This is a genomic window from Kordia sp. SMS9 (genome assembly GCF_003352465.1).
Lineage (GTDB): Bacteria > Bacteroidota > Bacteroidia > Flavobacteriales > Flavobacteriaceae > Kordia.
Map to the genome: position 1 here is coordinate 3,246,610 of NZ_CP031153.1, position 57,671 is coordinate 3,304,280.

Sequence of the window (57,671 nt, forward strand, 5' to 3'; positions counted from 1 at the left end):
AAAATGGAAATTCGCCATTAACCTGCACAAGCAATAGTGTTTCTGGTTGGGAATCGTTTGAATGGATTGAAATTAACGGACAAGTCGCATTGAAAGGATTCAATGGAAAATTTGTGAGTTCGGAAGGCGGATCTTCTAATGGAATGAATTCGAATCGTGAAACTGCTTCTGGTTGGGAAGTATTTTCTTGGGGAACGACATCAGCTTCCAGACAAGCAACTGCAACCGAAATGTTTCCGCAGCAATTTAATGAAGAAGTCAACGAAGCAACTTTTGCGGTGTATCCAAATCCGGCTTCCAATTCAATAGCATTCAATCTTACAGGGAACACCTCAAAGTATCGCATTGCTATTTACAACACCATTGGCGTACAAGTTTTGTCAAAAAAAATAACAACAAATTCCATTGATATTAGCAAACTTGGCGCAGGTAGTTATTTGCTACAACTCACTGATGAAAGAGGTTTACAGTATAGTAAATTGTTTGTGAAAAAGTGATCTACTCGTATCGCTTGAAGTAATTACTATATTGTAAATCAATATGGTAATTACTTTTTTAGTGTAGTCATTGCAATAATGATTTTTTATTGGTAACGAACACTATTTTATATTTTAAAAATAATAAAAAACACCCTTCATGCTCGGATTACTTTCTTTTATAGGCTTTACCGCATTGGTCGCTGTCATTTCATACTTCGCTACACGTTCTACTGACGAAACTTCTTCGGAAGGTTATTTTTTAGGCGGAAGAAGCCTCACGGGAATCGTAATTGCAGGTTCGTTATTGTTGACAAATTTATCTACTGAACAAATAGTTGGTTTGAACGGTTCGGCGTATGAACAAGGAATTTTGGTTATGGCATGGGAAACGTTGGCGGCAATTGCCATGGTGATTGCAGCCATATTTTTACTACCAAGATATTTAAAAGGTGGAATTACAACTATTCCGACTTTTTTAGAACGACGGTATGATAAAACGACCAAGGCCATAACTTCTGGATTGTTTCTTTCGGGATATGTGGTGGTTTTATTGCAATTGTACTGTATTCGGGCGCATTGGCGATTAACGGAATGTTTGATATTCCAGCATTGCTTGGTGTTTCAAAAACAGTCGCACTGTGGATTTCTGTATTTGCGATTGGAATTTCAGGTTCTATTTATGCCATTTTTGGAGGATTGAAAGCCGTTGCGGTTTCTGATACCATTAACGCCGTTGGTTTGTTAATTGGCGGTTTAATGATTCCGTATTTTGGATTAACTTATATTGGAGACGGAAGTTTTACTGCAGGAATTTCAACCTTAATGACTGAAAATCCTGAGAAATTTAATGCTATCGGAAGCACTTCTTCTACGATTCCTTTTGCCACAATTTTTACAGGAATGATGTTGGTACAATTGTTTTATTGGGGAACCAATCAGGCGATTATTCAACGTGCTTTGGGTGCAAAAAACTTAAAAGAAGGACAAAAAGGATTAATTTTCGCTTCATTCATCAAAATAGTAGGTCCGTTGATTGTGGTAGTTCCTGGAATTATTGCATTTCACATCTTTCAAGGAAACTTGGCAAATGCAGATGAAGCCTATCCTGCATTGGTAACCAAAGTATTGCCCGCTTCATTAGTTGGTTTCTTTGCGGCGGTATTATTTGGTGCGATTCTGAGTTCGTTCAATAGTGCGCTCAATAGTTCTGTGACACTTTTTGGCGTAGATATTTATAAGGAATTCATCAACAAAGAAGCGACTGAAAAACAAACGGTAAAAACTGGGAAATTATTTGGTGTATTACTTGCCGTTCTTGCCATGTGTGTCGCACCTTTTATTGCGTATGCGCCCAATGGATTGTTTGATTATCTGCAAGAGGTCAACGGTTGTTACAGCGTTCCAATTTTGACCATTATTATTGTAGGATATGCTACAAAGTACGTTCCTGCAAAAGCGGCAAATATTGCGATTATTTTAGGTGTAATTTTATACAGTATCAGTCAGTTTATATTAAAGCCCTTTGTTTTTGGCGAAGAGAATTATCCGCATTTTTTACATGTAATGGCAATTTTATTTGTGATTAATATTCTCATCATGTTATTCATTGGGAAATTATCTCCAAGAACAACAGCGTACGAACAAAAGTTTACACAAGAAGTCGATATTACATCTTGGAAACTAGCAAAACCCTTAGGAATTGTAGTATGCTTGATTGTAATTATGTCATTTATTTATTTTTCATAAGTTTTAAAACACTGGGAGTACCTTTTTGGAGTACACAAATTAACCGTTTTTGATAGTTTTTGGGACTCCTTAATTTGTAAATGACTGAAAATCAATTTGATTAAGTAAAGACTTCGTCTTCTGGTTCCAGAGGTCGCCGGTTCGAACCCGGTCTTTCACCCTTTATAAGGCCTTCATTTTGAGGGACTTTTTTTATCTCGCTTCTTGGTATGCTAGATCGTAAAAATTTCAAATTCTTGGATGGTTTTACCTTTACCAAATATAGCTTTAGAAGTACGCATTAATTTGATTAATCGTACTTAACTACTCCTTTTATGAGTTTTAATCATTTCTCCAACCTTTAAACCAAACCTCTCTTCAAAAGCTTTATAAAAGTAACTACGACTATTAATCCCTATCGCAGCCATAACTTCTCCGATGGTTCTATATTGTCCATTTTTTAAAAATTCATATGCTTTTAAGAGTCTAATTTCTAATACAATTTTATTAGGATTTAAATTTGTGTAGTCATTAATGATTTTAGAAAACTGCCTTTGACTATAACCAATATGACTAGCAATATCAGCTATTTTTAACATATCATTGTCTAAATTTCTAAGGATGAATTGGTTTACTTTTTTAAGAAAAACAGTCATATTGTCTTCCTTTAAAAAATTGGAATTTTCTTGAATTTGTGTTACTGCTTTTGTGTTGACACCATTTCCGATAAACGAATTAATTAACGATTTTAGTTCTATTTCAGTAAATGGTTTTTTGAGAAAAGTAAATAAATTATCCTCCCTAAAAAGATCTAATTTGTCTTCTATATTTGAGGCACTAATTAGAATATAAGGAATTTTTGCTGTTTCAGGATTTTCATTTAGTTTAGACTTCAGCTCAAGTCCATCCATCACAGGCATTTTATAATCTGAAACAATAAGTTCGTATGTATTCTCTTTAATACGTTCATAAGCTTCTTCACCATTAAAAGCAAAATCACAATAATAATTTATTGCAAAAATATGACTCAAATAGTTTATCATTTCCAATTGATTTTCGACAATTAGAATTTTCGCAATTGTAGCATCAATGACATCATCAATTTCTTTTTCAAAGTAACTAAACTCTGTTGTATTACTTATGGCATTCCCTAAATCAATACTAGTTAATGGAATTTTTAAAGAAAAGGTAGCTCCTTTATCTATTTGACTTGTAAGATCAATTTTTCCATTCCATGATTTTATGATATTATTGACCAAAAACAACCCAATACCAAATCCGCCACTATATTTATGTTTATCAGACTGATAGAAGCGATCAAAGATTTTATGTTGCTCAGTTATATCAATACCTAGTCCTTCATCTTTAACTTGAAATGTGATTCCTTGTTCATCTAACAAAAAGACAATATAAATAGTTTGTCCAATCTTAGAAAACTTGATGGCATTCCCCAATAAATTATTAAGTACTTTTTCAAGTTTAGCATAATCAAATTTTAAACGATATTCAGGATTTATATTTGTTGTAAGTTTAACGGTCAAGTCTTTAGTTAGATAGCTATGTTCAAATTTTTGAATTTCGAACTGTAAAAAGTCAAAAAGATTTTGTTCAGTAAGAACATCTTTCAAAATACTACTTGTATTGTCTAGTTTTATAAAAGTGAGCAAATCATCAAGATTTTTAATGAGTTTTTTATTAATATCTTGCGCAAGATCAATGTAGTTATTACGCTTATTAGCTTTAACAGTATTGGTTTTGATAAGATCCAAATATCCTAAACTAACGCTTACAGGCGTTTTAAACTCATGTGTAATATTTTCTATATATTGGTTTTTTAGCGTATTGATTTCATTGTGTTGCTTTAGTTTGAGTTGTTCACGTTCTTTTTTTCTTTTATACAGTAATAAGAATATAATAAAAGCTGAAACAGAGATGATAGATATTACAATTAACTGAAAAATATATTTTCGTTTATTTTTTTGAATCAAACTCTCTTGTTTTCTTTTTTCTAATTCAAGTTGTTTTACATCTTCACTCTTTTTGAGTTCGTACTTAAAATGAGCAACTTGCTTTTTATTAATTTTCTCATCTAGTTTTATTTTTTCCTCATTGTAGTTTTCTAAATACTTCAATGCTAAACTTTCATTACCTAAAGATTTATGTATTTCATAAGCATTTATATAATATTTACTCATCTGAAAAGAATTATCTTTTAATTGTTTTTCAGAAATTTTGTTATGGTATTCTAAAGCCGTTAAAAAATCTTTTTTATGATGGTAAATCGTTGAAACTTTATTGTAGTAAGAAAAAGGGTCTTTAATATTTAGTTCGTTTTTTTTTAGATAATACAAAGCAGAATCGTACTTTTTTAAGTTTAAATAAGCATCAGCAATAGTAAAATTATAGATATTTTTTCGTGTAATTTTAGTGTCTTTAAAGCTCTTGAGAATTAAAAACGCTTCATTGAATTTTTGTTGTTGAGACTTTAAATAGTAATCCTCAACACTTATTGAAAATTTAATAGTTAAACTTGTAGAGTTTGTGATACTTTGTTGCAATTCTTTTTGAATACTCTTGGCTAAATCAAATTGATTTGATATTCTGTAAAAACGAGACAAGCTTAGTAATGCCAGTTGTTTTTTTAGAACATTATCACATTCCTCTGCAAACTCTAGCGCTTCACTTATGTTAAGTATATATTTTTCATAATTGAAATTGTATAATTCTAATTTAGCTTTTTCTCTTCTTTGTCTTCCTAATATATCCTTGTCTTTTATATTATCTGAAACATAATCTAGGTAATATCTTACAGAATCATAAATTTTATTTTTTTGATGTAAACTAGCTATATGCAATAACATATGCCCTTTAGTGTAATCAATACGATTATCAATGAATGCATCTACATCCTTATATTTATCTATAATCTTGAGTAGCTTAAAAATTTTTTGTTTAGCAGAATCAGGAGTCATTTTAGTACTACTAGCTAATATGGTTTGGTATTTTTTTTCTACAGTTTTTGTGTATTCCTCTTCTAACTGAGAAATTATACTTTGTTTGTCTTGACCATAGGTAAAACAACAAAACAGATTCATCAAAAAGTATATTAACAGATATTTTCTAAATAAATTTATATGCATGAGCGGATAGTATTATAATTACGATACATCGCAATTTTAGTATTACTAAATAAATTTCTGCAAATACATATTATGTTGGGCTAGAAGTAGTATATAAAAGCCTATTCTTATTTTGAGGGATAACTTTTTCTTATGAGTCCTAAAGTAAAAAAATAAAATTAAAATTTAATAAGATTAGGTATGTTTTTTTTAAAAAAACACTAAAAAACAGTGAATTAGGAGTTGTTTTACATACCTAAATCCACTTCTTCAAGAGTTTTTATGCTTTGGATTTACAATATATATACTATCATAATGATATAAGTAACATTTTTTTAATGCAGTTCTAAAAAAATTATAGCTAAAAAGCACTAAACACTCTTCTTCTTTTACAATGTTACATGAATTGATTTTTAAGTATGTGATTCAGGTGAAAATCTACGAATAATAGCGATATGCCTATAATTTGAAATGAGTAAAACAAGAAAAAGAACATAAACTTCTTAAAAACGAACATCAACCTCATCAAAACGAATATAAGCCTCTTAAAAACGAACACAATGCTAGAGATTCTCAGTTAACTTTGAATATTGTGATTCTGTAAAAGCCATTAAATGAGTGCTTTACAATATAAAAAGTGACACTAGTTGATGCTTTCAGAATCAATGGATTGGATATAAAGCTTTAAAAGAAAATAACCATAATTTAAATTAACCTATAAATTAATCTTTATTAACTATGAAAACCAATAAAAACAACTTACAAAATTTAAAATACATATTTGTCTTGCTTTTATGTATAATCTTCACTGAAGTCAACGCACAACCCGAATGTACTACTACCTCACAACCTGTAGCAAGTGTTGTACAAGCACAGTCTGTAGTAAATGCTAATCAAACAGGTAATTTTAATCTTATAAATGATGGTGTAGCTACTGCTGATGCAGGTGTATCTATGAATAGCACTAATCATCATATAGTTTTAGACCTTGGTCAAGTTTACAGCCCAGACACAGAAATTACTTTAGATTTTTGGGGTAATGGAACACAAACAAGAACTGTGGTAAATTCAGAAACACCCACAGGTGTATATTTACCTAGTGGTGGTACAAATCCTGTTACTACTCCTGTCAATATTGTAGGATCAGGGCAGTATATATATACTTTACAAAATGCCACACAGTACATACAAATTGATATGACAGTAAGAACCGGTGGACGAACAGAGTGGACAGAAGCAACCTTAACTTTGTCATGCACAGAGTCTATTCAGCAACAGAATTTTCCAGGTACTGAATTAGGCTATGCCATTGTAGGAAATGTTGGTAATACATCTGATAGTGATGTAGGTTTTGGTCATTCCCTCTATACAGAACCTAATTATGCAGAACAAGGCTATGCTATTACACACTCAGCAGATGGTGAAACAAGATTATTTGCAGATGCAAGCCAAGCTATTAGTTTTGATCTTGGTTTAAATCAAGGTGTATTACGTTTTGACTCATACGGTTTGAGGGTTAAAGATCAATTTAAATTACATGCACATGACGCTAAGATTACTGGTACACTAGAAGTAGATAACGTTAAGATTACTGGTGCAGTAGATAATGGAATAATATTTAGGGATCCTGCAGCACCTAGTTTTGAGGCAGGTAGAATAGGTACCCTTAATGGTAATACATTTTTTAGAATACCTGCTATTCCGGCTACTTATGCTACTCCAACACCATCCTTTTCAATTTATCCAAATGCAAATAGTCCAATACCACTATTTCAAGTTAAACAATTAACCAATTTAGCAGGCGCAAATACTCAAGATATAAGTAATTATTATGCCTTTTTTAATAAAAATAATTTAATTACAGCCAAAGGTATTTTAAACATTGACAGTTATTTACATGTTGGAGCATCAAGTGGCACAGGTATAGAAGCGAATCCAGCAGTACCTATTTTAATAGATGGCGCAGTGGCTCATTTTGATGGAAGAGTCTATATCTCTGAAGATGATAATAAATATACAAATGATGATGATACTGAGAAAGGGTTAGACTCCACTAATGAGGCTTATAATGACCACTTACTATGGGTAGAAAAAGGTATAGTAACAACCAATACAGCATATTTACAAGTACCACAATGGCATGATTATGTGTTTAATGAAGATTACAATCTCAACACCATAGAAGAGCTTAAAACCTTTATTAAAGAAAATGGTCATCTTCCTACAATGCCTTCTGAAGCTTCTATTTTAGAAAATGGCTTTGATGCTGTGAATATGACAGGTCGTTTGGTAAAAACGGTTGAAGAACTTACCCTTCATACGATAGCTCAAGAAGAAGAAAATACTAAACAACTTCAAGAAATTAAAGTTTTAAAAGACGATTTAAAGACTCAAAAGCAATTGAGTAAAGAGTTACTCAAACGTTTAGAAGTTTTAGAGCGTATGATTAAAGATTCATCAAAAAATTAAAAAGCATTAGTATGTTAATAAGAAAAAAATTAAAACGGACAACCGTAGTATTCATAATGTGCTTAGTTTTCTTTGTTGGTAACACGTATGCGCAAACAAGTAGTTATACACCACCAAGATGTAAAGTTAATAATCCAAATGGATCTATGAGTAATCAAGACTGCACTGAAGGTTACGAAGGTATAGCTAATCCTGAGACGTATGATATCGTATGGCAAAAAGATGGTTCTGTAATTGTGAACAATGATGTCACCTTTATATCTGGTATAAAAATTTATAAATCAAATAAACTAACTTTCCCTATTTACGAAAGCGATATGCTTTTAGTATCGCCAGAGGATTTTCATAATCCAGCTAGTGAGATCATAGGATGGGAATATGAAGAAGACTATGTAAATGATGGGGTTTTGAAAAAATATCCTATTTATGGAGAAGACACTGCATTTAATGCCTATAAAGAGGGTTTGGGTATTATAAGTAAAGACCTTACAGAATCGGGTATAACAAAAGTAGAGATGTTTAGAAGGTCAAACTTTATAGAAACAAATGCCTCAAACAATCCTAGTGGAGATTTTATGTTCAATCTTGAAGATAATGAGAAAGCTTTTGCTGATTTACTCTATGGATCTACAACAAATAATAATGTTAATGCCTTTACTTTACATCAAGTTCCTTTTGATGCGTATGGATATTATAGTCATGGATTTAGCGGTTCTCAAACTTTTATAGAAAGTACAAACTTTTCAGCAAATTGGAATAAACCGAAAAGCGCAACCTGGGCAGACACCATTGAAGATGTCATTATTGTTGCCTCCGTCATTGTTACGGCTGGTGCTGCACTAGAAATTGAACTTCCTGCTATGGGACTATCAACTAGTTTATTTTCAACAGATTCTTATGCAATTAATCAAGGATTAAAATATTCAACAGAATTTTTTGAAAATAGAGGCACATCTTTATGGAGATTACGACTAAGCAACCGATTAATATTGGGTACTAGAAGGTCTTCAATGATTAAAGGATTAAGTGTGCTTGGTGCATTTACGGCAGCAGATGCTGCATATAGTTCAAATACAAGTTTTAATACTTTCAATGCTAAAAATATTGAGCTAAAAGATGTAAATAGTATAGTATTACCGCAAGAAACGTCCTTACCACCGGGTGCTTCCGATGAAGAAAAGGCTTTGCAAAAAGTTTATAATAACTTTAGAAATTACAGTAAGAATTGCCCGCCAAATTTAAATCTTCCCGGAGATAGAAAATGTCACAACTACACAATGGAGCCTACGGTTGTAAAAATGAAAGCAAATAATGCGCATATAGAGGCACTTAGTTTGCCAGGTGCGAGTAGAGACATCATTAGACCTTATCAACTTTTTAAAGAAAATATGTGGTACTATTCTGGACCAGGTGAATTGCAAGATCAGTATTTAATTCCTCATAACGGAACAGATCAAGTTTCTCAAAAAACTATTTTAGAGGTTGTAAATTCAGTTGATGCAGGGACGCTTTTACGGACTGTATTTGAGGGCGATGGCGATTTTGATTTAGTCATAGAAGCCAGTGAGATAGACAAAGAAGCATCTTTTTTTGTGTACTCACATGGACAACCTAATTTTGGAAATCAAAAAATTATATCACATAAACTAGGAAGAGTAGGGATACACACTGCTACAAATAAGTATTTAGACCTTTATAAATGTTATGTATTAGGTGAGCTAAATCAAAATACTGTAAATGTTACACTGTCCTCTAATGGTTCAACCCCATTATACCTAACAGGCGATAATATTGTCATAAAAAACTACGCTGAAACCGATTTGCTTTTTGTTGGACCAAATACAGAAAACTTTTTTACTTCTATTCCTTTAGTCTATGAAGATGCTAATGGTAACCCAGTAACAACCAACAAACCTGAAACACATGTAGTAGTAAGTGGTGCAGTAGCCATACTAGATGAAGATGTAGTAGACAGTGATGCTGAGATTAATGGAACAGAAAAATTTGGGTTATATGTAGGCAAAGTAGGTGACGCAGAAAGCGGTATTCTAGCAAATAATGTTGCGTTGTTAAATACGTATGTATTGCCAGATTTTGTGTTTGAGGAAGACTATAGCCTAATGTCACTATTTGAACTTGAAGAATATGTAAAACACAACAAACATTTGCCAAATATACTCAGCCAAGAAGACTATAAAAAACAAGGCTTTTACAGTGTGCAAAAAATGATGTATGGGCAATTACAAAACCTAGAGGAGCTGTATTTACATGCCATAGACCAAGAAGAAAGTTTAAACGCTTTAGACACTAAAACTAAAGATTTGAAGCTTGAACTTCAGAATATAGAAAACAAATTACAACAACTTGAAAAACACAACTAACATGAAATATCAATTTTTATACCTCAGCATAATTTGCAGCATACTTACACTAAGTCTAAATGCACAAAATAATTGTACCGAAGATCATCATGGAGCCTTAGAAGTAGGTTATCCTATAAGTACTGATCTACCTGAAAATACAGTATTAGGAGTCAATGGTAGAGTGTTTATTTACAACGGAACAGAACCTATAAATACAGTAACCTTTAGAGAAGATATAGTCAAAGAATTTGCACTCATAGTTGCGGGAAGTCAAACGCAAACAACAGATGGTCAAGGAAATACTGTTACACAAGAAAACGGTGGTGGCATCGTAGCCATAGACTTAGGTATTGGTGCATCAAATTTATATATGAATTTGCCTGACTACGTCTTTGATGAAGATTATACCATGAATTCTCTAGGAGATATCCAAGCTTATGTGCAAAAGCATAAACACCTACCAGATGTAATAGGGCAAAAAGAGTTAGATGAGCAAGGCTACTTTTTAGTAGATAGAATGCTCTTTGCTCAACTTAAAAATTTGGAAGAATTAGTACTTCATACCATACAACAAGAAAAGAAAATAAAAGCGCAGGAAGAAGAAAATAAACGTCTTCGTAAGTGGGCAGAAGAGTTGGGGAAGCGTTTAGAAGCATTAGAAGAATCTAAGGAATAAATCGTTAATTATGAAATTATTAATCACTTTATGTATTTTGATTTTCTCTATCTCAAAAGTTAATTGTCAAGAATTCCCCCATAAAATAGGGTCTACTCAAGATACAAAAAATATAAATAGTCAAGACGGATATTCTTATCAGGATTTAAAGCGATCTACAGTGTTTTTTTACCCGTTTGAAGAAATAGTTGAAATGCCTAGTTTGACGTGTTCAGCAACATTTGTAAATACAACTGATCAAGAAAGTAATAAAATATATTTATTAACAACTACAAGTTGTGTTTCGCAGCATGCTGAAGGTAGTATAGGTACTGGGTACATTTCTTTTGATTTTGAAATGTCCGAAGGCAATAGGAAAGGTAATTCAAATGAAGATGCATTTATTAGTACTCTCCATAAGGTAGATTTTAGAGTACTTGTAAAAGATCAATCTATATCGCTTATTGAATTAGTCATATTTGATAATAAAATACTTGATTATGCATACACAGCAGGGTGGAATAATACTTTAGATAATATTACATATAGTAATATAAGTCATCCCAATGGTGATCATAAAAAGCTATACTTTAATCCAGAAAATATAAGTTTTGATTTTTATAATATAATGGATGAACAATTTAATGAATTTTATGGGATTGCATACACAAATCAAGATTATGAGATCTCATTTGATCAACAAGATTGGAATGGTAATTTAACAAAACTTTATACTGGTTCGGACGGTTCTGGACATTTTGACAAAGAACAATCTTTAAGGGCAATAACTTCTAATCCTATAAGATTTGATCATATCTCTAATGCGTTTTATGATGTATACGAGTCATCTGGAATAATTAAAAATGGCTTAAAGAAATTTTTAGATGAAAACAACACATGGCTTAATAAAGTACCTGGGGGTTATTACAGGCATAGATTAAGTATAAATAATACATCAAATTTTCAATTAACACTTCAGCCAAATAATAAAGAAATAACAAATGTTAATATTGATGAAGCCTATTTATTTGATAGTTTCATTGAAAATAATATAAAGGTAGTAAACCCTTCTTTCTTGTACAGAAATCTTGATAATATTGATAATATACTAAGTATCAACCTAGGTAAATATCCTTGGATGGACATTCAGGGTATAAATGTTCATGAATTAAACAATACAAAACTAACACTTAATGTCTACTATTTAGATAGAGATCGTACAACAGGCGTCATTGAACAAAGATTAATTTATGGTGTTATCGTTGACAATACAACAGACGATATTTTACTAAATGGGGCTGTTCATCCTGAATATAATTTTAAAGGAAAAGGGTACAAATGTAATGATATCCCACTAGGTATAGATCAGGACTGTAACAGGTTGTTAGTGTATGAACAACAACAACAACAAGGGGACAGTGATAATTATAAATCTGAATACCTTAAAGCTGTTGTAGATACTGCTCTCGATTTCGATAAAATCAGCATGATTTCTGAGATATTTATACCAATAAAGGTAAGTCTTAAAAACATCGGTTCTAGTCCTGCTGTTATAAATGCTGTTAGTTATCCTGGAGATGTACCTAAAAATGCATTACAACTTTTTAAACCACAAGAGGTGCTAGATAAGTTTCAGTCGATTTCTTATCCTCCTTCAAGACTGAATAGTGCATCTTTAAATATAGCTTCAATAAAAGTTTCTCAAGATGGAATATATAGATCGCCTTTAGGTGATGATCCTAATCTTGCTGGTGAAGATTACAATAAAACAATTTCAACAAGTGATAACGGTGGGTTTTTAAATTTAGTGAACAGAAATTTTTTGATTGGTCCTATCGAACTAAGCCCAAGCGAAGAAGAAAGTGAAAAATCTACATTTAAAATTAAACTAAATCTTGACAATCCTAATAATAAAGTTTTCTCATATAGTGTATGGATTGATTATTTTAAAGATTATGCAAATAATGGATTTGATTTTATTCCTGATGGTGATGGTAGTTCAGTAGTGGATAATTTAGAACTATTAAAGTCTGATACGAATATAACAGGAAATACTGTTGAGTTTGAAGTAGATCTCCCTGCGTTCAATAATATATTTTTAGAAAACGGAATTTTTGGTGAAAAAAGAATGCGTATTTCAATAAAAGAAGGAAATACTGCTCCTAATACAAGAGATAAAGACGGGAATGGTGAAGTAGAAGATTACCTCATAAAATTCATGGTTCCTTTAGAGGTGATAAGGGAAAGAGAGCAATTAAGAGAGCAAGCCAAAATATGGCATAACCAAGGAAACACTGCACAAGACCCAGCAAACCCAAATGCAGACCCTGCACAAACACCTTTGCACGACAGTACCAATATACTGTTTACATACGGAACATTTGGTGGTACATGTGAAGATAATCTTACTTGCTCCAATATCTATATTGATGAGGAAAATGCTATGGAAGAAAATAATGGGCAGTGCTATGACCTGACTGGACAAAACATTATTTATCTAGACAACACAAACCTAGTAATAAACACAAATTCTTTTTCAGATAGAACAATAAGTATATTCTATAAAGAAGACTCTTCCTTACCTGTGGAGAATAGACGAGAAATTCTGTATCAATCAGGCAATCCAGATGGAGACGGAGATGACTTTATCATAATAGCTTTAGAAGACGACATTCCAGTAGTGCATGCCAGAATAAATAACAATGTCATTGATATGACAAAAGAAATAATAGATAAACCTGAAAGCACGGACGAATGGTTATGGAAGCATGCATCTTTAGTTTTAAAAGCGGGACTTCTAGAATTATATTATAATGGAAATAAAATTTCAGAACGCAATACAACAACAACAGTTGTACAACACAATGGAATTGCTACTATTGGAGGAAGTGACAATATTATAAACAGTCCTCAATACGAAAAAAATTTCTCAACAGATCGTCAAAATGTATATACAAATTACACAGGATTTGTAGATAATATTACAATTCATGACACCGCATTGAACGATAATGATGTAGCTGTACTCTCGGTACACAATACACAAGTCGTTTCTGTAAATAACACAAACACGACCCAAAATAATAGTTCAAGGGCAATAAATTCATCAAAAAATAACGATGATGTTACTATTGATGAACAAGTAGATACGCCTTCCGACTTCTCTATCTTTCCAAATCCAGCTTCTAGCAAACTCAATATCTTGGTAGAAGTAAAACGCGAGGGACCACTACAAATTGATATATATGATATCAATGCACGCCATGTTTATACAATGAGTGAGCCTAGTATTGGGGTTGGACATCAATACATTAGGTTAGTAAACTTAAACCTTAGTGATGGGAATTACATTTTAAAAGTAAAAGCTGGAGATGTAAATCGTACTGAACAAATTATTATTAAAAGATAATTATATAAGTTTTTTAATGAGCATTGAAACTAGTGATAATTGAGGTTATCTAAATTTGGTTCATCCCAACTATATTGATAATGTCATCGCTAGTAACCACAATGCTCATTACAAAACAAGCCAATTAAAACTATATATCCTACACCTAATATCAATAAACGTATTGGTATTTGGATAAATCATAAAAAAGAACATTATGAATACACTTATAACCACCAAAAACTTTAAACTAATAGTATGTATTCTTTATCTACTACCTCAAATTGGGTTTAACCAAAATACAACAGATATTCCTCCACTTTCTGTGAATCAGTACAGTGAGTTGAATCAAATTAGAAAAATAAACGATCCTACTACGTTAAAAAAATTTCAAGACATAAAACGTGGTGTAGCTAGGCTGTGTTATAATGATTCCGATTTTAATTGTGTCAATGGATTTTTAGTGAACAACACAAATAATTTGCATGATGGTAATCAACAGATTAAAGAATTATTTTTTATAACTGAAAACCTTAACCATGTAAACTCTGGAGATAAAAAAGTTTATTTATCATTTGACTTTGAGCTGCCAGGTACCGATGCTAACCAAAATGATCTTAATACATTTACGATCAATAGAATGTATGAAGTTGAGGTAAGTGAAATTATTGAAACGAATAGAAATGTCAAATTATATAAAATTACTTTTGACGATGCAGAACAAGGAGATACCAATGCTTTTTATAACACGTATGTACTTGGCTGGGACATAGGAGACAATTCAATAAAAGATCAATATCTTTCAAATATATCTCACTACTCATCGGGCTTAGGGAATGCCAGAAGTTCTTACAAAAGTATATTCCAAAACTATGATGGAGCAAATATTAATAATGTTAGACTTAGTGAAGGTAATTTCTTAATCAATCAAGCTGATTATGAAAATCTTAATGGAAATCTTGCTAGTTTATATAATATACTTGGTTCACCCTTATTAAATGAAGAAGGGAATGCTGTCGCTTATGCGAATGTGTTTCCGCACAGGTATAACACCATAAAAGAAAGATGGTTATCCTATTACGAAAGAACCAATCCTCTCCAAAGAACATATCGTCCAAATTTTATAGATGGTTTAGAATTTGATATTCAACATAAAACTTGGCTAAATAAAGTGAGAGGTGGCTTTTTACATGATTTAATTCCCAATCCTGTAGATGCTAGTTATGATCTAACCATAAATGGTGCTGAATCAGAGGTCATAACTTTAGTGTCGACAGATTTTTTCCCTTTTGATCCTAGAGCCTCACACTTGAATAAATACAATTTAATTGAAGAATATTATGGAGATGGTATTAATGCAGGACCTGGCAATGCAAGTCAAAGTGATGTATTACTCTATGTGACACCAAATAATGATACCGATATAGTATTGTATGGCAAACAGCTCTTTCCTGAATTGCCTTTAGGATTTGTCAATGGAACCAAACCATTTCAAGGGAAACCCTGGTTTATAGGCCAAAATCCTTACAACCTACCCAATTTTCCAACTAGAAAACTTAGTATTCTTGATTTTACTAGAGATACCGATAAAATTAAGAGTAATCTATTAGACTATTTAAGAAAAACCAATACAGGTGGCATTGAACTGCTAAGTAATTTTGATTTTCCCGCTACCATACATTTAAGAACAAAATCAACTAGCCCAACAGCTTCTATCCGTGGAATACGATTGCCTCATAAACTCCCCGTAAATGCCAAAGAGTTATTTGAAGATGGAGCGTATAATGATTTATGGCAATCCTATAAATATAAAGAAAGTAAATACAGTACCCAAATCGGTAATGACCACTTGCACATAGAAAGTGTAGAAATAAACACATGGGACCAACCAGAAAATATTAGAACTCAAATACAAAATGATCCACAACACCCTTTATATCCAATCAATCCTATTTATTCTAAAAAAATCACCACAGGAGATAATGGTGGCTATCTTAATTTAGATAACTTAGTCTATAAGTTTCAGACAAATGCAAGTTTAGAATTAATAAATGATTCTGGACTTCCAAATGATGTAGATTCAAAAGACTTCTTCATAGAAATAATAATAACACTCAAAAAGAATTTTAACGGTGAAGTATCTGCCCGTGCTTGGATTGACTTTTTTAATAGAGAAGAGACAGTAGGAAAAAAAGAAGAGACAGTTGGGACTGAAACAGAGTATACGTATAATTTTGTAAATGATCCAATAGCACATCCAATTGAAAAGATTGGAGAATCTCAAAATTTATACAATGTTGAGGATTTTAATGTCATCAGAATTAATGAAAAAATACCAGCATTTGGTATTGATGAAAATAGTTCGAAATTAGGAAAAAAGCGCTTGCGTATATCGGTAAAACGAGGTGCAACATACCCTGAACAAGATTCTTTTAATGAAAATACTTTAGGCGAGGTAGAAGACTATTTAATTGATGTGCAATTAGAGGAAAACCCTAATGTAAATGATGAATTGATTGCAAGAGCAACATTAAATGTATATGCAAAAATATATCAAAAAGGTTCTACAGGAGCACAAGAGCAACAAAGTGATACCGACCCCAATTGTACAGCAGGTAGTAGCGCAGCATTAGATGCTTTACTTTACGACGACAACGGTCAGGAAGATAATCTAGGGATACAACGTACTTGTAGCGAATGGGTAGGACCTTGCGCAACAGGTGGCAATTGTTCAAGTTTATATAACGTAGATACCAATGCAATTGGAGATGAAGTCATAAATTTAGATGGACTACATTATGCCAATTTAGATACAGAAAACATCTATACCACTGGCGATTTTACACAAGGCTTTTCTGTATATGCAAAATTTAGTCCAAGCAACCCTTTAAGGACTGCAACTACTCAGTATCTCTATGCTATGGGTAATTTAGACGGCAGTAGTATCAACGATGGTTGGGGTTTACGCTTTATACCAGACAACGAAAACCCAGCTATAGAACTGGTCGTAAATGCCAATGCAGTAGTTCAAACGTATAAAATTCCATTAGCTGATTGGCTTTTAACAAACCCGAATATTTGGATAGAATGTCTAGTGGTAAAAAATAACAACAAACTCGTGGCACTTGTAAAAAACAACAGTACCAACCAACTTAAACGAGAAAGCATCACCTTATACAATAAGGCGATGTCTATTTCTGCTCCCACAACACTGGGTGGAGTAGCCTGGAGTACTTATGATAATTTTAATGGAAAAATAGACCAATTTATCTTTTGGGATACTCCATTGAATGAAAGAGATCAAGATATCTTCATGGATGTAGAAAATACGATAAGCCCAACAGGTGCTGAAATTTGTGAGGCTATAGCAGATAAAACGTTAATTTCCATTCAAAATACTAGTGCAGATAGATACGATGTAGAAACGCCACCTGTTGGAGCAGATCCTAATAGCCCTCCAACCAATCCAAATGCTCATGATTTAGCACTACAAAATGGCGAATATGTTCCACAAGGAGCAAACTCTTGGGAAGGGTATTATATAAATTCACTTTTTCAAGACAATAATCCTATTGAAGGTGAAAATGAAGTGACTATTTTGCAAGTACCAAAGCCCTATATGATGTCAAGAGCATATACCTCTTTAGGAGGGAGTTCATTTCCTAATCCAGAGGGAGGAGATGATGATGATGACTTTGATAATGATCCGGCGAACAACTATGCGCCTCTCATTCCTCAACCATCGGATAATCTTGGATTTGACCCACAAAACCCAAACACTTGGAATTACTGGGCAGAGTTAGATAAATTAAATAGTGAAATACAACAACTCATTAGAGAATGGCGTAAAGTAAGTAGTACAGCAGGTGTTAACTTTATAATTACAGCCAATGATAACGATAGGCAAATTTTCAAATCTTTTGCCAACCATATAAATACCTTTAGTGGTGCACTCAATATCGTTAGAGGCGAAGAAAAGATATCTGACTATTTGTATTTGTTGTATTCATGGGATCAAGAGTACGGTATACTCAATAACATACCTCAAGTCAATGTCTATCGAACGTTGTTGCGTTATGTGATCAATTACCATAGTTTTTTCGATCAATTAGCCGACTGTTACCAACAAGGGGAATGCGAGATAGACCTTACGGATAATTTAACAACCATAGCTTTAGATTGGTTTGGAGTGATTGTACCTGATACGGTTATCAAGCGTGTTATAAATACTGTATTTACCTTAACAGGATTGCCAGATGTCGGAAAAGTAGCTGTTATTTATCAATCTAAAGGATCGAATAACGAAGTAACTGTGGGTGTTAAACACGATGGAAGCTTGTATTTTGAGACGAAATTAAATAATGTGGTTAGAGATATACAATCGGTTATGAAAATTCCACTAAATAAAGAGGTAGAAATTACTACGACATTTAATGATGGTATGATGACAGCAAGTATAGGCGGTATTCCTATACAAGATACAGCTATCCATCCCGAAGAAAGTATAAATTATACAAATTTCACCGAAGATGGAAATGGCTCGTGTGTTGGAGGTCCTTGTAACACGACAACTACAACTTTGGTTGACGCAGACGTCAAAATTAATAGGATTTTTGTTTTAAACGAAACACTGAGTCAATTAGAAAAGTTAAACATCACCAATTGTACACTTACAAATAGCAATGCTCCAAACTCCAGTAGAGATTCAGACAACCAAACTGTAAAAATTGATACAGAACAAGACGCTACAGAAGATACCAAAGTTCAAACCGTTTTTGCTCTTTTTCCAAACCCAGTTAAAGAAGAGCTCAACATTATGCTAGAAGTTCAACAAGAAGGTCTTATGGAGGTAGAAATATTTGATATGACTGGAAGAAAAGTGTATACCCAATCTTGGTCAGAGATAGATAAGGGACACCATCTCATTACCTTACGACAGCTTAACCTTAGTGATGGGAGTTATATTGTGAAAATAAAAGCTGGAGATATAAATCGTACTGAACAAATTATTATTAAAAGATAATTATGTAAGTTTTTATAAAATCAGAAGTGTCCAATACACATTTTTAAAAGCGGGATTTCCTTATGGGATTTCCCGCTTTAGTTATATCTTGATTTTTACCACAAAACTGTAAGCATTCGGTAAAACCTTTATTGTATGCTTTAAGACAATTTTGCATGACTGGATTCTACATAAATATTTTATGATTAGTTGCAGATGATAGTAGAATTGGTATTATACCAATATACATTTAAACTGGTGTTTTGGGTACGAAGTTGCTTTGACTGTATAGGATGCTGTGAAGGGTTTGCATAGCCGTAGCTACGGAAAGTATTCGCAAAGAACTAAACCGCCAAATGAACGAGTTTATAAACATCATTTTATGTGTAAACCGGTATTAGACGGGAGGTTTCTGTGAAGTTGGTGTAAGTCCTCCAAATTTAGCTACGAAGTAAGTTTTACAAAATTATAATTTAATTTAGTAGAAGAAATTCATTTTATTAAATCTTCTTGTTTAGGGGGAATCAATTGAAGTGATTTTCTATTTAGTTTTAAAAATAATTCTTATACTTGCATGAAAGGGAAAAAAAATTTATGAATAAGAAAGTAATCTTACAATTATTACTATTTTTATGTTTTACTGTAAGCGCACAAACTAACATTAAAGGGATTGTTTTAGAAAAAGACACGAAACAACCTTTAGAATTTGCCGAGGTAATATTAATTGCTAAAAAATCTTCAAATATTAAAGGAACAATAACAGATGAGAAAGGAAATTTTCAATTAAATCCATCAATAGGTAGTTATAATTTACAGATAATATATGTTGGAAAAGTCCTATATGATATAAGTTTAGAAGTTACGAACGAACTTATAGATCTTGGAATCATAGAAGTTGTTAATTCTCAAAAATTAGATGAAATTACGATCACAGCAAAGAAGCGGTTAATTCAACGAAAAGTAGATCGTTTAGTCTTTAATGTTGAAAACTCAATACAAGCATCTCAAGGAAACGCTACAGACCTTCTAGCAATAACACCAAGTATAAATGTTCAAAATAATGCCATAACAATGCTTGGTAAAAGCGATATGGCAGTAATGATTAATGAAAGTCTTGTTCAACTTTCTGGAGAAGAACTTGTTAACTACTTGAAGTCATTACGATCTGAGGATATAAAAAATATAGAAGTTTTTAGCATACCACCTGCTAAATATGAAGCATTAGGCAGTAGTGGAATCATTAACATCAATTTAAAGAAATCAAAAAAAGATTCTTGGAGTGCATCAATAGGAGGAAACTATCTTCAAAGAGTATATCCTAGTGCAAGTTTAATGAGTAGTTTTAATTACAACAAAAATAAGCTTAGTGTTACCTCTTCTTTAAACTATGACAAAGGTTCTTGGTTTACAGATCAAGAAAATTACACATTCTTTCCAGATGAATTATGGAATAGAAAATCACCATACAGAGCAAAATATGAAAGATATCATGGGCGATTTGGAGTAAATTACGACCTTACTTCCAAATGGACTATAGGGGCTCAATATGGATTCAATAATAGCATGTATTTGTTAGATGAAAACTCATCCACGGCTATTTCTGAAACTGCAAACAACCAACTCGTAAGATCCTTGCGATCGCAAGTAGATACAGATCAAGATCGTTTAATTCACACTATTAATTTAAACAATACCTATGCTATTGATACTTTAGGAAAAAGAGTATCATTAAATCTTGATTATTTTACATTTAACAATTCTGATGACATATCATATACTGGGAATTCTACTATTTTCTCGCCAAATACAGAAAGTTTCTATGCGGGAATCAACACAAATACTCAGAAAATAAAAAATATATCAGGAAAATTAGATATTGATTATCCAACCAAATGGATAGATTTAGATTTTGGACTCAAAGTAACTGAATCAAAAACTAGTAATGATATTTTTTCTTTTAACAGCGGAATCGTAGATGATCCTGTGCTCAGTTTTCCTCTAGAACGTAATAATTTTGACTATGATGAAAATGTACAGGCAGTGTATATTTCTGGAACTAAAAAAATTAACAAATTCTGGCAGGCCAAATTAGGATTTAGGTTAGAATTGACGCAAACAGAAACGTTTACTCAAAACACAAATAGTTCTACAGAAAATGACTATGAAAAGTTATTTCCTACCTTTTATGTATCGTACAAACCCAACGATAATGCAACGTACTCATTCAGTTATGGCAAAAGGATAAATAGGCCTCAATTTTATTTTCTAAACCCAAATAGTTACTTTACAAGTCCATTTCAAGTACGAGAAGGAAACCCTTTTTTACAACCAGCATTTATAGATAATTTCGAATTTAATTTCACCTACAAAAAGCTAAACAGCAAACTCTATTTTAGTCAAGAACAAGATGTGTTTGCTCAAATACATATCCCTGATGAAAATACAAATTTAACTCGCTTAACCGTAGCTAATTACATAGATACTAAACGATTTGGTTTATCTGAAAGCTATACATTTAGTCCCTTTAGTTGGTGGGAAAGCAGTACCTTTTTTGACCTCAACTATGTCATTTTTGACTCTGATATCAACATCACAGAAGAGGAAAATACAGGATTCAATTCAAGAATATCAACATATAATGATTTTAATTTAAACAAAGAAAAAACCTTGCGATGCAATGTCAATTATTGGTATAATTTTGCCAATGTTGATGGTATTTACAATAACAGAGCGATAAGTTCATTATCCTTTGCAATTCAATACCTATTGCTCAATAAAAACCTGGATATTTCATTAAGAGCGAATGATATATTTAAAACTCAATATTTTGATTATGAATCAAGAGTTAATGGTATTTTTCAAAGAGAAAGATACTATGACGATGCTCAATCCCTTCAACTTTCCATAACATATAAGTTTGGTAACAACAATATAAGCGTAGCGACCAAAGAAACTGGAAACGAAGAAGAAAAAAGACGTACTGGAAATTAACTTTTAATCGCAAAATCTTCCCTCAAAAGATTAATTGTTAACGTATAAATAGATATTTAATATAATGAAAAGCTATTAAGTAGTGTTTGGTGTATCAAATGATCAAAGGATACAATCAAAATGCTTGGTATCGTGGAAAAGATAATGTAACACTGTATTAATTAATCATTAATACACCCCTGAAGTATTGTATATGAAATTGTTATTTAGTAAACTCAATGAATTAGGAGTTCGACTCAAGGTAGAACAAAAAGAGTTAAAGATTAAAGCCCCAAAAGGAGTATTAACGAAAGCTATTATTGCAGAAATTAAAGCGCATAAAAGTGATTTAATAGCGCTACTGTCTAATTCAGATACCCAAATTTCCAAAACTGAGTATCAAGAATCCTATCCATTGACATCTGCACAGAAACGGATGTGGATTTTGCATCAAATGCAAGGAAATAGTGCTGCATATACGATTCCTATAGCATTTGAAATTACGGGTATTATTGACTTGGAAAAGTTAGAAAAAGCATTCCAATACATCATACATCGTCATGAAAGTTTGCGAACATATTTTACGCAGAAAGAGAACCAAGAAATTCAACAATGTATTCTTCCTCAGAACGATTCAATATTCAAACTTGAAGTTATTACCACTAATGAAGAATCAGCTATTGAAGCAATAGAAGCTCATAATAAATACTCATTTTTATTAGAAAAAGCACCTTTGTGGAAAGCAAAAGTATTTCGACTTTCAGAAAACCGTCATATCATTTCACTAATAATGCATCACATTATAAGCGATGGTTGGTCTATGGAAATTTTTATCAAAGATCTATTATTCGCGTATGATTGTTTACAGCATAAAAAGACGATTGATCTCCCAGAACTTTCTATTCAATACAAAGATTATACTGTTTGGAATATTGAAGAACGTTTAAAGCCAGCTTATACAGAAGCAAGGAATTATTGGAAACAAAAATTTTCAGGAGAACTTCCAATTGTTTCGTGGCCAGGTTTTAAAACAAGACCTAAAATAAAAACGTTTCATGGAAATACATATACCCACAATTTTTCAGAAGCTTTTACAGAAAAAATTGAAGCATTTGCCGTAAAAGAAGATTGTTCCTTATTCATGCTTTTAATGACCGCTATAAATATTTTATGTTATAAATATACCAATACAACGGATACCATTATAGGAACACCAATTGCAAATAGAGATCGTACCGAATTAGAAGCGCAAATAGGATTGTACTTAAACACATTAGCCATTCGAACCTCATTTGAAGCCACTAAAACGATTCGTGAATTATTGGCTATTCAAAAACACACATTACTTGAAGCGTATACACACCAAGCATATCCATTTGATGAATTGGTGGATGCTCTTTCATTAGAACGAGATGTTTCACGCTCTCCATTATTTGATGTAATGGTAGTATTGCATAGCCAACAAAATATAGCCAACAAAACAGAAAATAGACTGAAAGGCTTAGACTTAAAACCATACCTAAAGTTAGCAGCCAAAACAAGTCGATTTGATTATACGTATGCATTCTTTAGGGGAGAAAAACTACAATTAAAACTCACCTACAATACAGACATATACGAAGCATTGCACGTACAACAACTCTGTCAGCATTTGGAAAATATACTTGAAGAAATTGTTACAAATCCACAACAAAAAATAAACGAAATCAACTATCTGTCAACAGCAGAAACAAAGTTGCTATTGGAAGATTTCACAGCAACGAAAATCGACTATAATCAACAAGAAACAATTCTCAATTTATTTGAAGAGCAAGTAGTAAAAACACCAAATGCAATTGCTATTGTATTTGAAGATAAAACAATTGACTATAAAACGCTAAATGCAACGGCAAATCAACTAGCTAACTATTTAGATACCACATATCAACTAGAATTAAATGACTTAGTCGGCATAAAATTAGTTCGAAATGAATGGATGCTTATAAGCATGTTAGCAGTATTAAAAACAGGTGCCGCTTATGTTCCAATAGATCCAAATTACCCCGAAGATCGTGTCACGTATATTGAAAGTCATAGTCAATGTACGCTTACAATAACTTTTGAAGAATTACAGAAATTTAAAACAAATCAAGAAAAATATGCTGCAAAAAATCTAGAAAAAGTGATTGATGCCAATAGCTTGGCTTATGTAATATATACTTCCGGATCTACAGGAAAACCGAAAGGCGTAATGATTACCCACAAGAATGCTACAAGTTTTTTACAATGGGCAGCACATGAATTTGACCTTTCAACATTTGAAACGGTATATGCAACAACTTCATTCTGTTTTGACTTATCAATATTTGAGATATTTTTCACATTAACAGTTGGGAAAAAGATACGACTATTACAAGATGCTTTAGAAATAAAAACGTATGTAGATACTGACAAAAAAGTGTTGTTAAATACAGTTCCTTCAGTCATTAAAAAAATACCTGAAATTACACATGATAATATCCGCGTTATCAATGTAGCGGGAGAAGAATTCCCTATTGACGAGCACTTCCTTTCGTTAGCAAAGAAAAAAGAAATTCGAAATCTTTACGGGCCTTCTGAAGATACTACATACAGCACTTGTTATCGTATACAAGGAACAGAAAAAACAAATGTGTCCATAGGAAAACCTATCGCAAATGGACATGTTTATATTTTATCTGAAACCATGAAAGTACAGCCCATTGGTGTATCAGGAGAATTATGTGTGTCTGGAGCTGGTTTGTCAAAAGGGTATTTGCATAATGACACATTAACAGCAGAGAAATTTATACCACATCCGTTTATAAAGGGTGAATTATTATACAAAACGGGCGACTTGGCTAAATGGTTGCCAGATGGAAACATAGCGTTTTTAGGTAGAAAAGATAGACAAGTAAAAATAAGAGGCTACAGAATAGAGTTGGGAGAAATTGAAAACGTATTGACTAGTTTTTCAGATGATATCTCAGAAGTAGTGCTCATGGTAAAAAAAGTGCAAAAGTATAAAGTCCTAGTAGCATATTTTACAACTAAAAATGATATAGAAAAAACGGAATTGAAAGAATATTTAGCTTCTAAACTTCCAGAATATATGGTTCCAAGCCATTATGTTTCTTTATCACAAATGCCATTAACTCCGAATGGTAAAATAGACAGGAAATCGTTGCCAGAAATTACAGGAGAATCCATCATACGAAATAGATATATCGCTCCCAAAACGCCAAAAGAAAAGGCAATAGTAAGAATATGGCAAAGTATTTTAGGTATTGAAAAAATTGGCGTAACCGATAATTTCTTTGAACTAGGAGGAAATAGCCTAATGGTATCTCAGGTAATCAATATAATGTCTAAAGAATTAAATCAAGAAGTCTCATTTGTAGATTTCTTTTCAGCTCCAATCATTAAAGAATTAGCACTGTTGTTAAAACAGCAAAACTATATTGAAATTCCAAGAGTAGAAGAAGCTGTTTCGTATCCAGTTTCATCATCTCAATATCGTTTATGGATTTTAAGTCAGTTTGCAGAAGGTTCCATAGCCTACAATATGCCAATGGTTTTAAAATTACTAGGAAAACTAGACCACAAGACATTAGAGCTTGCATTTCACAAAGTAATAGCACGTCATGAAATATTGAGAACAAACTTTAAACGAGATGCATCAGGAGAAGTTCGTCAATACATTTCAGATGAAATACCTTTTCAAATTAACTATGTAGATTGTTGTAACACTGCGGACCAAAAAACAAAAGTAGCATCTTACCTAGACACAGATTATCAAACAGCATTTAATCTGGAAAAAAATCCTTTATTACGCGCAACACTGATAAAAACGGAAACAGCGGAACATATTTTCTTAGTAACCATGCATCATATTATTAGTGATGGTTGGTCGCAAGAAATTTTAATCTCAGAAATAATTACACTCTACAATAGCATTATTTCTGGAGAAGAAATCGTGTTGCCTGCTTTGCCAATACAAAACAAAGATTATGTAAGTTGGTTGAAAAAAACCTCAAAAACACAACTTTACAAAGAGTCTGAAACGTACTGGTTACAACAATTTCAAGGCACACTTCCGGTGTTAGATTTACCAAGTTTTAAAAGCAGGCCCAAAGTACAAACGTTTCACGGGAGTGTAAAATCACATCAATATTCAGAGGCATTTCTACAATCGCTAAAAACATTTTCAAAATCGAATAATGCGAGTTTATTTATGACCCTAATGGCAGGAATCAATGCTTTATTGCATAGATATACCCACCAAAACGATATTATTTTGGGCACTCCAATTGCAGGAAGAGAACATCCTGATTTGGAAGGGCAAATTGGTCTATTTGTAAATACTTTGGCAATTCGTACACAAATAGAAAATAATCAATCATTCTCAAGTTTAATACATACACAAAAAAACAACTTATTAAATGCCTACGAACATCAAAACTATCCTTTAGATGAGTTGGTTACAAAGCTTAACCTACAAAGAGATACTTCGCGTTCTGCGTTATTTGATGTAATGGTAATTTTACAAAACCAAGAACAGCTTCAAAATATAGGCTCAAACAATCATTTGAATGATATCATAGTTGAAAGCTACCCAATATCAAATCGTACTTCAAAATTTGACATGAGTTTTGTGTTTTCTGAACTAAACGATAAACTTACGCTAGAAATAGAATACAATACTGATATTTATGACGACTATTTCGTTGATAAAATATTTTCACATTTTGAAAAATTATTGACACAACTAATAGCAATACCTTCACAATCAATCACATCGGTTAATTACTTGTCAGATGCAGAAACACATGAATTACTTCAAACCTTTAATGCAACTGCAAACACCAAGTATCCAAGTGAGAAAACCATTGTAGAACTGTTTGAAACGCAAGTTGAAAAAACGCCTACCAATACGGCACTAGTATATGAAGAAAAAGAACTTACATACCAAGAAATAAACCAAGAAGCCAATCAATTTGCAAACTATTTGATAGACAAACATCAGGTACACGCTGGAAACATAATAGGAATACAGCTAGAACGATCTGAAATTTCAATAATAGTCATGCTAGGAATATTAAAAGCTTCGTGTTCATGTTCTCCTATTGCTATTGACATTCCTCAAGAAAAATTTCAGGAAATAAGTAAAAATGCCAAACTTGTTGTCAATGCCCAATTCTTTGATGATTTTAAAAATACACAAGCGCGCTTTTCCAAAGTAAACTTAGATAAAAAATCCTCTGTAAATGATGTTGCATATATTATTTACACGTCAGGTTCTACAGGAAAACCAAAAGGATGTATGATACAAACTAAAGGAATTGTGAATCATATATACAGCAAAATAAACCTGTTAAATATGACGACTGATTCTGTAATATCTCATACCTCAAAATTACATTTTGTTGGAAGTATATGGCAAATATGGACACCATTAATTCTTGGAGGAAAACTCATTCTAAATACCTTAGCCGAAATTCAAAATATTGCGCTCTTACTAGAGAAAATCAAAAAGGAAAAGGTGAAAAACTTAGAAGTAATTCCATCGCAACTCAATAACGTATTTGCTATAGGGGAAGCCTCTAAACTTAAAGTATTGGACAAACTCATTCTTACTGGAGAACGATTGTCAAAAAAATATGTCAATCGCTTTTTTGACATTAACAAAAACATAGAAATCATTAATACCTATGGACAAACAGAATGTTCAGATGTAACCACCTTTTATCAAATTCCTGAGAAAATACAAGAAAATACAATCTTGGTTGGTCAGCCTATTCAAAACATGCAAAATTACATCCTAGATGCAAACAATGCATTAGTTCCTGTAGGTGTTATAGGCGAAATACATACATCTGGTATTGGTGTTTCACGAGGATATATAAATCAAGAAGAACTGACAAACATCAGTTTTATTAAAAATTCGTTTGACACAAAAAACAAACTATACAAAACAGGCGATTTAGGAAAAATGCTGCCAAATGGCTTGATTGAAGTATTGGGTAGAAAAGACAATCAAGTCAAGATACGTGGCTACAGAATAAACATTGGAGAAATTGAAAATGCTTTTAGGAAACATGATGAGATTAAAGATGTAGTCATTCTGTCCAAAATCAATGAATTAGAAGAACAAGAATTGATGGCTTACATCACATCAAGCAAGGAACTAAAGGCAACTGATTTGCATGCATTCTTACGGAAATATCTGTCTGATTATATGCTGCCTACATCAATTATGCAACTTGCAGAATTTCCATTGCTTCCAAATGGTAAAGTAGACAAAAATGCACTGTTAACCATAAAAAATGAAGAAATAGCACTTGGCGAACACTATGTTGCGCCAAAAAGCAATATAGAGAAAAGCTTGGTTGCCATTTGGGAAAATATATTGGAAAAAAAACAGATTGGAATCAAAGATGATTTCTTCGCATTAGGAGGTCACAGTATCAAAGCAGTGAGAATATTATTTGAAATAAAGAAAGAATTTAATATTGAGATCAACATCGTAAAAATATTTGAATCACCTACCATTGAAAATCTTGCGGCTGAAATCAGTTTCATACAATACCAAGAAAATCTTGAGTCCAAGAAAACTACCTTAAAAGAAATAGAACTATAATTTTTAATGCAGATAAATTTTGATAAAATCATTAATTCATTCGTTTGCAGTGTGTCCAGATATGCAAAAAGAATATCCAAAAATAAGTTTTGGCAAAGGAGTATATCTGTATGATGAACAAGGAAAAAAATACCTAGATGCTTCCGCTGGTTCCTGTGCAGTTTCAAATATTGGACATGGACGCGAAGACATCAAACAAGTCATACAAGATCAACTAGACAAAGTAGCAGTTTTACCTACACATGCATTCAGCAATAGTACGGTAGAATCATACATGGAAAAATTAGCAAAATTTCCAATAGGAGGTTTTGCAAAAGCGTGGACTGCTATGAGCGGAACCGAAGCTGTAGAAAATGCCGTAAAACTGGCATTTCAATACCACAAAGTAAAAGGGAATACTACGCGATATAAAATAATTACAAGATCATTTTCATATCATGGAAACTCAATCTTTATGTTGGATATTGGCGGAATAGAATCGAGAAGAAAAATGTATAGCTCTTGGATGAAAAACTTTCCTCACATCTCTGCAGCATATTCATACAGGAAAGAAGCTTCCTTAACAGAAGAAGCGTATACAGATTTTCTAGTATCAGAATTTGAAACATGCATCCTAAAAGAAAACCCTAATACCATTACTGCTTTTGTAGCAGAACCTGTTGTTGGAGCAGCTTTAGGAGCAGCAGTTCCACCAAAAAATTACTTTAAAAAAATAAAAAATATCTGCGAAAAATATGATATCGTTTTTATTGCAGATGAAGTGCTATCTGGTTTTGGAAGAACTGGAAAAAACTTTGGATTTGAAAACTTTGACGTTGTCCCAGATATCTTGGCTTTAGGAAAAGGAATTAGCGGAGGATATTTTCCACTTTCAGCAGTCGTAGCTTCTGAAAAAATAGTGGCGCCTTTGGTAAAGGAAAATAGTGCGTTTTTGGGAGGACATACGTTTTCATGCAATCCACTAGGAGCAGCTGTAGGAAGTAAAGTCATAGACATATTTAAAGAAGAACAACTTTCTCAAAACAGTAATGAAATGGGAAAACTATTGCGAGCTGGCTTACAAAAACTTTCGCAAAAACATGAAATCATAGGAGATGTTAGAGGTCTTGGCTTACAATGTGGAATAGAACTCGTCAAAAATAGAAACACAAAAGAAGCATTTCCTGCGGCTTTAAATCTAAGTCGAAAAATTGGAGATATCTCTTTACAAAATGGAGTTGTCTTATATCCCGGAAAAGGTTCTGTTGATGGCGTTCAAGGCGATCACATTCTCATATCTCCACCATTGACAATCAATCAAAATCATGTGCATGAAATCCTAGCTTCCATTGAGTATAGTATTGAAAAAGCAATGGCAAATATTACAACAAAATAAAAAACATAGTAGCAATCAAACTACATACAACAAAAAATACATTTTTGAATGATTCATTTTTTAAATACAATAGCAGACGAAGGCATCTACATAAAATTTGTGGATAACAAACTCAAAATTCTAACTGAAAATGAAGGGATCAATGCGGAAACATTACAAGCTATAAAAGAAAAAAAGGAAGAATTAATTACCTATTTTCAAGAAAAAGAAAAAATTACTTCTAGTATTGAAAATAGTGCAGAAATTCCAGCAATTGCACACAAAGAAAATTACGAATTATCCTCTGCGCAAAGACGATTGTGGTATTTATGTCAGGTTGAAGAAACCTCTGTGTCGTACAACATGCCGTTTCAAATAAAATTGCATAAAAACTACAACATTGTAAATTTTAAAAAAGCAATCAAAGCCACTATAGCGCGACATGAAATATTGCGAACAATATTTAAACCAGATGGCAATGGAGTTATAAAGCAATGGATTATTCCTGCGGATGAATTCAACTTTGAAGTCAACTATGTAGATGTCAGAACTACGGTAGCAAAAGAAGAAATTATCCAAAAGTACATTCAAGAAGATACCAATACAACTTTCGATCTTAGTAAAGGGCCATTATTAACAGCCGCTTTATATCATGTAGATGAAAACGAATATGTTTTTTACTACAATATGCATCATATCATAAGTGATGGATGGTCGCTTAATGTGTTGGCAAATGATACGATTCAATTTTATGAAGCAATTGAAAACGGAAAAACTGCGGAATTACCAAAATTAAACATTCAATACAAAGACTACGCTGTATGGCAAAAAAACCAAGTGGAAAGCGAATCGTATAAAAACCATAAAGATTTTTGGTCAACAACTTTGCAAGGAACACTTCCCACATTAAACCTTCCTACCAATAAAAAACGTCCTAAACTAAAAACCACAAAAGGACGTACGTTTAGTGCTTACATTTCGCCATCAAATACTTCGTTATTAAAATCCTTTATTCAGGAACAAGGTGGAAGTATGTATATGAGTTTGTTGAGTATATGGAATATTTTATGCTATAAATATACAGGACAAAAAGATATCATTATTGGAACTCCAATAGCGGGAAGAGACCATGCAGATTTAGAACATCAAATAGGGTTTTATGTCAATACACTAGCCTTGCGAAATCAAGTAAACCCAAATGATACCTTTGCAGAAGCGTATCAAAAAATAAAACAAACAACGCTACAAGCATACAAACATCAAACCTATCCTTTTGATCTTTTGGTAGCCGATTTGAATCTAAAATATGATACAAGTCGCAGTGCATTATTTGATGTATTATTTGTATTTCAAAATGCCACAGAAAAGCTTATTGATACAACAAAAACAGCAGAAGACTCACATCAAATTGTAGAATTGGCACAAAATCAATCGAAATTCGATATCGAAATTGCATTCAGTGAAGTCAATGACTTTTTACAATTTACACTAACCTACAATACAGATGTATACAATGAATGGATGATTAAAAATTTAATGCAACACTTTCAACAACTAGTAGGCGCAGTATTGAAAAATCCATCACAAAAAATAATACATGTCGACTATCTTAATGAAGAGGAAAAACAGAAAATAGCACAGATTTCACAAGGAACAAAAGTTCCCCAATCAACAACCGAAACCGTAGTCAATATATTTAAAAAACAAGTTCAAAAAACGCCAAATGCTATTGCTTTACAGGCAGGAAACAATACTTATACCTACAAAGAATTAGCGCAATTATCAAGTCAGTTAGGTCATTATTTAAAAGAAACGTACGATGTAAAGTCAAATGATTTAATTGGAATCTTACAAGGGAGAAACGAATGGTTAATCATTGCTATTCTTGGAATCCTAAAATCTGGTGCTGCGTATGTGCCTATAAATCCTACGGAACCCAAAGAACGCCGCGATCATATAATTGAAGATAGTAACTGTAAACTTGTTATTGACGATCATATTATTGAAAACTTTCTCTCAAAAAAAGAACAATATCAAATTACATTTGAAGCAGCAAATATCACTCCTTCAAACACAGCGTATGTCATTTACACTTCGGGTTCCACAGGAAAGCCAAAAGGTGTCATTATTCAACACAAAGCATTGCTAAACTATATACAATGGAGCATTAAAACGTATAAATTTAGTACAAATGATACTGTTGGTAAATACCTAAACATCGCATTTGATGCTTCCGTTGAAGAAATTTATCCAAGCATACTTTCGGGAGCTACTTTGCATATACTACCAGAAGAAATCTTAGTCGATATGCCAAAGCTTCACCAATACATCAACAATACTGGCATTACAGTAATGGTATTGCCCGCGATGATTACGGAACGCTTTTTTGAAATAGAAAATACAACAGTACGCTTGTTGATTTCTGGTGGAGACAAGCTGAAAAACTTTAGCAAAAAACCATATCAAGTACACAATCATTACGGACCTACAGAAACTACTGTAACCTGTCTGTCTCATCATGTGACCGCAGAAGACGAAAACATACCCATAGGAAAACCAATTGACAATGTAGCTGTTTACATATTAGATGACATTCAAAACTTTGTGCCTACCGGAGTTGCAGGTGAAATACATGTGTCTGGTAACGGTTTGGCATTAGGATATTTACACCAACCAGAATTAACAAACAAAAAGTTTATTGTGAACCCTTTTGATGCGACTACAAAACTATACAAAACAGGAGATTTAGGAAGAAGACTGCCCAATGGAAATATAGAATACTTAGGAAGAATAGACAATCAAGTAAAAATTAGAGGGTATCGAATAGAGCTGAATGAAATTGAAAATGCATTACAAGCCTATGAAACCATCAAAGAAGCCACGGTTATAATAAAAACCATGGAAACCAACGAAAAAATAATAGTGGGTTACATTACTTCCGATACGCAACAAAACGGCGGCAATATAAAGAAATTCTTAAAAACGGTACTTCCTGAGTACATGATACCTACCTATTTTGTGCAATTGCCTGAAATGCTAATAAATGCTAATGGTAAAATAGACAAAAATGCACTGGCAAATAATGAAGATGAAAAACTTACAAACAATGATGTATACGTAAAACCTACGAATGAAAAAGAAATAAAAATCATCAATATCATTTCGCAAGTATTAGAACTTGATAAAAATACTATAGGAATACATGACAACTTCTTCGATTTAGGAGCAAACTCAATAAAACTGGTTGAAATACAAAACTTGATGAACAAAGAATTAAATACATCACTCAAGGCAGTAACGCTTTTCAGTTATCCAAATGTGTTTGAATTAGCACAGTACTTATCAAAAACGAATGCACAAGTACACACGGAAGAATTTGAAGATGAAGTTGATATCTCAGATGAATTAGATGAGATTCTTGATTTTATGGATGAATAAAAATATAAAGATGAAACTAAGAAAAAAAGACATCGCTATTGTTGGAATTTCAGGGAAATTTCCAAAATCAGAAAACATTCAACAATTCTGGAACAACATAGCAAACGGAGAAGAATTAATTCATTTTTATGAAAATGAAGCACTGGAAGATCTAGATTTGAATCAAGATCAAATTGAAGATGATACCTATATAAAAGCGACTTCATTTATAGAAGATTCTGGTAGTTTTGACTATGCTTTTTTTGGATATACCAAAGAAGAAGCTGCACTGATGGACCCGCAAATTAGGATACTTCATGAGCAAATTTGGACAGCTTTAGAAGACGCTGGATACAATCCGTTAACATATCTCAAAAAAATTGGACTCTACGTATCTGCTAGTGACAATATCAATTGGAGAGCTCATGTACTCATGAATCCAAGTGATAAAGTAAGTCCATTTTACACAGAACAAATATCCAACATCAAATTCAGCAGTACGCTAATTTCATATTGTTTAAACTTAAAAGGACCAAGTTACTATCTAGATACTGCATGTTCTAGTTCGTTAGTCAACATACACATTGCATGTAGAAACTTATTACTGAAAGAATGTGCCATGGCTGTTGCTGCAGGCGTAAGTATCAATACCACAACCGATATTGGCTATCAATACCAAGAAGGCATGATTTTATCCAAAGATGGTCATTGCAAAACTTTTGACAAAGATGCTTCCGGTACCATAAGTGGTGAAGGAGTTGGTGTGGTTGTATTAAAACGTATGGAAGATGCTGTAAATGATGGCGACCATATATACGGAATCATCAGAGGAACTGCTGTCAACAATGATGGAAAAAGAAAAGTTGGATACACAGCACCAAGTGCCACAGGTCAATTTGAATGTATAAAACTAGCACAAAGAGTTGCAGGCGTACAACCAAACGAAATTTCATACATAGAAGCACATGGAACAGCAACAAAACTGGGCGATCCCATTGAAATAGAAGCACTAAATAGAGCTTTTGAGCACACCCAAGAACATGCATGTGCCATCGGTTCGCTAAAATCAAATATAGGACATTTAGATGCCGCCGCAGGAATTGCTAGTTTCATCAAAACAGTACTCTCTTTAAAATATCGCAAAATACCGCCTTCATTACACTTTACAGAAGCAAATCCAGATATAGACTTCCTATCAGGACCTTTTCATGTAAACACAAAACTAAAAGATTGGGAAACTACCAATGGAGCATCTCGAATTGCCGGTGTCAGTAGTTTTGGAATTGGCGGAACCAATGTGCATGCAATACTAGAAGAAGCGCCTGCAAAACAGACATCGCAAAGTGCACAACAATATCACATACTTCCATATACGGCGAAAACAAAAACGTCATTGGAAAAGTATCAAGGAAAACTAAAGGACTTCATAAAAGAAACCGAAACAATAGCAATTGACGATGTAGCATTTACACTGCAAAACAAAATAAAAGATATGTCTTACAGAGACTATATCGTATGTAAAAATAGCGTAGATGCTTTACAACAATTAGACACCAAAAATGCGGCTGTTTCAAAAGCAAATGCACATACAAACATTGTATTTATGTTTCCAGGGCAAGGGAATCAGTATTTTGCTATGGGTAAGGAATTGTATCAAGAAAATAGCTTCTTTGCAACAATTCTGGACGAAGGTTTTGACATACTACACCAACTTACAGGTGAAAATCACAAAGAAATTCTTGGGTTTCATTCAAGCACAACAGCAGCTGCTCAACAAATTAACAATACACAATATACACAACCATTACTATTCTTATTTGAATATGCCTTAGCAAAACTACTAATGCAATATGGTGTGCAACCCAATACCTCTATTGGACACAGTTTAGGAGAATATGTTGCGGCGTGTATAAGCGGTGTGTTTTCTTTTGAAGATGGACTTAAAATGGTAACCGAACGCGCAAAATTAATGAGTCAGCTTGAAGAAGGTGACATGATTAGCATAAATGCTGATGTAAAAACCATTACACCGTTGCTACACGAAGCCTTATCAATTGCCGTCATCAATACAGAAAACTCCTGTGTAGTTTCTGGTGCTAAAGAAGACATCAATACTTTCAAAGAAGTACTGGCAGATAAAAACATACCATATATCCTGTTAAAAACATCTCATGCATTTCACTCGCAAATGATGGACGAAATGTTAGATGCATATCGTGATGTTTTAAAACAAATTCATTTCTCAGCACCAAATCATCCAATAATATCAAACCTTACAGGAAACATACTACTTGAAGAAGAAGCAACTTCCATAGAATACTGGATACAACATCTAAGAAAAACAGTAAACTTTGTAAAAGGAACCAATCTTTTATTACAAAATGAAAATACGTTATTTATTGAAATTGGTCCAGGTAAATCGTTAAAAAACTTCATAAAACAACATGCTAAATTCCAAAAAAATCATCACACGATTAACTTGGTTAGGCATGTAAAAGAAGTCAAAAATGATGTTGCATACTTTTTACAAGGAATAGGAAATATTTGGAAACATGGTGTTGAGGTACATTGGGAAAAGATGTATGCAGGTGAAAAACGTCAAAAAATTCCAGTACCCTTATACAGTTTTGATACAATGCAATTTCCTGTAAAAGTAGCGCCGTATCAACAATTGCAAGCATCAACTACAACTTCAATTGCAAAAACGGATATAAACAATTGGACTTACAAAGAAGGCTGGCAAGAGATTACAACAGACTTTTCAGAAAACACTTCAAAAAGTTTTAACATCTACTTTTTAGGAACCGATAAATTTTCAAACACTATCGAAGCTAAAGCCAACAAATCAGATGAAGCAATTATTGTAAAAGCTGGAAGTACATTTTCTAATCATGAAAATATGTACATCACCATCAATCCAAACAATGCTGAAGATTACCAACAATTAGCAACACTCATAGCAACTAAAACAACAAAAACATCTTTAACAATTACACATGCTTGGAACACAAATGAAAACGAAACAACCAAGGAAGTAATGCAACAAGGATATTTTTCATTATTACACCTTTCCAGAGCCATATTAAACAATGCCAACTTCACTACCATTCATATTGATTGTATCACAACAAATACGTTCAATGTACAAGGGAATGAAAAAATAATACCTGCAAAATCAACATCTTTAGCAGCCCTAAAAGTAATTCCAAAAGAATTTGAAAACAGTACGTACAGGTGTATTGAATTTGATGCAGCAACGACAGAAACCTCTTTTGTTCATGAAGTGTTACAAAGTAATCTTGAAAATGAATGCATCGCCATACGTGGCACAAAACTATGGGAACCTTTTTATACCTCATCAAAACTAGCAGAAACAACAAAAGATGAACGTGCATTAAAACACAAAGGAACCTACCTTATAACAGGAGGAAATGGCGGAATTGGAAAAGTAATTTCAAAACATTTAAGGGAAACTTATGATGCAAATATCCTATTAATCGTTCGAAAAACGCCGAATCCAACACTGCTGCAATGGATCAATAAAATGGGAGATGCAGTAACGTACATCATTGATGACTTATCGGACAAAGTAGCATTGCAACAAAAAATAACTCAAACCTTATCCACTTGGACTAAAAAATTAGACGGAGTATTTCATACGGCAGGAATTATGGATGCCGCAGGACTCATCAACAAAAGAACTCAAGAAGATTGCGAACGCATATTTGCACCAAAAATTACAGGGACAGAAAACATTTGTGATGCTGTAATAACACATACACCAAATTTTGTAATGCTATTCTCTTCATTAGCAGCAGTATTAGCGCCCTACGGACAAGTAGGTTATGTAGCAGCAAATGCGTTTCAAAACTCCTATGTAAAATCGAAATCAACAAATAAAACTCGATTTCTAAGTGTACTTTGGGATACTTGGAAAGAAACGGGAATGGCTGTAAACGCTGCAAAAATGTATCATACGGAAAGTGAAGCATTACAAGGACTTTCCAATGAAACAGGCTTAGAGATACTAACCAACATTCTAAATCAAAAAAGAGCAAAGGAAATCATTGTGTCTATGAGCGATTTTAATATGCTTATTGCAAAATTAAAAGAAGATACATTACACAAATACACCGCTCAAAATGAAATTGATGTTGAAGAAGAAAGTATAAAAGTTGAAAAACCCCAAACAAATACGCCGTATGTAGCACCAACCACAGAAACAGAAATAGCTATTAGCAATTTACTAGAATCATTCTTTGGGTTTGATAAAATAGGAATTCATGATGATTTCTTTGATTTAGGAGGCGATTCACTCAAAGCAATGGTATTAATAAAAAAAATAAAAGAAGAGTTTGACTATGAAATTATGCTCAATATCTTTTTTGAAAATCCTACCATTCACAAAATAGCTAAAGAAATAAGCCTAGCAAAAGACATCAACGCGTTGCGTGGAGATGCAAATGATAAAAACACAATAGTGATTTAAAAATAGCATGAAAGAATTAATAGAAAAACTCAAAGCGTTACACATAACATTAGCTGTTCAAGACAACAATCTTGTCATCGGAAATGTTGAAGGCGATTTTCCTCCAGATTTGTTATTAGAATTAAAAAATAACAAACAAGCATTGATTGACTATTTGAATAGATCTGTAACAAAAGAAACAACTCAAACAGGAATTCAAAAAATTGCGGAAGCTGAAAACTATCCCATATCGCCAGCGCAGTATCGCTTGTGGATTTTAAGTCAGTTTGAAGAAGTATCTATCGCATACAACATGCCAGCCGACATACCTTTAGACGGAGATTATGATTTGGAATGCTTCAAAAAAGCACTAAACGCAGTCATAGAACGTCATGAAATATTACGTACCGTTTTTAAACAAGACGATTCAGGAACAGTACAACAAAAGGTACTTAGCACAGCAGCTTTAGACTTTACAATTACACACAAAGATTTTAGTACAGCAGTCAACAAGCAACAACTGGCTAATGATTACATCAGTTCAGATACATACAAAGCATTCAATTTAGAAAAAGGGCCTTTGTTACGCGCAAGTTTGATAAAAATGTCTGAAACGCACACTATTTTCTATTACAACATACATCACATTATCTCCGATGGTTGGTCTATGAATGTATTGGCTAAAGATGTATTTGCATACTACAAAGCTTTCAAAAATGGGGAACAGCCTGTATTGACACCATTACACATACAATATAAAGATTATGCAGCTTGGGAAATAGAGAGAGTACAGACAAAGCAGTACCAACAAGACAAAACTTTTTGGCATCAAGAATTTGCAAAAAAAACAGGAAACATAAACCTGCCAACACGTAAAAAACGACCGCTGCTAAAAACCAATAACGGACACGCCATTTCTACCTTTGTTACGCTAGAAGAAGTAAAACAACTTACTGCTTTTCAGCAAAAAAAGGGAGGAAGCCTATTCATGTATTTGATGGCTGCCTTTAAAACACTATGTTATAAATACACAGGAGAAACAGATATAACTATCGGAACACCTGTATTGGGACGTGAAGAAGACAGTTTAATGGATCAAATTGGGTGTTATGTAAATACACTTGCGTTAAGAAGTTCGTTAAAAAAAGAAAGCTCTTTTGCGACTTTTTACCAACAACTAAAAGAAAAACTAGTTCTTGCTTATGAGCATCAATCCTATCCTTTTGATGCGCTAATTAAAGATTTAAAACTCACCAAAGATATTAGTAGAAACCCTTTATTTGACATCATCATTGTGTTCAATGAAGACAAAAATGATTTAAAAGGCATCACTCCATATCCAAACCATATAGGAGATACTGTATATAATAATGGAAAACGACCTGTCAAATTTGATATTGATATTACGCTAAACAATACAATTGCAGGTTTAGAAATTGAACTCGTATTCAACACAGATGTATATGAATATTCAGCAATGGAAGCCTTTCTAAAACATTACAAAAAATTGCTTTTAGAGCTTGTTCATAATGCTGACACCGCCGTAGAAAAATTAGAAATTGTCACTGCTGTTGAAAAAACAAAAATAGTAGCTTCTCCTACGGAAACATCAGGATTTGCAAACGATACAAACATTGTAAAGATGTTTGAAACTGCGGCAAAAAACAATCCAAACAATATTGCGGTAAGTTATGGAACACATTCGCTTACATATCAAGAACTAGACAATGCATCAAATCAATTTGCAAACTACTTACAACAAGAACACGCTATAAAAAATGGCGATTTAGTTGCTGTAAGTCTAGATCGTACAGAATGGTTGCTTGTTACAATTCTAGGAATTCTAAAAACAGGAAGTGCGTATGTTCCTGTTGATCCTGAATATCCTCAAAGCAGAATTGCCTACATAGAAGAAGATTCAGCATGTAAAATAACAATTAACGAAGAAACGCTACAAGATTTTCAAAACAACCAAAATACCTATACAACAGCTGCAATAAATACGAAAATTGTACCAAGTCAGGTTGCGTATGTAATTTATACATCTGGTTCAACAGGAAAGCCAAAAGGTGTTGCTGTTGCACATAAAAATGTATTAAGTCTGCTATTTCCAGACAAAAACCTTTTTGACTTTAACAATCAAGATGTTTGGATGCTATTTCATTCCTACAGTTTCGATTTTTCAGTTTGGGAAATATTTGGAGCCTTACTATACGGAGGAAAACTGGTTGTACTAAAAGCAAGTGAAGCCAAAGATCCATTCAGGTGTTGGGAAATTATCACGAATCAAAAAGTAAGCATACTCAACCAAACACCATCTTCATTCTATTCGCTTTCAGAAGTTTTCAATGTAACAAGCAAAAGTCACCAATTACGCTATGTAATTTTTGGAGGAGAAGCGTTGCATCCTGAAAAACTTAAAAAATGGTATCAAAAAAATAAAAAAACGCAGCTTATAAACATGTACGGAATTACAGAAACGACAGTGCATGTAACCTACAAAAAAATAGAAGCAAACGATATAGAAAGCGAAGAAAGTAGACTTGGTTGGTTTCTGCCTACACTACACGGATATGTGTTGGATGAAAACAAAAACCTATTGCCAAACGGAATTCCGGGAGAATTATATGTAGCTGGTCATGGAGTTTCACTCGGATATCTCAATAATGAAACGCTTACGCGAGAACGATTCATAGAAAATCCTCATAAAAAAGGAGAAACCATATACAAAACAGGAGATCGTGTAAAATTTTCACTCGATAATGATGAAATTATATACTTAGGAAGAGTTGATGAACAAGTAAAAATAAGAGGTTTTCGTATAGAACTTGGCGAAATAGAAAGCGTACTTTCCAGACATGATGCTATAAAAAATGTAGTCGTCATCGCCAAAGAAATCAATAACGAAAAGCAATTAGTTACCTATGTAGTATGTCATAAGAACATAACAACATCAGAACTTCGAAAATTTATTGCGAAATTTTTGCCAAGTCACATGATTCCTTCACACTACTATAGTTTGGATGAAATCCCCGTAACTTCTAATGGAAAACTGGACAAAAATGCATTGGATGAAAATCAATTAAAAGCATTAGAAACTGGCATAGAAAAAATTGCCCCAAGAAATGCACAAGAAACTAAACTTGTTCAAATTTGGGAAGAAATTTTAGATAAAAATAATATTGGAATAGCAGACAATTTCTTCCTTCAAGGCGGCGATTCTATCAAACTAATTCGCTTGTTAAGTACGATCAACAAAGAATTTAAAAGCAACTTAAAAGCATCAGATTTATATGCAAATAGTACCATTGAGTTATTAGTTGAATGCTTGCAAAAACATGAAAATGAGCAGGAAGAATCAGATAACTTAGAAGCTGTTCAGCAGGAAATCAAAACGATCAAAGAAACTATTCTGTCAAAAAATGCAGTATCAGAATCCGTGGAAGACATCTATCCAATGAGCGATATTCAAAAAGGGATGATCTATGCTTCAATAGTAAACAAAGACTTAGGTGTATATCACGATCAGTTTTTATATCCTTTTACCACGGAAAACTTTGATAAAAATATATTTGAAAAAGCACTAAGGCTCATTACCAACAAACACAGTATTTTTAGAACTACGTTCAATTTAGAAAGTCATGAAGAAGATGTGCAAATTGTACTCAAAAAGCATCCGTTATCAATTCAATATGTACAACTCAAAGAAAACACTACAGAAGAAAATCAGGCATACATAACCTCGTATTTAGAACAGCAACGCGCCATCCATTTTGAGTTACAAGCTCCTTTGTGGCGAATGACAATGTTTCAAATAAATGCAGTAGATAACATTCTGTTTTTTGAATTTCATCACGCTATTTTAGATGGTTGGAGTGTTGCTTCGTTCATTCAAGAATTAACCATGACCTATGATAAACTGCTTCAAAACGAACACTATGTTCCTAAAAAATTAGCAGTGACCTACAAAGCAATGGTTATGGATGAATGGTGCCAAAAACGTTCAAAAAACAATCAAATATTCTGGCAATCGGAATTAAACGGCTACGAAAAACTAGACCTCTTTAAAAAGCAAGATACCTACAAAACGGACAGTCGTTATCTCGATGCAAATTTCACAAAACAAATACAACAATTTGCAGTAACACAACAAGTTCCACTAAAAGCCGTGATGCTTGGCGCATTTACATACTTACTCAGATTTTTAATCTATGAAAATGATGTTACCATTGGTTTAGTTGGAAACAACAGACCTATTGTGGAAGATGGCGATAAAATTTTAGGATGTTTCCTAAACACCTTACCGTTTAGGTATGTGTTTGATAATGAGCATGAAACGGTAACGGACTTCATCAAAGAAATTCAAGCTAAAAGTATAGCGCGAAGAAATGCAGAAAAAGTGACACTTGTCGATTTGGCAAAACGAATGGGAGAATCTTCAAAAAATGAAAACCCTTTCTTTGATGTCACATTTAATTATACGGATTTTCATATCATTCATGAAGCCGTAGTACAGAATGATTCTCAAACAATTGCAAACTATTCAAAAGCCTTAGAAAGTTATGAACGCACCAATACATTCTTAGATCTTACCATAGATGCAAAATCTTCCAATAGCATGAGTCTATTATTGTGTGTAAGTCGCGAATTAAAAGCTGATTTGCAAGTAACACAATTGATGGATTATTACGAAACCATTTTAAGGTTTATGGTAACGCATCCGACTTCAAAACTAACAGCAATAGAACTTTTAAATACCAAAGCACAAAATCAACTATTGCATGATTTTAATAACACCAAAAAACAATACAATGTTCAAGGTACAGTAGTAAACATCTTTGACAAACAGGTGCGAAAAACTCCAAACGCGACAGCTGTTGTGTTTGAAAATCAATCGTTTACATATCAGGAATTGGACAAGCTATCCAATCAATTTGCAAAATATCTTCAACAAGAATACACTGTAAACGCAAAAGATTTAATTGCAATTCAATTAGAAAATAGTGCGTGGATACCAGTTTGTATACTAGGAATTTTAAAAAGTGCTGCGGCATATTTACCTATTGATCCAAACTATCCGAAAGAACGAATAGAGTACATAAAACATGATAGTAATTGTGTGTTAAATATAACCGCAAGCGTGCTAGAAAAATTTATCAAACGCAAAGAAAATATTTCAGACTCATACAAACAAACTGCAATTAGTGAATCGCAATTAGCGTATGTAATCTACACTTCGGGTTCTACAGGAAAACCAAAAGGTGTGATGATAGAACACAAATCGTTGAAAAATTATGTGTGTTGGGCGGCTGAAACGTATATAAACAATGAAAGCGAGCAACAAGATTTTGGACTTTTTACGTCTATTGCTTTCGATTTATCGATCACAAGTATTTTCTTGCCACTAACTACAGGAAACAGATTGGTGATATTCTCTTCGGAAAAAGATACTTCAGAAGTTTTACAAAATTTCCTTGCGGCAGATATTCCAAATATGAAAATCACGCCAGCTTTTATTGATCTATTTATTGAAATATACGTGGAAGCATCCATCAAAAAAACGGCGATTGTTGGAGGAGATATTTTGCAGGAAAGTCATATTGCAGCACTTCAAAAACTCAATCCACAGATAAACATATTCAACGAATATGGACCTACAGAAACAACTGTGGGAAGCAGTTGTTATCAAATTACGCCAAACTCATCGAAAATTTTGGTAGGGAAACCAATAGCAAATACAACGATTTACATCCTAAATAAAAATCGGCAACTCGTCCCTAAAGGAGTTATTGGCGAACTCTATATAGGCGGAAAAGGCGTTTCTAGAGGCTATTACAAAAGAGAAACGTTGACAAAAGAACGGTTTATACAAAATCCATTTGTAGCTGGAGAAACACTCTTTAAAACTGGCGATTTAGGACAATGGACAGCGGATGGAAATATCAATCTCATCGGAAGAATAGATAACCAAGTAAAAGTAAAAGGCTATCGTATAGAACTTGGCGAAATAGAACAATGTTTACTTGCTAAAGAAGGAATCAAAGAAGCTGTGGTATTGACCAAAACTTCAAATGATACTACAAGTCTCATTGCATTTTATGTTGCTGAAGAAAAACAAGATTTAGCGGAATTACGAACATTTTTACAAGCCCAATTGCCTGTGTACATGATTCCAAATTTATTCTTTGCATTAGAAAAACTTCCGCTAACAACCAACGGAAAAATAGCCAAAGAACAACTCTTACAACTAGAAGATGGTGTAATGACCTCCGAAATAGAATATGTGGCACCTTCCAACGAAATAGAGCAGGAATTGGCTAACATTTGGGGAAGCGTACTGCATGTGGAGGTTGCAAAAATTAGTGTGCATGACAACTTCTTTCATCTAGGCGGCGATAGTTTAAAAGCAACCAAAGTTATTTTACTCATCAACGCACAGTACAATATAAATATCAACTTAAAAGACTTGTTTCATGATCCAAGTATTAAAAATATTGCGGAAATCATTGAAACATTACAATTACTAAAAACAGCCCAAAATGAATCGTCATATCAAGATGATGAATTAATTTTTTAAAAAAATGGAAATAAATAAATTCATTAAAAGCTTATTGCAAAAAGAAATACAAATTGCTCTTGGAAAAGAGGAAAATAGTATACGTGTTAGAGGTAATGTAAAGGCTTTAACAGATGGAGACAAGAAAAATATAGCGCAGTACAAAGCAGAAATTATACTGTTTTTGCAAAAAAACAAACCTACTGAAAGTGATGAAACACAACAAATTTCATTGGTACCAAAGGCTGCGTCGTATGTACTTTCTTCATCACAACGTAGACTTTGGATTTTGAGTCAGTTTGAAGGAACTTCTGCGAGTTACAACATGCCCAACAGCGTAGATGTACCAGACAATATCAATATAGAAACCTTAAAAAAGGCGATCAATGCTGTAGTAATGCGTCATGAAATTTTGCGCACCGTATTCCGAGAAGATGAAAATACAGGAGAAGTACGGCAATATATCTTAGACAATCTCAACATAACTGTTGATTTTCAAGATTTTAGCAGAGAACTAAAACCTTCTGAAGCAATCAATAATTACATAGCAAACGATGCTTATAAAGAATTTGATTTGTCGGTTGGTCCTTTGGTTCGTATCAGTCTTTTGGCTTCCAAAAATGATCAATATGTGTTGTATTACAATATGCATCATATTATAAGTGATGGCTGGTCTATAGATATTCTTGCTAGAGATATCATGCTATATTATGATTTCTATACAGCCAATACACAGCCTATTCCTAAGCTTCGCATACAATACAAAGAGTATGCACATTGGGAACAAACGCAACTAAAAAGTAAGACTTTTGAGCTTCACAAAAACTATTGGCTAACGTATTTATCGGGAGAATTGCCAAGGCTCAATTTGCCAAGTCAACAATCGCGACCACCAATTAGAACGGTACATGGAAGCAAGTTAAGTACCTATATTTCAGCAGATACCGTAATTCCTATTCGCGAATATTTACATGCAAATGGCGGAAGCTTATTTATGTTTTTAACAAGTGTATTTAAAGTATTATGCTACAAATATACAGGAGAATCAGATGTTGTTGTAGGAACGCCCATTGCAGGAAGAAATCACAAAGACTTTTTAGATCAAATAGGATTTTATTTAAACATACTCGTATTAAGAAATACGGTAAATCCAGCAGATACGTTCAATCAATTTTATGATGCATTTAAAGATAATATCTTAGGTGCTTTTGAACATCAAGAGTACCCTTTTGATAAATTAGTAGAGGACTTGGCTGTTAGTAATGACAGAAGCAGAAATGCATTATTTGATGCCATGATTACATTGCATAATGTTGGAGAAGAAGTAACGAATTTTCAAATTTCTGAACATGAAGTAGATACGATTGAAAATCATGGTGAATGCTTGTCAAAATTTGACATTGATCTAGGATTCAAAGAACTAGGAGATCATTTGTATTTTGAAATTACATACAATACAGATGTATACGAAACATGGATGATAGAAAATCTAATGATTCATTACAAAGAACTCTTAAAATCAATTGTAAAAGCTCCGACAAAAGCCATCAGTTCCTTACAATACATTACTGCATCGGAAGAAAAAGAATTGTTGTATGCTTTTAACGATACTGAAATCCTTTCAGAAAAAGCAGCAACATTTTTAGAGGTATTTGCTGCACGAGTAGCCAAAACACCTGAAGCTGTAGCAATAGTTTTTAATGGACAAGAACTTACTTACAAAGCCTTAGATGCCGTAGCGAATCAATTAGCCAAGTATCTTAAAAACAACTATGAAATTGTTCCTGACGATTTAATCGGAATCAAATTAGAAAGAAGTGAAAAGTTACTCATTAGCATACTTGGAATTTTAAAATCGGGAGCAGCTTACGTACCTATGGACCCAAGTTATCCAGAAGAACGCATTGCCTATATTGAAAAAGATAGTAAATGTAAACTTACGATAGATTCTGAAGAACTATCAAAATTTTATGAAGTTCAAGAAAACTATTCGCAAGAAGCGATAATTACTGGCATAACACCAACAAATTTAGCGTATGTAATTTATACTTCTGGGACTACAGGACAACCAAAAGGTGTCATGATTGAGCATAAATCACTAGTAAATTTTATGCTTGGAATGAATACGTTCTTTTCCTTAAATGAATCGGATTACTTTTTATCGCTCACTTCAATTTCATTTGACATTTCTATTTTAGAATTATGTTGGACGTTGTGTAATGGAATTAAAGTTCAAATAAAAAATGACATTGCCGCATTAGATGGTTTTGACGAATATGTAGAAGGAACTGCCACTATGGATTTTGGACTTTTTTACTTCTCTAATGAAAACACAAAACTCGGAGAAAACAAATACGAATTCCTCATTGAATCGGCAAAATATGCAGATCAGCACGATTTCTCATCAATATGGTTGCCAGAAAGACATTTTCATGAATTTGGCGGAAACTTTCCAAATCCTTCTGTATTAGGAGCTTCATTAGCCACAATAACAAATAATATTAACATCAGATCGGGAAGTGTTGTTTTACCATTACACGATACTATAAGAGTTGCAGAAGAATGGTCTGTGGTAGACAATCTATCAAACGGAAGAGTATCACTTGCTTTAACATCTGGCTGGCATATCAATGATTTTGTCTTACAGCCTCAGAATTATGAAAAACGACATGCCATATTATTTGAAAAAATAGAAGAACTAAAAACCTTATGGTCCGGAGAAGCTATCACGAGAATTAATAGCAAAGGAAACGAAGTCAGTATAAAAGTATTTCCACAACCTGTACAGCAAAAATTGCCTATTTGGATTACAGCAGGAGGAAATCCAGAAACATTCAAAAAAGCAGGAAAAATAGGCGCAAACATTCTTACGCACTTATTAGGTCAAGGAACTGATAAACTCAAAGAAAATATAAAGCTCTACAAAGAGACGCTAACTGCTCATGGTCATGCTGCAGAAAATGCCAAAGTAACCTTAATGTTGCACACCTATTTGGGCGAAGATTTAGAAACGGTAAAAGAAGAAGTAAGAGCTCCTTTTAAAAAATACTTAAAATCGAATCTAAGTCTATTTGAAAACCTCATCAAACAAGTTGCCAATGATGTAGATATTCAAGATATCAAAGAAAATAATTTGGATGACTTACTAGACGTAGGTTTTGAAAGATATTGGAATACTGCGGCTTTGCTTGGAACCAAAGAAAGCTGTCGTAAAATGGTGAAAACATTAGCAAATATTGGCGTTACCGAAATTGGCTGTTTGATAGATTTCGGAGTAGACAAAGCAAAAGTATTGGAAGGTTTGCACTATCTAAATGGGTTGCGAGCAGAATTTGAAAATTCGTCAAACACTATAGAAAACGAGAAGATAACGGCGATGCAAATAACGCCTTCTTACCTCAATACACTTGCGGAAGACGAAAATTCTCAGAAATTTATAAAATCGCTCAAGCATATTATTGTGGGTGGCGAATCATTTTCAAATACACTAAAAAAGAAGCTTCAAGAAAAAACAAATGCATCACTTTACAATATGTATGGTCCTACAGAAACGACAATATGGTCTGCCTGTGAAAAAATAGAAAACATACAAGGAAATACTATCGGAAAACCCATTGCAAATACGTCTATCTACATCTTAGATGAGCAACTACAAATCTGTCCCAAAGGTATTGTTGGGAAATTATATATTGGAGGAAAAGGTGTTGCCAGAGGATATTTAAACAATCCCGAATTAACTGCCGAAAAATTTATTCCATCTCCATTTGCTAAGGACGAACGCATCTATACAACGGGCGATATGGCACGTTGGTTGCCAAATGGAACACTCGAATTTTTTGGTAGAAAAGACAATCAAGTAAAACTCAATGGCTATCGCATAGAATTAGGAGAAATTGAAAATGTATTAGAGGCACACGACACTGTGTATAAAGCGGTTGTTATTGTTAAAAATACAGATAGCGGAAAAAGCTTGGTTGCGTATATCGTACTAAACTCCACGAGTGATATTGATGAAACGCTAAGAAGCTATTTACATTCAAAATTGCCACATTATATGATTCCAGGGAGTTTTGTAGAACTTACTGAAATTCCATTAACAGCAAATGGTAAAGTTGATAGAAAACAATTGGAAAAACTTGACAGTCCAACACTAAAAGAAGCACAATTTGTAGCACCACAAAATGTAACAGAAGAAAAAATTGTAAACATCTGGAGTGCTATTTTAAACATAGCGCCCGAAACCATAAGCACAACGACAAACTTCTTTACACTTGGCGGCGATAGTTTAAAATCGATAGGAATACTCAGAAACTATCACAAAGAATTTGGTATTCGTATCAAACTCAAAGAAATATACCTGCATACAACCATACGATCACATGTAGATTTAATTGAAGGAAAAGAAAAGGAAACATACACTGCTATTCCTAAACTAGCGGAAGCAAACTCATATCCTTTATCGTCTGCACAACACCGATTATGGGTATTAAGTCAATTCAAAGAAGGGTTAATTGCCTATAATGAGCCAGCAAATATTCCACTCACAGGAACCTATGACATTGAACTGTTTAGGAAATCTTTAGATGCGGCGATAGAACGTCATGAAATATTGCGTACCGTTTTCAAAGAAAATGAACAAGGAGATTTACAACAATGGATACTCTCAAAAGAAGCACTTGGTTTTCAAATTACGTACAAAGACTTTAGCCAAACAGAAAATGCGGAAGCTTTGGCAATAGCTTACACAGAAAAAGATGCTTATGAGCCTTTTAATTTAGAAACAGGACCATTATTTAGAGTAAGCTTATTAAAACTAACACAAGATCAATACATATTCTATTTCAATCTACATCATATTATAAGTGATGGTTGGTCCAAACGAATACTATCAAGAGACATCTTAGCTTTTTATGAAGCGTTTCAACAAGAAACACAACCAGTATTGCCAGCGTTGCACATACAATACAAAGAATATGCATCTTGGCAGTTGGCGCAAATGAAATTACCCGAACAAGAAGCACATAAAATGTATTGGTTGCAAACATTGGCGGGAGAATTGCCCGTTAGTAACCTACCGAGTCAAAAAATACGTCCAGAAGTAAAAACATATAATGGAGTCAACTTACAAACCTATATTTCTTCTACAAATACAACAGCTTTAAAACAATACTGTCAAGAACACGGAGGAAGTTTATTTATGGGACTTTTAAGCTGTTTTCATGTGCTATTACACCGATATACAACGCAGGAAGACTTTGTGATAGGAACGCCAGTTGCGGGAAGAAATCATGCAGAACTAGAAAATCAAATAGGAGTTTATATCAATACGTTAGTTCTTAGAAATCAGGTAACTGCAACAGATACTTTTGAAGAACTATTTACACGTGTAAAAGAAAAAGCATTAACAGCTTATGAACATCAAACCTATTCTTTTGACACTTTAGTGGAAAATTTATCGTTAAAGCGTGATATGAGCAGAAGTGCCGTTTTTGACATTATGTTTATGCTGCAAAATATAGGGAAAAAAGTTACTGAATTTGAACTTCCTAAAAATGGCGATATCGAAATAATAAACAATGGTGTCAAAATGTCCAAGTTTGATTTAGAACTTTCTTTCAACGAATTGGGAGATTGTCTGAGTTTTGATATTACCTACAATACAGATATTTATGAAGAATGGATGGTTTCTGGTTTAATGCAGCATTTTAAGCAATTACTTGCCGAATTATTGCAAAATCCAACACAATCTATTGAGAACATACATTACCTAAGTGATAAAGAACAAGAACAATTACTGAACGAGTTCAATACGCAAGAAGTAGCCTATCCAAAAGAAAAAACAATTCTTGAAATTTTTGAAACACAAGTACAGCAAACACCTAAAAATGTAGCAATTGTTTTTGAAGGAAAAGAATGTACGTATGCTGATGTTGACGAAAAAGCCAATCAATTAGCACAGTACATAAAAACCAACTATGCAATTGTACCTGACGATTTAATTGGAATCAAATTAGCACCTAGTGAATGGTTAGTTATTTCAATATTGGCTGTTTTAAAATCGGGCGGAGCGTATGTACCCATAGATCCAAACTATCCGCAAGAGCGAATCAATTATATCGAAAACGATAGTAAATGTAAAGTAACTATTGACGAAAAAGAACTTGCAAGGTTTAAAAATGAAAAACACGCGTATGCCACTAGCAAAGTTGAAACTACCTTAAAACCAAACAACCTCGCGTATATAATTTACACTTCTGGAACCACAGGAAACCCGAAAGGTGTGATGATTGAGCATAGGAATGTAGTTCGATTATTCTTTACTGAAACGCCACTATTTCATTTCAATCAACATGATACCTGGACCTTATTTCATTCCTACTGTTTTGACTTTTCGGTATGGGAATTATTTGGTGCATTATTACATGGCGGAAAACTAATTATAGTACCAAAATCTGTAACAAGAAGTCCACAGGATTTTTATACACTTTTAGTACAAGAAAAAGTAACCGTTTTAAATCAAACACCAACGGCTTTCAAAGGTTTGTCAGAAGTAGCAGTAACATCGTTTGACAAAGAAATGCATCTGCGATATATAATTTTTGGAGGAGAAGCCTTATATCCAAAACAACTTGAAAAATGGCATCAAAAATATCCAGCAGTACAATTGGTAAATATGTATGGAATCACTGAAACTACGGTTCATGCTACGTACAAGGAAATAGGAAGTACCGAAATAAAAACAGGTTTGTCCAATATAGGAACGTCTATACCAACCTTAACAAGTTATATTTTGGACGATAATATGGCTTTAGTGCCTCTCGGCGTTATCGGAGAACTTTGTATTGGTGGTGCTGGTTTGGCAAGAGGTTACTTGCACAGAGAAAAACTTACCGAAGAAAAATTTGTTACAAACATACACGGAGATCAAAAGCGCTTATACAAATCTGGAGATTTGGCAAGAAGACTTCCAAATGGAAACATAGAATATTTGGGCAGAAAAGACGATCAAGTAAAAATTAGAGGCCACCGAATTGAGTTGGGCGAAATTACCAATCAATTACTCTCCAAAAATGATCTAGAAAATGCTGTGGTGCTTACAAGAGTAAACACAGATGGAAACAACGAATTAGTAGCTTTTATCACTTCCGAAACGCCACAAGAAGGTAAAATGTTAAAAGAATATCTGTCCAAAAAATTACCCGATTATATGGTGCCGCGCATTTTTATACAAGTAGCTAAAATTCCGGTAACGGCAAACGGAAAAACAGACAAAACTACGTTGTTTACAACACAAGGAGAAGTATTGTCAAATACGGTTTCTTATGTAGCTCCAACGAATGAAATAGAAGAAGAAATTGTAAAAATATGGGCAAAGGTGTTACACTTTGAAGTAGAAAAAATTGGGATACATGATAACTTTTTTGATTTAGGAGGCGACAGTCTAAAGTCTGTAAAACTGTTGAACTTAGTGAATATGAAATTTAATTTAACTATGCGAATAGAAGAAGTTTTTAATAAAACAGATGTAAAGAGTTTCTCACTACTTATAAAGCATAAAGTATGGCTCTCTGAAAAGGAAGAAGAAAATCCTAATGAAGAAGAAAACTATATTATATGAGAATAGAACAGTTATTTAATGAACTTATAGAACTCAATGTTCATGTAGGACTTCAAGGAGATGATATCAGTATAAAAGGCTTAAAAAAGGAAGATGCACCTGTAGTAATTCCAAAAATCAAAGCACATAAAACAGATTTGATAGCATACCTTAAAAGTTTGGAAAATATCAATCATGAAGAATTTAGTGCTATACCTAAAGTATCACTTAGCGAATCCTATCCAGTATCTCCTTCTCAATATAGACTGTGGGTTTTAAGTCAGTTTGAAGAAGGTTCTATAGCATATAACATACCTACAAGTATTGTTTTAGATGGAAATTATGACATTGCATGCTTAAAAAAAGCGATCAATGCAGTTATGGAGCGCCATGAAATATTGCGTACCGTTTTTAGAGAAAATAAAGATGGAGAGTTGCAACAATATATTCTATCAAAAGAAGCGGTAAACTTTAAAATTTCATATCAAGATTATAGTCAAAAAGAGCATCAAAAATCATTAATTGATACATATATAGCAACGGATTCCAATACGCCTTTCAATCTCTCCAATGGTCCTTTATTGCGAGTTAGTTTACTAAAAACAGCAGCTGATAATTATGTGCTATTTTACAATATGCATCACATCATCAGTGATGGTTGGTCTATGAATATATTGGCAAACGATGTATTAAAATATTATGAAGCGTATAAAAAAGATGAGAAACCTGCATTGCCAGAACTAAGAATCCAATACAAAGAGTATGCTTCATGGCAATTACAACAATTAAAATCTTCAAAATATGAAACACATAAATCCTTTTGGCGAAAACAATTAGAAGGAAATGTGTCTTTATTAGATTTACCTAGTGAAGCGCGAAGACCTCGTGTCATGACTTTTAATGGTAGAAATCTTGGAACAGTTATCAAAAAAGAAGATACGCAACACTTAAAAGCATACTGTAAAGAAAAGGGCGGAAGTCTTTTTATGGGAATTATTGCCGTTTGGAAAGTGCTATTTTCAAAATATACATCACAAAATGATATCATCATCGGAACTCCAGTTGCTGGGCGAAATCATGTAGAACTTGAAAGTCAAATTGGCTTTTACGTCAATACCTTGCTTTTAAGAAACGAGATTGATCAAAAATTAACGTTTGACAAGCAATTTGAAAACATTATAAAAAACACACTTGCTTGTTTTGAACACCAAGACTATCCTTTTGATGGTATTGTAACGGATTTAAAACTTGAAAAAGATACCAGCAGAAATCCATTATTTGATGTCATGATCACACTTGCCAATGCTGAAAATACAAATGAAGCGCATGCAACACTCATTGATGATGCTATACTAGTAGACAATGGTGCGTGTTTGGCAAAATTTGACATTGATATTACATTTCAAGAAATAGCAGGACAATTGCACTTCAATATTACGTACAATACTGACGTGTATGAAGCCGAAATGATTAAAAATCTACTGAAGCATTACAAAAGCTTATTGCGAAATATTCTGGCAGATACAAGCAAGAACATAAGTGAACTAAACTATTTATTGCCAGCAGATATTCATGAGTTATTACATGAGTTTAACAATTTCAACAAAACAGCCTATCCAAAACATCAAACAATCTTAGATGTCTTTGCAACACAAGTTCAAAATGTTCCAAACAACTTGGCAGTTTCGTTTGACAATACATCTCTGAGTTTTCAAGAATTAGATGAAGTATCCAACCAATTGGCAAACTTTATCAATGCCAATTGTACTATTGAATTAGAAGATTTTATAGGCATACAATTAGAACGCAGTGAATGGGTAATTATATCAATTTTTGCAGTGCTAAAACTCGGTGGTGCTTATGTACCAATTGATCCTGCATATCCAGAAGATCGCATCAAATACATTGAAGAAGATAGCAATTGTAAACTCATGATCGATGCAGAATTAATACAACAATTCAACACCGAAAAAACACAGCATACTACACAATTTAAAAGTCCTCACATACAACCAAATAATCTAGCATACGCTATCTACACATCTGGTTCAACAGGACAACCCAAAGGTGTTTTGGTAGAACATGCCTCCGTGGTAAACATTCACTATGGCTGGAGAGACGCATACAAATTAGATACTTTTCAAGTAAACTTATTACAATTTGCAAACTTCTCTTTTGACATGTCGGTAGCAGATATTTGTCGCTCCATTTTAAATGGTGGACACATGGTTATTTGTAGCAACGAATTAAAATTTGATCAAGAAGGATTGCACCAGCTAATTACTAAATTCAAGATCAGTATGTTTGAAGGTCCGCCAGCGTTAATTATGCCATTAGTAGAATATCTAAAAGAGCAAAACCTAGCGGCAGATTCTTTAAAATTACTAGTGCTTGGAGGCGAAAAAGTAACTTTTGCCAAGTTTGACTTTTTAGTGAATCATTTTGGAGATCATATACGAATCATAAACAGTTACGGTGTTACAGAAGCAACTGTAGATACAACATACTTTGAATATGATAAAAATTATACCATCAACAAAAACATTAGCATGCCTATTGGCATTCCATTTCCAAACAATACTGTGTACATTCTTGACGCACAAAATAAACTTGTTCCCAAAGGAGTTGTGGGCGAAATGTGTATTGGCGGCTTAGGAATTACACGCGGATATTTAAACAAAAAAGAACTCACACAAAAGAAATTTATTGAGGATCCTTTTGTAGCAGGCGGAAGCGTTTATAAAACGGGTGATTTAGGCAGATGGCTAAACGATGGAAATATAGAATACATTGGAAGAGAAGACGATCAAGTAAAACTTAGAGGATATCGCATTGAATTAGGTGAAATAGAAAAAAAATTACTCACCAAAGAAGCCGTAAAAGAAGTCGTAGTACAACTTCTAAAGTCTGAAGAAACGGATAACGATCAATTGGTAGCATATATAACTGCTGAAACATCACAAAACGCCAACGAATTAAATAATTATTTAATTACAAAGTTGCCGCCTTATATGTTACCAAATAGTTATTATCAACTCGATATTATACCCTTAACACCTAACGGGAAAATAGATAAAAAAGCACTTCAAAGTCTTGAGGAAGAATACAAACTAAAAGGAGAATATGTACCGCCAACAACCCCAGAAGAAATTGTTTTAGCCAACACTTGGGAAAAAGTTTTGCGTAGAGAACACATAGGAATCAAAGATAATTTTTACAGTTTGGGTGGTGATTCTATCAAATCGATTCAAGTCATATCACAACTCAAACGAAATGGATACGCTTTAAAAATTGATTTGCTACTAAGCATTCCTGTTTTAGAAAATTTGGCAAAACATATCAAAAAAGCCGCTAAAAGTGTCAAAAAATATCAAGTAGATGGAACTATAGCATTGTCACCAATTCAACAAGCTTTTATACAAGATAAAAATATAAAAGTACCAAACTATTACAACCAATCTATTTTACTAAAATTCACGGAAATTATAGCGTTTTCCAAGTTAAATGCAGCTTTTAGAAAATTAGTAGCGCATCACGATGGACTTAGATTGCGTTTTGATACTGTAAACAATAATTGGGTACAATACATAGCAAAATTTCATGAAGAAGACTATGCTGTTGAAATCTATGATCTTAGAAATGAAGTGGATGCTATTGCTAAAATGGAAGAAATAGGAACACAACTTCAATCAAGTTTTCAGTTAAAAAATGCTTCGCTTTTTAAAATGGTCATATTCAGATTGCATGATGGAGATAGACTCGCTATGATAAGTCATCACTTAATAATGGATGGGATTTCTTGGCGAATAATAATGGAAGATTTAGGATTAGTATACAGTCAAAAAGAAAGTAATACAAATGTGCTGCAATTCAAATCAGATTCTTATCTAAGTTGGGTGCGTTGTCAACAAGAATATATTAAAAATGGTCACTTAAATACTGAAAAAGAAATTTGGGAGGAAATTGCTGATTCCAACATTCCTAGTTTGCCAACTGACTTTGAGTTTGATACAGAAAATGTTAAGATAAACGAAAACATATCGTTTACACTTGATACAGAAAAAACGGCGATTTTAAAAACGGAAATCAATGGGATTTATAATACAAGTATCAGCGATGTATTATTACTAAATTTAAGTACTTCATTGCAAAAAGTTTTTGGAATACAGGAAAGTCTGGTACTTCTTGAAGGACATGGAAGAGAAGACATAGACAAAGACATTGATATCAGTAGAACAATAGGCTGGTTTACGACAAACTATCCTTTTGTGCTAAAAGCTGCTGACAGTTCCAATCCTTTGAGCAGTTTGTTAAAACTCAAAAAGCAATTAAAGCGAATTCCAAACAACGGAATAGGATATGGAATATTATCGTATCTATCTGACGAATTAGCTGTTTCTATACAACCAACGATAGAATTTAACTATTTGGGAGATTTTGATGGGAATTCAGATCAACATGAAGAAACTGGTGAAGCAAAAGCAGATCAACTATTCGAATTTTCATCTGAAAGTATCGGATTATCTACGCATGCAGACAATACCTCAGAAACCGTATTGCTTGTTACCGGAATGATTGTAAAAGGGGAATTTGTATTGACAATCTCTTATGGAAACGCTTGTTACAAAACTGAAACGATACAACAATTGGTAGATTCGTTTGAAACATCTCTGCATGAAACTATTGCACATTTAACAAGCGTAAAGGCAGTTACAGAAGATATTTACAAATTAGCTCCCCGACAAAAGTGGATGTATGAGCAACAGCATGGAATTTCTCAAAAACGAAACTTCTCTCAATCCTCATATCGCTTAAAAAACGTAGGACTCTCAAAAGAAAAAATTCAACTCGCGTATCAAAAATTGCTTAGCAAACATGCAGTATTACGCACTTCATTTAAAAACATTGAAGGCGATGTGTATCAAGTTGTAAATAAGGATGTTAGTAATGTCAATTTGACTTTTATCAAAATACCAACAACGAATAATGAAACTGAGATAGCGACTTTTATAAAAAAAATAAAATCAGAAGAAATACAACAACAATTTGATTTTACTTCGCCTGCTTTAATGCGATTAAAATTTATAGAAATTCAAAAAGATACTTACGAACTTATTTGGTCTTTTCATCACATCATTTTAGATGGTTGGAGTATTGGCTTGTTAATTCAAGACTTTATGCAAATGTTGCTTTCAAACACAGAAAATATACATCAACAAAAAGAAAATTCAGTTGCCTTTTCTAACTATATCAATTGGGTAGAAATGGTAGATGCTAAAAAATCATTGAATTATTGGAGTAACTACTTAGCAAATTACACCAAAACAGTTGTGCTGCCATCAAACACGTTGAAAGAACCAAAAAGAGCCGAAATAATGCATAAACAAACGCTCAAAATATCGGATGTTTTTGTAAAAGAAATAAAAGAAGTTTGTGCAAAATATAGCATTACACAAAATATTTTCATGCAAG

15 protein-coding genes and 1 pseudogene (2 of these 16 only partly in view) are annotated in these 57,671 nt (G+C 33.2%); 15 read left to right on the forward strand and 1 reads right to left on the reverse strand.

The genetic code is table 11. From position 1 onward, the window contains the following. Together KORDIASMS9_RS14155 and KORDIASMS9_RS14160 are read left to right on the forward strand one after the other, a co-directional pair. Nucleotides 1–497: the end of a cellulase family glycosylhydrolase gene (locus KORDIASMS9_RS14155; RefSeq protein ID WP_114903465.1), read on the forward strand. The gene continues 1,405 nt to the left of window position 1, outside the view; 497 of the gene's 1,902 nt are visible here — the last part of the coding sequence; its start codon lies beyond the left edge, outside the window; it ends in the stop codon at nt 495–497. 139 nt (nt 498–636) lie between these two features. Then, a pseudogene (locus KORDIASMS9_RS14160) lies at nt 637–2,225 on the forward strand (solute:sodium symporter family transporter). 299 nt (nt 2,226–2,524) lie between these two features. On the opposite strand, the gene KORDIASMS9_RS14165 reads toward KORDIASMS9_RS14160, so the two are convergent. Then, on the reverse strand, nt 2,525–5,344 hold the full coding sequence (locus KORDIASMS9_RS14165; protein WP_114903466.1) for an ATP-binding protein: 2,820 nt from the start codon (nt 5,342–5,344) through the stop codon (nt 2,525–2,527). Between the two features lie 717 nt (nt 5,345–6,061). Between KORDIASMS9_RS14165 and KORDIASMS9_RS14170 the strand changes: the two genes are divergently transcribed. The 13 genes from KORDIASMS9_RS14170 to KORDIASMS9_RS14230 all read left to right on the forward strand — a co-directional run. Further along, nucleotides 6,062–7,792: a hypothetical protein gene (locus KORDIASMS9_RS14170; RefSeq protein WP_114903467.1), complete on the forward strand. Its 1,731-nt coding sequence runs from the start codon at nt 6,062–6,064 to the stop codon at nt 7,790–7,792. An 11-nt stretch (nt 7,793–7,803) separates the two neighbouring features. Beyond that, nucleotides 7,804–10,173 (forward strand): hypothetical protein, encoded by a 2,370-nt coding sequence (locus KORDIASMS9_RS14175; protein WP_162819965.1) that lies wholly within the window; start codon nt 7,804–7,806, stop codon nt 10,171–10,173. Nucleotide 10,174: 1 nt separating this feature from the next. After that, the gene (locus KORDIASMS9_RS14180) at nt 10,175–10,831 is read left to right on the forward strand and encodes a hypothetical protein (protein ID WP_114903469.1); all 657 of its coding nucleotides are present in this window, start codon (nt 10,175–10,177) and stop codon (nt 10,829–10,831) included. 10 nt (nt 10,832–10,841) lie between these two features. Next, entirely contained in the window at nt 10,842–14,219 is a 3,378-nt protein-coding gene (locus tag KORDIASMS9_RS14185; RefSeq protein WP_114903470.1) for a T9SS type A sorting domain-containing protein, read from the forward strand. 196 nt (nt 14,220–14,415) lie between these two features. After that, nucleotides 14,416–19,221, forward strand: coding sequence for a T9SS type A sorting domain-containing protein (locus tag KORDIASMS9_RS14190; RefSeq protein WP_114903471.1), 4,806 nt, complete (start codon nt 14,416–14,418; stop codon nt 19,219–19,221). 573 nt (nt 19,222–19,794) lie between these two features. Continuing rightward, on the forward strand, nt 19,795–22,191 hold the full coding sequence (locus KORDIASMS9_RS14195; protein WP_114903472.1) for a TonB-dependent receptor domain-containing protein: 2,397 nt from the start codon (nt 19,795–19,797) through the stop codon (nt 22,189–22,191). A 193-nt stretch (nt 22,192–22,384) separates the two neighbouring features. After that, nucleotides 22,385–28,807 carry a non-ribosomal peptide synthetase gene (locus KORDIASMS9_RS14200; protein WP_114903473.1) on the forward strand — a complete coding sequence of 2,141 codons (6,423 nt, stop codon included), beginning with the start codon at nt 22,385–22,387 and terminating at the stop codon, nt 28,805–28,807. A gap of 19 nt (nt 28,808–28,826) precedes the next feature. Beyond that, nucleotides 28,827–30,182 (forward strand): aspartate aminotransferase family protein, encoded by a 1,356-nt coding sequence (locus KORDIASMS9_RS14205; RefSeq protein WP_114903474.1) that lies wholly within the window; start codon nt 28,827–28,829, stop codon nt 30,180–30,182. 48 nt (nt 30,183–30,230) lie between these two features. Further along, nucleotides 30,231–33,599 (forward strand): non-ribosomal peptide synthetase, encoded by a 3,369-nt coding sequence (locus KORDIASMS9_RS14210; RefSeq protein WP_114903475.1) that lies wholly within the window; start codon nt 30,231–30,233, stop codon nt 33,597–33,599. A gap of 10 nt (nt 33,600–33,609) precedes the next feature. Beyond that, nucleotides 33,610–38,067 (forward strand): type I polyketide synthase, encoded by a 4,458-nt coding sequence (locus KORDIASMS9_RS14215; RefSeq protein WP_162819966.1) that lies wholly within the window; start codon nt 33,610–33,612, stop codon nt 38,065–38,067. Nucleotides 38,068–38,074: 7 nt separating this feature from the next. After that, nucleotides 38,075–44,623 carry a non-ribosomal peptide synthetase gene (locus KORDIASMS9_RS14220; RefSeq protein ID WP_114903477.1) on the forward strand — a complete coding sequence of 2,183 codons (6,549 nt, stop codon included), beginning with the start codon at nt 38,075–38,077 and terminating at the stop codon, nt 44,621–44,623. Between the two features lie 4 nt (nt 44,624–44,627). Further along, nucleotides 44,628–52,220 carry a non-ribosomal peptide synthetase gene (locus KORDIASMS9_RS14225; protein ID WP_114903478.1) on the forward strand — a complete coding sequence of 2,531 codons (7,593 nt, stop codon included), beginning with the start codon at nt 44,628–44,630 and terminating at the stop codon, nt 52,218–52,220. Next, a protein-coding gene (locus tag KORDIASMS9_RS14230; RefSeq protein ID WP_114903479.1) for a non-ribosomal peptide synthetase crosses the window boundary here: on the forward strand, nt 52,217–57,671 show its 5' portion. The gene runs 569 nt beyond the window's last position; 5,455 of the gene's 6,024 nt are visible here — the first part of the coding sequence; the start codon lies at nt 52,217–52,219; the stop codon falls past the right edge of the window. Before KORDIASMS9_RS14225 ends, KORDIASMS9_RS14230 begins: the two co-directional genes overlap by 4 nt.

Coding starts and splice junctions, on each gene's coding strand:
- KORDIASMS9_RS14165 (WP_114903466.1), bottom strand. CDS start 5,344: ATGCATATAAATTTATTTAGAAAATATCTGTTAATATACTTTTTGATG.
- KORDIASMS9_RS14170 (WP_114903467.1), top strand. CDS start 6,062: ATGAAAACCAATAAAAACAACTTACAAAATTTAAAATACATATTTGTC.
- KORDIASMS9_RS14175 (WP_162819965.1), top strand. CDS start 7,804: ATGTTAATAAGAAAAAAATTAAAACGGACAACCGTAGTATTCATAATG.
- KORDIASMS9_RS14180 (WP_114903469.1), top strand. CDS start 10,175: ATGAAATATCAATTTTTATACCTCAGCATAATTTGCAGCATACTTACA.
- KORDIASMS9_RS14185 (WP_114903470.1), top strand. CDS start 10,842: ATGAAATTATTAATCACTTTATGTATTTTGATTTTCTCTATCTCAAAA.
- KORDIASMS9_RS14190 (WP_114903471.1), top strand. CDS start 14,416: ATGAATACACTTATAACCACCAAAAACTTTAAACTAATAGTATGTATT.
- KORDIASMS9_RS14195 (WP_114903472.1), top strand. CDS start 19,795: ATGAATAAGAAAGTAATCTTACAATTATTACTATTTTTATGTTTTACT.
- KORDIASMS9_RS14200 (WP_114903473.1), top strand. CDS start 22,385: ATGAAATTGTTATTTAGTAAACTCAATGAATTAGGAGTTCGACTCAAG.
- KORDIASMS9_RS14210 (WP_114903475.1), top strand. CDS start 30,231: ATGATTCATTTTTTAAATACAATAGCAGACGAAGGCATCTACATAAAA.
- KORDIASMS9_RS14215 (WP_162819966.1), top strand. CDS start 33,610: ATGAAACTAAGAAAAAAAGACATCGCTATTGTTGGAATTTCAGGGAAA.
- KORDIASMS9_RS14220 (WP_114903477.1), top strand. CDS start 38,075: ATGAAAGAATTAATAGAAAAACTCAAAGCGTTACACATAACATTAGCT.
- KORDIASMS9_RS14225 (WP_114903478.1), top strand. CDS start 44,628: ATGGAAATAAATAAATTCATTAAAAGCTTATTGCAAAAAGAAATACAA.